This is a genomic window from Marinobacter oulmenensis (genome assembly GCF_014201735.1).
Lineage (GTDB): Bacteria > Pseudomonadota > Gammaproteobacteria > Pseudomonadales > Oleiphilaceae > Marinobacter > Marinobacter oulmenensis.
Genome location: NZ_JACHFE010000001.1, coordinates 115,343 through 173,013, shown reverse-complemented (window position 1 = coordinate 173,013; position 57,671 = coordinate 115,343). Strand labels below are relative to the sequence as shown.

General features: G+C 61.4%; 46 protein-coding genes and 1 pseudogene (2 of these 47 running past the window's edge). 16 read left to right on the top strand and 31 right to left on the bottom strand.

The genetic code is table 11. The annotated features are described in order from the left end of the window. From HNR38_RS00750 to cysZ, 3 genes are all read right to left on the bottom strand, one after another. Positions 1–644 carry the 5' end (the start) of an acyl-CoA dehydrogenase gene (locus HNR38_RS00750; protein WP_183698773.1) on the bottom strand. Its footprint begins 1,804 nt before the window's first position, so only the first 644 of its 2,448 coding nucleotides appear in the window; it begins with the start codon at positions 642–644; its stop codon lies off the left edge, out of view. Between the two features lie 129 nt (positions 645–773). Further along, positions 774–3,635, bottom strand: a complete 2,862-nt coding sequence (gene rapA / locus HNR38_RS00745; protein WP_183698771.1) for an RNA polymerase-associated protein RapA — start codon at positions 3,633–3,635, stop codon at positions 774–776. An 18-nt stretch (positions 3,636–3,653) separates the two neighbouring features. After that, entirely contained in the window at positions 3,654–4,403 is a 750-nt protein-coding gene (gene cysZ / locus HNR38_RS00740; RefSeq protein ID WP_183698769.1) for a sulfate transporter CysZ, read from the bottom strand. 651 nt (positions 4,404–5,054) lie between these two features. Here cysZ and mnmH point away from each other — a divergent pair. From mnmH to HNR38_RS00715, 5 genes are all read left to right on the top strand, one after another. Further along, the gene (gene mnmH / locus HNR38_RS00735; protein WP_183698767.1) at positions 5,055–6,158 is read left to right on the top strand and encodes a tRNA 2-selenouridine(34) synthase MnmH; all 1,104 of its coding nucleotides are present in this window, start codon (positions 5,055–5,057) and stop codon (positions 6,156–6,158) included. A gap of 132 nt (positions 6,159–6,290) precedes the next feature. After that, positions 6,291–7,124, top strand: coding sequence for a mechanosensitive ion channel family protein (locus HNR38_RS00730; protein ID WP_183698765.1), 834 nt, complete (start codon positions 6,291–6,293; stop codon positions 7,122–7,124). A 140-nt stretch (positions 7,125–7,264) separates the two neighbouring features. Beyond that, positions 7,265–7,819 carry an aminoacyl-tRNA deacylase gene (locus tag HNR38_RS00725; protein WP_183698763.1) on the top strand — a complete coding sequence of 185 codons (555 nt, stop codon included), beginning with the start codon at positions 7,265–7,267 and terminating at the stop codon, positions 7,817–7,819. Between the two features lie 82 nt (positions 7,820–7,901). Then, complete coding sequence (locus HNR38_RS00720) at positions 7,902–9,188, top strand: FAD-dependent monooxygenase (RefSeq protein WP_183698761.1); 1,287 nt, start codon at positions 7,902–7,904, stop codon at positions 9,186–9,188. Between the two features lie 39 nt (positions 9,189–9,227). Then, positions 9,228–9,593, top strand: a complete 366-nt coding sequence (locus HNR38_RS00715) for a histidine triad nucleotide-binding protein (RefSeq protein WP_183698759.1) — start codon at positions 9,228–9,230, stop codon at positions 9,591–9,593. A gap of 12 nt (positions 9,594–9,605) precedes the next feature. On the opposite strand, the gene HNR38_RS00710 is transcribed toward HNR38_RS00715, so the two are convergent. The 6 genes from HNR38_RS00710 to HNR38_RS00685 form a co-directional block, all read right to left on the bottom strand. Then, positions 9,606–10,634 carry a CNNM domain-containing protein gene (locus HNR38_RS00710; protein WP_183698757.1) on the bottom strand — a complete coding sequence of 343 codons (1,029 nt, stop codon included), beginning with the start codon at positions 10,632–10,634 and terminating at the stop codon, positions 9,606–9,608. 101 nt (positions 10,635–10,735) lie between these two features. Beyond that, positions 10,736–11,458: a phosphate signaling complex protein PhoU gene (phoU, locus tag HNR38_RS00705; RefSeq protein ID WP_183698755.1), complete on the bottom strand. Its 723-nt coding sequence runs from the start codon at positions 11,456–11,458 to the stop codon at positions 10,736–10,738. Positions 11,459–11,491: 33 nt separating this feature from the next. After that, positions 11,492–12,379: a phosphate ABC transporter ATP-binding protein PstB gene (gene pstB, locus HNR38_RS00700; protein ID WP_183698753.1), complete on the bottom strand. Its 888-nt coding sequence runs from the start codon at positions 12,377–12,379 to the stop codon at positions 11,492–11,494. An 11-nt stretch (positions 12,380–12,390) separates the two neighbouring features. Further along, entirely contained in the window at positions 12,391–13,665 is a 1,275-nt protein-coding gene (gene pstA / locus HNR38_RS00695; protein WP_183698751.1) for a phosphate ABC transporter permease PstA, read from the bottom strand. Next, positions 13,658–15,046 (bottom strand): phosphate ABC transporter permease subunit PstC, encoded by a 1,389-nt coding sequence (gene pstC, locus HNR38_RS00690; protein WP_183698749.1) that lies wholly within the window; start codon positions 15,044–15,046, stop codon positions 13,658–13,660. The genes pstA and pstC overlap by 8 nt, the downstream gene beginning before the upstream one ends. A gap of 136 nt (positions 15,047–15,182) precedes the next feature. Continuing rightward, positions 15,183–16,232: a substrate-binding domain-containing protein gene (locus HNR38_RS00685; RefSeq protein WP_183698748.1), complete on the bottom strand. Its 1,050-nt coding sequence runs from the start codon at positions 16,230–16,232 to the stop codon at positions 15,183–15,185. 197 nt (positions 16,233–16,429) lie between these two features. Here HNR38_RS00685 and HNR38_RS00680 point away from each other — a divergent pair, with 197 nt between their 5' ends. Further along, entirely contained in the window at positions 16,430–16,858 is a 429-nt protein-coding gene (locus HNR38_RS00680) for an acyl-CoA thioesterase (protein WP_183698746.1), read from the top strand. 2 nt (positions 16,859–16,860) lie between these two features. Here the strand turns inward: HNR38_RS00680 and HNR38_RS00675 are convergent, their stop codons facing one another. The 11 genes from HNR38_RS00675 to HNR38_RS17300 form a co-directional block, all read right to left on the bottom strand. Continuing rightward, complete coding sequence (locus tag HNR38_RS00675) at positions 16,861–17,742, bottom strand: universal stress protein (RefSeq protein WP_183698744.1); 882 nt, start codon at positions 17,740–17,742, stop codon at positions 16,861–16,863. A gap of 13 nt (positions 17,743–17,755) precedes the next feature. Continuing rightward, positions 17,756–19,246, bottom strand: a complete 1,491-nt coding sequence (locus HNR38_RS00670) for a SulP family inorganic anion transporter (protein WP_183698742.1) — start codon at positions 19,244–19,246, stop codon at positions 17,756–17,758. 197 nt (positions 19,247–19,443) lie between these two features. Beyond that, positions 19,444–20,577 carry a tRNA-queuosine alpha-mannosyltransferase domain-containing protein gene (locus tag HNR38_RS00665; protein ID WP_183698740.1) on the bottom strand — a complete coding sequence of 378 codons (1,134 nt, stop codon included), beginning with the start codon at positions 20,575–20,577 and terminating at the stop codon, positions 19,444–19,446. 91 nt (positions 20,578–20,668) lie between these two features. Next, positions 20,669–21,853: an MFS transporter gene (locus HNR38_RS00660; RefSeq protein WP_183698738.1), complete on the bottom strand. Its 1,185-nt coding sequence runs from the start codon at positions 21,851–21,853 to the stop codon at positions 20,669–20,671. Positions 21,854–21,964: 111 nt separating this feature from the next. Continuing rightward, a complete protein-coding gene (locus HNR38_RS00655) occupies positions 21,965–23,281 on the bottom strand; it encodes a TRAP transporter large permease (protein WP_183698736.1) in 1,317 nt (438 codons plus the stop codon). Continuing rightward, entirely contained in the window at positions 23,278–23,835 is a 558-nt protein-coding gene (locus HNR38_RS00650; RefSeq protein ID WP_183698734.1) for a TRAP transporter small permease subunit, read from the bottom strand. Before HNR38_RS00650 ends, HNR38_RS00655 begins: the two co-directional genes overlap by 4 nt. Positions 23,836–23,914: 79 nt before the next feature. Further along, positions 23,915–24,967: a TRAP transporter substrate-binding protein gene (locus tag HNR38_RS00645; RefSeq protein WP_183698732.1), complete on the bottom strand. Its 1,053-nt coding sequence runs from the start codon at positions 24,965–24,967 to the stop codon at positions 23,915–23,917. A gap of 416 nt (positions 24,968–25,383) precedes the next feature. Then, positions 25,384–26,307, bottom strand: a complete 924-nt coding sequence (locus HNR38_RS00640; RefSeq protein WP_183698730.1) for a LysR family transcriptional regulator — start codon at positions 26,305–26,307, stop codon at positions 25,384–25,386. A gap of 97 nt (positions 26,308–26,404) precedes the next feature. After that, on the bottom strand, positions 26,405–27,610 hold the full coding sequence (gene arsJ, locus HNR38_RS00635) for an organoarsenical effux MFS transporter ArsJ (RefSeq protein ID WP_183698728.1): 1,206 nt from the start codon (positions 27,608–27,610) through the stop codon (positions 26,405–26,407). Between the two features lies 1 nt (position 27,611). Continuing rightward, a complete protein-coding gene (locus HNR38_RS00630; RefSeq protein WP_183698725.1) occupies positions 27,612–28,616 on the bottom strand; it encodes an ArsJ-associated glyceraldehyde-3-phosphate dehydrogenase in 1,005 nt (334 codons plus the stop codon). A 36-nt stretch (positions 28,617–28,652) separates the two neighbouring features. Continuing rightward, positions 28,653–28,979, bottom strand: a complete 327-nt coding sequence (locus tag HNR38_RS17300; protein ID WP_425488674.1) for a metalloregulator ArsR/SmtB family transcription factor — start codon at positions 28,977–28,979, stop codon at positions 28,653–28,655. Between the two features lie 112 nt (positions 28,980–29,091). Here HNR38_RS17300 and arsB point away from each other — a divergent pair, with 112 nt between their 5' ends. Beyond that, complete coding sequence (arsB, locus tag HNR38_RS00620; protein ID WP_183698721.1) at positions 29,092–30,114, top strand: ACR3 family arsenite efflux transporter; 1,023 nt, start codon at positions 29,092–29,094, stop codon at positions 30,112–30,114. Between the two features lie 101 nt (positions 30,115–30,215). After that, positions 30,216–31,013 carry an undecaprenyl-diphosphate phosphatase gene (locus HNR38_RS00615; protein WP_183698719.1) on the top strand — a complete coding sequence of 266 codons (798 nt, stop codon included), beginning with the start codon at positions 30,216–30,218 and terminating at the stop codon, positions 31,011–31,013. 433 nt (positions 31,014–31,446) lie between these two features. Here the strand turns inward: HNR38_RS00615 and uvrD are convergent, their stop codons facing one another. Beyond that, a complete protein-coding gene (uvrD, locus tag HNR38_RS00610) occupies positions 31,447–33,612 on the bottom strand; it encodes a DNA helicase II (RefSeq protein ID WP_183698717.1) in 2,166 nt (721 codons plus the stop codon). A 346-nt stretch (positions 33,613–33,958) separates the two neighbouring features. Continuing rightward, entirely contained in the window at positions 33,959–35,407 is a 1,449-nt protein-coding gene (locus HNR38_RS00605) for an NAD-dependent succinate-semialdehyde dehydrogenase (RefSeq protein WP_183698715.1), read from the bottom strand. Between the two features lie 196 nt (positions 35,408–35,603). Between HNR38_RS00605 and HNR38_RS00600 the strand changes: the two genes are divergently transcribed. Further along, a complete protein-coding gene (locus HNR38_RS00600; protein ID WP_183698713.1) occupies positions 35,604–36,617 on the top strand; it encodes a histone deacetylase family protein in 1,014 nt (337 codons plus the stop codon). A gap of 3 nt (positions 36,618–36,620) precedes the next feature. On the opposite strand, the gene thiI is transcribed toward HNR38_RS00600, so the two are convergent. Beyond that, a complete protein-coding gene (gene thiI / locus HNR38_RS00595; protein WP_183698710.1) occupies positions 36,621–38,075 on the bottom strand; it encodes a tRNA uracil 4-sulfurtransferase ThiI in 1,455 nt (484 codons plus the stop codon). A gap of 111 nt (positions 38,076–38,186) precedes the next feature. Here thiI and ppnN point away from each other — a divergent pair, with 111 nt between their 5' ends. Beyond that, positions 38,187–39,569 (top strand): nucleotide 5'-monophosphate nucleosidase PpnN, encoded by a 1,383-nt coding sequence (ppnN, locus tag HNR38_RS00590; protein WP_183698708.1) that lies wholly within the window; start codon positions 38,187–38,189, stop codon positions 39,567–39,569. A 23-nt stretch (positions 39,570–39,592) separates the two neighbouring features. Here the strand turns inward: ppnN and HNR38_RS00585 are convergent, their stop codons facing one another. After that, a complete protein-coding gene (locus HNR38_RS00585; protein ID WP_183698706.1) occupies positions 39,593–39,928 on the bottom strand; it encodes a c-type cytochrome in 336 nt (111 codons plus the stop codon). A 212-nt stretch (positions 39,929–40,140) separates the two neighbouring features. Between HNR38_RS00585 and HNR38_RS00580 the strand changes: the two genes are divergently transcribed. Continuing rightward, positions 40,141–41,244: an enoyl-CoA hydratase/isomerase family protein gene (locus HNR38_RS00580; RefSeq protein WP_183698704.1), complete on the top strand. Its 1,104-nt coding sequence runs from the start codon at positions 40,141–40,143 to the stop codon at positions 41,242–41,244. 3 nt (positions 41,245–41,247) lie between these two features. Here HNR38_RS00580 and HNR38_RS00575 read toward each other — a convergent pair whose 3' ends face one another. After that, the gene (locus HNR38_RS00575; RefSeq protein ID WP_183698702.1) at positions 41,248–43,374 is read right to left on the bottom strand and encodes a tRNA(Met) cytidine acetyltransferase TmcA; all 2,127 of its coding nucleotides are present in this window, start codon (positions 43,372–43,374) and stop codon (positions 41,248–41,250) included. Positions 43,375–43,622: 248 nt separating this feature from the next. Here HNR38_RS00575 and HNR38_RS00570 point away from each other — a divergent pair, with 248 nt between their 5' ends. Then, positions 43,623–45,896 carry an ATP-dependent helicase gene (locus HNR38_RS00570; protein WP_246362259.1) on the top strand — a complete coding sequence of 758 codons (2,274 nt, stop codon included), beginning with the start codon at positions 43,623–43,625 and terminating at the stop codon, positions 45,894–45,896. A 120-nt stretch (positions 45,897–46,016) separates the two neighbouring features. Further along, positions 46,017–47,213, top strand: a complete 1,197-nt coding sequence (locus HNR38_RS00565; RefSeq protein ID WP_183698698.1) for an OmpA family protein — start codon at positions 46,017–46,019, stop codon at positions 47,211–47,213. A gap of 48 nt (positions 47,214–47,261) precedes the next feature. On the opposite strand, the gene HNR38_RS00560 is transcribed toward HNR38_RS00565, so the two are convergent. Genes HNR38_RS00560 through HNR38_RS00550 form a run of 3 tightly spaced genes read right to left on the bottom strand, consistent with a single transcriptional unit; the run spans position 47,262 to position 50,594 of the window. Continuing rightward, positions 47,262–48,473: a methyltransferase gene (locus HNR38_RS00560; RefSeq protein WP_246362257.1), complete on the bottom strand. Its 1,212-nt coding sequence runs from the start codon at positions 48,471–48,473 to the stop codon at positions 47,262–47,264. 6 nt (positions 48,474–48,479) lie between these two features. Continuing rightward, complete coding sequence (locus HNR38_RS00555) at positions 48,480–49,751, bottom strand: D-amino acid dehydrogenase (protein WP_183698696.1); 1,272 nt, start codon at positions 49,749–49,751, stop codon at positions 48,480–48,482. A 12-nt stretch (positions 49,752–49,763) separates the two neighbouring features. Next, complete coding sequence (locus HNR38_RS00550) at positions 49,764–50,594, bottom strand: polyphosphate kinase 2 family protein (protein ID WP_183698694.1); 831 nt, start codon at positions 50,592–50,594, stop codon at positions 49,764–49,766. 120 nt (positions 50,595–50,714) lie between these two features. Between HNR38_RS00550 and HNR38_RS00545 the strand changes: the two genes are divergently transcribed. The 3 genes and pseudogenes from HNR38_RS00545 (at position 50,715) to HNR38_RS00535 (ending at position 54,154) form a co-directional block, all read left to right on the top strand. Then, positions 50,715–51,524 (top strand): TatD family hydrolase, encoded by an 810-nt coding sequence (locus HNR38_RS00545; protein WP_183698692.1) that lies wholly within the window; start codon positions 50,715–50,717, stop codon positions 51,522–51,524. Then, positions 51,521–52,464 (top strand): annotated as a pseudogene (locus HNR38_RS00540) (cyclic di-GMP phosphodiesterase). The gene HNR38_RS00545 and the pseudogene HNR38_RS00540 overlap by 4 nt, the downstream one beginning before the upstream one ends. Before the next feature lie 67 nt (positions 52,465–52,531). After that, positions 52,532–54,154, top strand: a complete 1,623-nt coding sequence (locus HNR38_RS00535) for a Na/Pi cotransporter family protein (RefSeq protein WP_183698690.1) — start codon at positions 52,532–52,534, stop codon at positions 54,152–54,154. Here the strand turns inward: HNR38_RS00535 and HNR38_RS00530 are convergent. From HNR38_RS00530 to HNR38_RS00520, 3 genes are all read right to left on the bottom strand, one after another. Beyond that, positions 54,124–56,412 (bottom strand): diguanylate cyclase domain-containing protein, encoded by a 2,289-nt coding sequence (locus HNR38_RS00530; RefSeq protein ID WP_246362250.1) that lies wholly within the window; start codon positions 56,410–56,412, stop codon positions 54,124–54,126. The genes HNR38_RS00535 and HNR38_RS00530 overlap by 31 nt on opposite strands. Further along, a complete protein-coding gene (locus HNR38_RS00525) occupies positions 56,409–57,368 on the bottom strand; it encodes an ABC transporter substrate-binding protein (protein WP_183698688.1) in 960 nt (319 codons plus the stop codon). Before HNR38_RS00525 ends, HNR38_RS00530 begins: the two co-directional genes overlap by 4 nt. A gap of 103 nt (positions 57,369–57,471) precedes the next feature. Next, on the bottom strand, positions 57,472–57,671 hold the final stretch of the coding sequence (locus HNR38_RS00520; RefSeq protein ID WP_183698686.1) for a LysO family transporter. It continues 709 nt past the right edge of the window; the window shows 200 of its 909 coding nt (coding positions 710–909); the start codon falls outside the window, past its right edge; it ends in the stop codon at positions 57,472–57,474.

Genomic DNA, 57,671 nt, shown 5'->3' with positions numbered 1-57,671 from the left:
TTGAGCAGCAGTTCGCCGGGGCCGAGGGAATTGGGGACCCCCACGGTGACCATCAGCATCTCGTTGGAGGCCAGCTTCTGGAGTACCGCGGTCTGTGCGCGGGCGGAAAATTCCAGGCCACCGTATTCTTTGGGGATGATCATGCCGAAGAATTTTTCTTTCTTCAGATAATCCCAGAGTTCCTGGGGCAGATCGGCACGCTCAACCGCCAGGTCCCAGGCGTTGCACATGGAGATGGCCTGGGTGCACTGGTTATCGACGAACGCCTGCTCTTCCTCACTCAGGCCGGTGTGACGATTAATCAGCAGGTTGTGCCAGTCCGGCCGGCCGGTGAACAGCTCGCCGTCCCAGCCGACGGTGCCAGCCTCCAGAGCCACCTTCTCTGTGTCGGAAACCCGGGGCGCGACTTTGCGGAACATGGCAAACACACGAGGGGTCAGCCAGCTCTGGCGGAATTGCGGCAACCCGGCAGCGGCAGTCACCGCGGCGCCGGCAAACAGCAGGATGGCGAGCCAGCCGGATGCCAGGAACAGCGCCAGTACACCGACACCGACCATAATGCCGATGGCGGGCTTGGCGCCGGACTCCTGGCGCATGACAAACAGCAGACCGGCCAATGCTACAAGAAAAAGGATCAGGGTCATCACGGGATTCCTCCGGATTCCATGGATTAGGGTCGCCGGGTGTACCACCAAAGTCGGACGACCCTCTGATTACGTCCAAGTTACCCTAATAGATCCTTTGTTGCCAAATAGCATTGGCATGTCAGTCGTTTACGAGGTCACGATGACCCGTATACCCTCCAGCGCCAGACTGGCATGGCCGATGGCCTCCCTGGCCGCTTCCTGCTGCTGGCGCAGGAAGTCGATTTCTTCATCCCGGATCGCCGGATTCACCTTCTGCAGGGCCTCGAGCCGCCGCACCTCGGGACCAAAGTCGTCCTCCAGGCGCTGCAGAGCCTGCTCCCGCAGGGGCTCCAGGTTGGGCTCTGCCAGGGTTTCCACATGGTCCACCATGGTTTCCACCTCAGCCCGGATCTTGGGCACGATGGCCTGGGCCGTGCGCCGACGGATATTGGAGCAGAGCTCGTTCAGGCGCTCATGAGGCAGCGCTGTCGACAGGTCCCGGCCGTTGACATCCACCACCAGGCGGACCGGCGACACCGGCAGATAACGGGTCAGCTGCAGTGACTCGGGGGCCGGACAGTGCACCGCGAATACCGCTTCGAGCAACAGGGTGCCGGCGGGCAGCGCCTTCACCGACAGGTTGGCCAGGGCGGCCTTGCCGAGACCGGAACTGGACACCGAATCCATGACGCCGGTCACCATCGGGTGCTCCCAGCTCATGAACGCCATGTCCTCGCGCTGCAGCGCCTGTTCGCGGTCCCAGGTCACGGTGATGCCGTCATCCGGCAGACCGTTCACCATGCCCGCCTGGTACTGCTCGCCCGGTTTCAGGACATCGGCGTGTTCACTGTGATCCTCGACATCGACCCCGAGGATATCGAACGCCTGGATCAGGTAATCCCGGACGTTGGTGGAGCCTTCTTCCTGCTCAACGGCCGCAATCAGGTCGTCTGCGACCTCCCGGCGACAGGAGTTCAGTTCGATCAGTGCATCCCGGCCGTTGTGCAGCAGGGTTTTCAGTCGCTCGGTCTCTGCCGCCGTGTCCGCCACCAGTTTGCTCTGGGCAGCGGTATCGCCATCAAGCGTTGCCTGCCACTGGTCCCGCACATGGTCCAGCACCGCCACGCCCACGGAACAGCTCTCTTCAAAGGCGTTCAGCCCCTCATGGAACCAGTGGTACTGGACCTCCTGGCTGGTGCCTTCAAGGTACGGCACATGGATGTCGATGCGTTCCGCCTGACCAATACGGTCAAGCCGGCCAATCCGCTGCTCCAGCAGATCCGGGTTCGCAGGCAGGTCAAACAGCACCAGGTGGTGCGCAAACTGGAAATTGCGGCCTTCGCTGCCGATTTCCGAGCAGATCAGCGCCTGGGCCCCCTGCTCGGTGTCGGCGAAATAGGCGGCCGCCCGGTCCCGCTCGATCAGACTCAGGTGTTCATGGAAGGCCGCACTGCGGATGCCAGCGCGCAACTGCAGATAGTGCTCCAGCGCCATGGCGGTTTCAGCGCTGGCACAGATTACCACCACCTTGGCCGGGCGCAGTCCGGTCAGTTTCTTCTCCAGCCAGGCTACACGGGGATCTTCCGCCAGCCACTGCTCTTCGGGCACCGACAGCTCCGGTGTCAGACCGGCGGTGCCGTACCGGGATGCCTGATACAGCTCCGGGCATGGCAGTGGCTCCGGTCTGACCTCACGCTCCGGGAACCCCTGAATGGCAGCCCGGGTGTTCCGGAACAGCACACGGCCGGTGCCATGACGGTCCAGCAGGGCGTCGATCAGCGCCTGGTGGTTATCGTTCCGGGCCAGCAGTTCGTCCACTTCATCACCGAGCCATTTTTCGAGCTCCCGACGGTCGTCTTCGGCCACAGACTCCGGGTTCTGCTGCAAACGACGCACCACCTGATTGATGGCCTCATACTGGCTTTCTTCCTGGCGGAAGGTCTCAAGATCGTGAAACCGGGCCGGGTCAAGCAGGCGCAGACGGGCGAAATGGCTGGCCATACCCACCTGCTCCGGCGTGGCGGTCAACAGAAGCAGCCCCTGACTGGCGTCGGACAGGTCCTCCACCACTTCGTATTCCGGGCTGGCCTGTTCCGGCGACCATTCCAGATGGTGAGCCTCATCCACCACCATCAGGTCCCAGCCGGCGGCCATGGCATCCCGGCGCGCCTGCTCGCTGGAGACCAGGAAGTCCAGGCTGCACAATACCAGTTGCTCGCTCTCGAACGGGTTCACCGCTGTGTCATCACCGAAAATGTGATTGACCAGGGCGTCGACATCGTCTTCCTGGTCTTTCAGGTCGTCGTAACGGCCCTGGTCGATGATGGAAAAGTGCAGGTTGAACCGCCGCAGCATTTCCACCAGCCACTGATGGATCAGGGAGTCCGGCACCACAATCAGCGCCCGGTGTGCGCGACCGGTCTGCAACTGGTAGTGAAGAATCAGGCCGGCTTCAATGGTTTTGCCCAGACCCACCTCGTCGGCCAGCAACACCCGGGGCGCATGGCGCCGGGCCACTTCGTGGGCAATGTAGATCTGATGGGGCAGATGGCGGGTACGTGCGCCAATCAGGCCCTGGGCCTCGGAGGCCCGCAGGCGGTCCTGATGGCCAAGGGTCGCTGTGCGCAGGCGAAAGGCGCCATTGCGATCAAACTGGCCGGCAAACAGGCGCTGATGGGGGGCGGAGAAGTTGACCGAGCCGGCCAGCTTCACTTCCGAAACAGGGTGGATATTTTCGCCGTCGTCGGCGTGATACAGCAGTACACCGTCCACCTCTTCCACGGCGCGTACAATCAGCTTCTCGCCATCGTAGGTCTCAATCTCCTCGCCCTGCTGATAGATAATTCGTGACAGGGGGGCGTTATCAATGGCGTAAGTGCGCTCTTCATCAACCGCCGGGAACCCCAGGGTTACCCGACGCCCGGCCATCCCGGTGACAATGCCGAGTCCAAGGGCGGCGTCGTTATGGCTGACCCAGCGCTGGCCAATGACAAATTCAGATGTTTCCAAGAAACCTCCGCTAACAGATTATCGAATGGTTGAACCGTTTTCCCGGACCCAGTAAGCCGACGCACCGCACACCGCCGCCGGCACCACCACCAGGTTCACCACCGGCACCATCGCCAGCAGCGCCACCGGTAGACCAAAGCCCAGAGCCGACAGCCGGGTTTCAGCCAGTGTCTGACGCAGGGCCGGAAAGCTGACCCGATGGTTATCGGCAGGATAGTCCACGTACTGCAGCGCCATCATCCAGCAGTTGAACAGAAACCAGAGCAGTGCAGCGACAAGATTCACCACCGGCACCAGGCCGATGACGAACAGCACCAGAGCCCGCGGCAGGTAATAGCCAATTTTCTGCAGTTCACGCCAGAGAGCCCGGGGAATGTCCTTGATAATGGCGGCCCAGCTGTCATCCGTGCTGATCTCCTGACCGGTCAGATGTTTTTCGGTCAGTTCCGCCAGATAGCCGTAGAAAGGGGAACCAATCAGATTGGCCACAATCACAAAGCCGTAGGCAAGCATGAGCAGGATCACCGCGCCATAAAGAATCCAGAACAGCCAGTCCAGAGCCTGCAGCCAGTTCCAGTCCGGCAGCCAGGCCATGACCATGGCGATCAGCGCATCAAAGCCGAGCGCCATGAAGTAGAACAGCGCAACGAAGAGAAAGACATTGATAACAAGGGGGATGATGACAAACAGTCTGAGGCCGGGCTGGCGTATCAGTTGGAAACCTTCGCCCAGGTAGCCCAGTCCTCTGAAAAAGTTGCCCTTGAGCATCGCTGGTGACCCTCCGCGCCACGACCAAAACGGGCCGCCAAGCATACCATGTCGAACCGGCGGCCACAGCCCGCACGGCCTTTCGGTTTTCCCCGAGCCCTTTCGGCCTGCACGTAAGAGATACACCCGACGCGATGTAAGAAATCGCTTACATTGCTGTCGGAACTTGCTGTTTTCTCACGTGCTCTTACCGTCACTGGTCGCACAGAAAATCGTTAACTCGTTGGTTTTTATGAATATTATAAAATTCCGTCAAACGCTTCCTCAAAGTGCCTCTTCCCCTTTAAAAATCGGTAACAATTCCCTTGCTATAGTGAAGTCGTCAGGGATGACAGGGAAAGGACGGCAGAAGGACGCTCCTCTGTATGGATCGCAGAGAGAGGCAGGGACGCATGGATGCCTCGCTTTAGGGATCAATAATCGGATCGATGGCCGGCTCGGAAGCCGGTGCCAGGGAGTGGCTTCAGGGAACCGACAACACGGTTGTTGCCGCCGCGCACGGAAGCGCCACCTGTTCTGACAACGGCCCGCTGGAAACAGCGGGCCGTTTTTTTATGCCCCTTACTCCGGTTTCCGGCCCGTCCCCCGGGATGCTGTGCTGCCGGCAGTCCGTTATACTCCGCCGGACCAGAACAACAGCGACCCGCAACCATGGCAAGCAGACCTGACACCCGCAACTATCTGGACCTGTTCCTGAACGACACCCCGCTGATGGATGTCCGGGCCCCGGTGGAATTTGCCCGCGGCAGTTTCCCGAGCGCCGAAAATGCGCCCCTGATGAACGACGACGAGCGCCATCGCGTGGGCATCTGTTACAAGGAGCACGGCCAGGAAAAAGCCATCGAGCTTGGCCATCAACTGGTTTCCGGCGACATCAAAGCCCAGCGTATTGAAGCCTGGAAGCGCTTCGCCACCCGGCACCCCCAGGGCTACCTGTTCTGTTTCCGGGGTGGGCTCAGGTCCAGGCTGACCCAGCAGTGGATCCGGGACGCCGGCATTGACTATCCGCTGGTCCAGGGCGGCTACAAGGCACTGCGCCGCTTCCTGATCGACAGTCTGGAACAGCGGGTGGCCGATGATGAGTTCCGCATCCTCAGTGGCCGGACCGGCACTGGCAAGACCCGCGTGCTGATGGATCTGCCCAACCCGGTGGACCTGGAAGGCGCCGCCAACCACCGGGGCTCCAGTTTCGGCCGCCAGGTCACACCTCAGCCGGCCCAGATCGATTTTGAGAACCGACTGGCCATCGCCATGCTCAAAGCGCACCACCATGTCGGCGGCCCCCTGTACCTGGAAGATGAAAGCCGCCTGATTGGCCGCTGCGCCCTGCCCCTAGACCTCAGGGAGAAAATGGCCCGGGCGCCGCTGCTGATTCTCGAGCGCCCCATGGCCGAAAGGGTCGCTATCATCCGCGAAGACTATGTGGAGCGCATGCTGGCCGATTACGTGGCCCGGGACGGCCAGGATGCGGGCTGGCTCAACTTCCGGGACTATCTGTTGAGCGCCATCGACCGTATCCGCAAACGCCTGGGCGGTGAACGCCACCGGCAGTTGCGCCAGTGGATGGAGCAGGCGCTGGACCAGCAGGAAAGCTCGGGTTCGGTCTCCGGCCACGACGCGTGGATCGAGTCCCTGCTCACGGACTATTATGATCCCATGTACGATTATCAGTTGAGTCAGAAACAGGGGCGGATTCTGGTCCGCGGCAACCCGCAAACCATCATCGAATACACCCGAATCCATCACGGTTCCTGAAACGTATCCCAGAGCCAAACGCTTTCATACCCGGAACACCCAGGTCTGCTATATATTGATTCGATGCAGACCCGCACGACCTGACGGTATCCGGGCCGATTTCAACGACCCCCAATAGCAAGGAGTTCTCCTATGGAAGACCTTTTCGGTGCCAACGGTCAGGCATCCCAGTGGATGGACCAGGCCATGTCCCTGGTGCTGCTTTACGCCCCCAAAGTGGTGCTGGCCATTATCACACTGATCATCGGCCTCTGGCTGATCAAACGGTTTGTGTCAGTGCTCGATTCCCGGCTCGGCAAGAAAGACCCCACGCTGAACAAATTCCTGTGCGGTCTGATCAGTGCCATACTCAAGATCCTCCTGCTCATCTCCGTGGCGTCCATGGTGGGCATTGCCACCACCTCCTTCGTGGCCATTATCGGTGCTGCCGGCTTGGCGGTGGGCCTGGCCCTGCAGGGCAGCCTGGCCAACTTTGCCGGTGGCGTCCTGATCCTGCTGTTCAAGCCGTTCAAGGTGGGTGACACGATTGAAGCCCAGGGCTATCTCGGTGCCGTCGACGAAATCAGCATCCTGTATACCATCGTTAACACCTTCGATAACCGCCGTATCGTGATCCCGAATGGCAGCCTGTCCAACGCCACCCTGGTGAATGTCAGCATTTACGACAAGCGTCGCTGCGATATGACCTTTGGCATCGGCTACGGGGACGATATCGACAAGGCCAAGGCCATCCTGAAACGGCTGATGGAAGAGGACGAACGTTCCCTGAGCGATCCGGCACCGAGGATCTGCGTCGCCGGTCTGGGCGACAGCTCCGTGGACCTGATGTTCCGGGTCTGGGTACCGACAGACGAGCTCTGGCCGTATTACTGGGAAATGCAGGAAAAAGTGAAGAAAGCCTTTGATGCCGAAGGCATCTCCATCCCCTTCCCGCAGCGGGATGTACACATGTACAAGGCGGACTGAGCCGGCCATTCGCAAATGGTCAATCCTGGACTAAGCTGACAGTGACGGCGGGGTCGCCCTGGCCCCGCCAGCCGTCGCTGCCTGCCCTGCTGCAGGTGGCGTGAACACAACACTGTTCAGGTTGTCAGGGGGTTGTGACCATGCCGGCAGGACAGCTGAAAACCTTTCTCGACGGGGCGGGCATCGATTACATGTGCCTTGCCCATCCACCCGCTTTCAACGCCCAGCAACTGGCCCATCACGTCCGGATAGCCGGAGACCGCGTGGTCAAGACCGTCATTCTGGAGCTCGACGGCAAGATGGCAATGCTGGTGATGCCCGCCACCTGGCGCATTCACTGGCAGCGACTGTCGCGGAGCCTGGATACGGACTTTGTCGATCTGGCCGACGAGCAGACCTTTCAGGATCGCTTCCCGGACTGTGAAGTTGGCGCCATGCCGCCCTTCGGGCACCTCTTCGGCATGCCCCTCTACTGCGCCGAGGTGCTGACCGAGCAACCGGAACTGGCGTTCGCCGCCGGCACCCACACCGAATCCATTCACATGAAAACCGACGATTTCCTGAACCTGGCGAACCCGATGGTGATCCGGCAGGGCTTTGTCCGGCCCGGTGCCCGCAAACCGGCCTGGCTGGCCGGGAACCGTCGGCGGGCGCCCCAGCGCAAGACCAGCGAGTTGTCAGGCGCGGTGGGCTGACAGAATCACAGAGCGTTTGATCCGGATCGCTTGTCTGCCTGAGTGCATCGCGTAAACTGATGCCAACAGACAGGAACCGGCTATGACTCAAGCATTTGACATTATTATCGTGGGCGCCGGTATGGTCGGCGCCGCGCTGGCGACCGGCCTGGGCCAGCAGGGCCACCGTGTTGCCCTGGTGGAAAGGACCGCCCCGGAAGCCTTCAGTGAAAACAGCCATCCCGACATCCGGGTGTCCGCCCTCAGTGCCGGTAGCGAGGACTACCTGACCGGGTTGGGCGCCTGGCAACATATTCTGGCCATGCGGGCCACCCCCTACCGCAGACTGGGCGTGTGGGATGACACACCTTCGGTACTGAACCGGCTGGTGCCCCAGAACCTGACCTGCGTTGAATTTGATGCCGCCGACATGGGCGCTTCCCACCTCGGACATATCGTCGAAAACAGCGTGACCCAGAACGCCCTCTGGCAGACCGCCGGACAGGAACCAGACGTCACCCTGTTCACCGGAAGCGGTATTTCCGCCCTGGAACAGGACGGGAAACAGGCAACACTGACACTGGACGATCATCAGACCCTGAGCGCGCAACTGGTGGTGGGGGCCGACGGCGCCCGTTCGCAGATCCGCCACCTGGCCGGGATTGGCGTCAGCCGGGACGAGTACGGCCAGCAGGCCATGGTGATCTCGGTCCGTTACCGGGGCGCGCCCGAGGACATCACCTGGCAGGGCTTCCAGCCCACCGGCCCGAGGGCGTTCCTGCCCCTTCACAGCGCTGGCCCGGACTATCCGGGCGAGAGCTGGGCGTCACTGGTGTGGTACGACAGCCAGGCCTGCCATGAGCGTTTGATGGCGATGGACGATGCCCAACTGATGGCCGAGATCCAGCAGGCCTTTCCGGCTCAGTTGCCACCACTGACCCATATCGACGCCAGGGCCAGCTTTGCCATTGCCCGCCAGCATGCCACCGAGTATTTCCAGGGGCGTGTGGTGCTGGCCGGGGACTCGGCCCACACCATCAACCCGCTGGCTGGCCAGGGTGTCAACCTGGGGTTTCAGGACGCCCGGTGCCTGCAAGCCCTGCTGGCCGAGGCCAGCAGGCAGGGAACGGATCTGGCCGACCCGCAACGGCTGCACCGCTACCAGTCCGAGCGCAAACCGGCCAACCGGCGCATGATGCTGACCATGGATCTGTTCTATTATCTGTTCAGCAACCGGGTTCCGCCGGTACACCTGGCCCGCAAGGCCGGCCTGGGTGCCGCCCGGGCCATGCCCTTTGCCCGTAACCGCGTGGCCCGTTACGCCATGGGGCTCGAGCCCATGCCGCTGACCGGCCCTGGGTTTCCGCTATCCGGTGCCGGCCAGTCCTGAGCGGCACCAGGCAGAATGACAACACCATCAGGAGTGACCATGTCCGAAACCATTTTTACCAAGATCATCAACCGGGAAATACCGGCAGACATCGTGCACGAGGACGACCTCAGCCTGGCCTTCCGGGACATCAATCCGCAGGCGCCTGTGCACCTGCTGATCATTCCCAAGAAACCCATCGCCACCATCAACGATATTACCGAGGGTGACCGGGAACTGGTGGGCCACCTGCACTGGGTGGCCGCCAAACTGGCCAGTGACATGGGCTTTGCCGAGGATGGCTACCGGGTGGTGATGAACTGCGGTGAAAATGCCGGGCAGACGGTCTTTCACATCCATCTGCACCTGCTTGCCGGCAAACCGCTGGGCTGGCCGCCGTACACTGACAGGATGAAGCAGGCCTGACCAGACGGGACACTAGTCAGGCTGGCGCCGGGTCCGTCTCAGGCGACGGCTCCAGCGCTGCCTGGCGTAACGGCGCAGGTTGGAGACATTGTCCGTTTCGTCCATGATTTCGGTTCCCAGCAGCGTCTCCAGAATATCCTCCAGAGTCACCACCCCCAGCCAGGTTCCCAGCTCGTCGTAGACCACCGCTATGTGCTGACGCTCCTGCAGCATCTGCGAAAACACCAGTTCGATATTGGTTGCGCCCTTCACCCGCTTGATCGGGCGCAGGTGATCCTGCAACTGGCTGTCATCCTGCATATTCAGAAGGTCCGCCCGGTGTACGTAACCCTGGGCCTCGCCTTCCTCGTCAATGACCGGATAGCGTGAAAACGGGCCTCTGGAGACTTTCTCGCGGAATTCGGCAACGGTGGTCCGGGGCGTGATGTACTTGCACACGGTGCGCGGGGTCATCACCTGGCTGACTTTGATTTCGTGGAAGCGCAGGACGTTCTGGATCATCCGGCGTTCCTCCTCATCCAGCGCCTGCTGATCCCGGCCGATTTCGGCCAGGGCACTGATCTCGCCACGAATATCCGTGTCATCCTCATTCTGTGCAATACGCTGGGTGATCTGCTTGGACAACCAGACAAACGGCAGTAGCAGTTTCATCAGGGTGCCCAGAATAGCGGGCAGGGAGGGCGCAATGGCACGCCAGTACTTGGCGCCGATGGTCTTCGGGATGATCTCGGAGAACACCAGAATCGCCAGGGTCATCAGTCCCGAGGCAAGCCCGAGCCAGGCCTCACCGAAGACCACGGCGACCTGGGCGCCGACACCGGTCGCCCCGGCGGTATGGGCAATGGTGTTCAGGGTCAGGATGGCCGAGAGCGGGTCATCAATCTCGTCTTTCAGGCGCCGAAGACGGGCAAACAGGGCCGGGCGCTCCTGCCGCAGGGATGCAATATAGCTGGGAGTCACGGACAGAAGCGAGGCTTCCAGGATGGAGCACAGAAAGGAAAAACCAATAGAGATTATCGCAAAGGCGACAAGAAGGAACATAAACCCTCGATCGTGTACGGAATGGCTGGATCATAGCCGAATCCGCACCGGGAAAAAACACGGGGGCGACTGACGGACAGCCGCCGCCCCGGGGTCCCAGGCTAGCCGGTCACCACGCGCTCGGCTTCCTCCACAGAGGTATGACGCACGTCCTCCCCTTCCACCATGAAGATCACGTTCTCGGCGATGTTGCAGGCGTGATCCCCCACCCGCTCCAGGGCGCGCAGGACCCACATTACCGACATGCACCGGGAGATATTGCGGGTGTCTTCCATCATGAACGTCAACAGGGCACGGGCCGCGGCCTGGTACTCCTCGTCCACCCGTTTGTCTTCTTTCATGATCCGCAGCGCCTGGGTGGAATCCAGACGGGCAAAGGCGTCCAGGGCATCATGCAGCATGGTCTGGACATGCACGCCAATATGGCGCACTTCCACATAGCCGCGGGGCGCATGGCCCTCTTCCGCCAGGGTCATCGCCACTTTCGCAATCTTCTTGGCCTCGTCGCCGATACGTTCCAGGTCCGCCACCATCTTGATGACCGAAATCACCAGGCGCAGATCGCGGGCCGTTGGCTGGCGCCGGGCGATGATCAGGGTGGCTTCCTCGTCCAGGCTGACTTCCAGCCTGTCCACTTTCTTGTCGTTCAGGCGGATCTGCTCGGCCAGATGGCCATCGCCATCAACCAGCGCCTGAATGGCGTTTTCCACCTGGGATTCCACCATGCCGCCCATGGTCAGGAACTCGGCTTTCAGTTCCATCAGTTCGTCATTGAACTTGTGGGAGATGTGATCCCCGTACACTTCGTCTTTCTTGTCATCCATCCTGTTAGTCTCCACTGCGTGCACCCCGGCCGCTTAACCGAAGCGGCCGGTGATGTAGGATTCGGTCAGCGGGTGCTCCGGTGAGGTGAACACCTTGCTGGTCTCATTCACTTCCACCAGATGCCCGAGGTGGAAGTAGGCGGTACGGTTGGATACCCGGGCCGCCTGCTGCATGGAGTGGGTCACGATCACGATCGTGTAGCTCTCGGACAGCTCGGCGATCAGTTCCTCCACCCGGGCCGTGGCAATCGGATCCAGCGCGGAACAGGGCTCGTCCATCAGCACCACTTCAGGGCTGACGGCGATGGCCCGGGCGATACACAGACGCTGCTGCTGGCCACCGGACATGCCGGTTGCCGTAGCGTCCAGGCGATCCTTTACCTCTTCCCAGAGACCGGCCTTGCGCAGGCTGTTCTCAACAATGTCATCCAGATCCGACTTTCGGTTCGCCAGGCCATGGATGCGGGGCCCGTAGGCCACGTTGTCGTAAATGGACTTGGGGAACGGGTTCGGCTTCTGGAACACCATGCCCACCCGGGCACGAAGCTCCACCACGTCGCGGCGGGAATCGTAGATATCCTCGTCATCCAGCTCCAGGCCGCCCTTGACCCGACAGATGTCGATGCTGTCGTTCATCCGGTTCAGACACCGCAGGAAGGTGGACTTGCCACAGCCAGACGGCCCGATAAAGGCGATGACCTCGTTGCGGCCGATGTCCAGGCTGATGTTCTTGATGGCGCGGTCCTCGCCATAGAACACCTCCACGTTGCGGAGCTTGAACTTGGGATCGTCGGAGAACGGATGCCCGACGGTGGTCCCTTCTTCAATTTTAGCCTCTGCCGGCTGCTCGTCTGCCACCGGAATCGTCTTTTCTTCAGGCATATCGGTTTCGCTGGTCACCGTTGTATTCATCGTGTTCATTGAAAATCTCCTTACCACCGGCGCTCAAGACGCTTGCGCAGCACAATGGCCAGTGCGTTCATACTGATCAGGAAAGTCAGCAGGACCATGATCGCCGCGGACGCCCGTTCTATAAAAGCCAGTTCCGGGCTGCCCGCCCACAGGAAGACCTGCACCGGCAGTACCGTGGCCGAATCGAAGAATCCGCCCGGCACATCGACAATAAACGCCACCATGCCAATCAGCAGCAGCGGTGCGGTTTCACCCAGGGCCTGGGCCATACCGATGATGGAGCCGGTCAGCATGCCGGGCATCGCCAGCGGCAGCACATGATGCAGCACCACCTGCATCTTGGAGGCACCAATGCCCTCCGCCGCTTCCCGGATGGACGGCGGCACACTCTTGATGGCCGCACGGCTGGAAATAATGATCGTAGGCAGGGTCATCAGGGTCAGCACCAGGCCACCCACCACCGGCACCGACCGGGGCATGCCGAACAGGTTGATGAATACCGCCAGGCCCAGCAGACCGAAGATGATCGACGGCACCGCGGCCAGATTGTTGATATTGACCTCAATGAAGTCCGTCAGCCTGTTCTGGGGGGCGAACTCCTCCAGGTAGATCGCTGCGGCCACGCCAATCGGGAACGACAGCGCCAGGGTGACCACCATGGTCAGCAGGGAACCGACAATCGCCCCCAGAATACCGGCCCGTGACGGGTCCCGGGAGTCGCCCCGGCTGAAGAACACGTCGTTGAAGGAGGTCTCTACCACACCTTTTTCCACCAGGGTATCCACCCAGGCGCGCTCTTCCTCGGTGAGCTTGATGGAGTAGTTCGGATCATTGGCATGCTTGACGTACACATCCACATTGGTGTGCGACAGGAAGGTCATGGTCTGGGTCGTGCCCAACAGATCCGGGTTCTCCTTGAGCGCATCCCGCAGCTGGTTGGAGGCATACGGGTTGATCAGGTCTCGCACGGCGGCCTTGTCATTCTGGTCCGCGCCGGGGATTTCCCTGATCAGCGCCTGGATCAGCGGCTCGACAAAATCCGCCATTTTCATCTGGCGCTCATCGGTTGGATCATCCAGGTACATCATCTCGCCATCGATGGCCACGTCCATGGTGATGGTCGTCTTGATGAAAGCCGTGTGGCCCTTGCCGATGATGTCGGTAAAGAGAATCACCAGAGCCGCCAGGGCAACCGCAATTGCGGCAATGCCGTAGGCACGGAAACGTCGCTCCTTACGGTAGCGACGCTTGAGCGACTGGCGGACAAGCTCCGCCTGTGAGTTTTGATCAGTCATACTGTTCCCGATATTTGCGGACAATTTTCAGGGCGACGATGTTGAGCACCAGGGTGGCCAGGAAAAGCATGGCACCCAGGGCAAATGCCGCCAGCGTCTTGGCACTGTCGAACTCCTGGTCACCGGTCAGCAGGGTCACGATCTGCACGGTCACCGTGGTTACCGAGTCCAGCGGATTGGCGGTGAGGTTGGCCGCCAGCCCAGCTGCCATGACCACGATCATGGTTTCGCCGATGGCCCGGGAACAGGCCAGCAGTACGCCCCCCATGATGCCCGGCAGTGCCGCCGGGAATATTACCTTCTTCATGGTTTCGGACTGGGTTGCGCCCAGCGCCAGGGAGCCGTCCCGCAGGGTCTGGGGCACGGCGTTGATGACGTCATCCGATAGCGAGGACACAAACGGGATAATCATGATGCCCATAACGCCACCAGCTGCCAGAGCGCTCTGGGACGAGGCATCAATGCCGATGGAGTCGGCAAGGTTACTGATGAACGGCGCCACGGTCAGGGCCGCGAAGAAGCCATAAACCACCGTCGGGATACCCGCCAGCATTTCCAGCAACGGCTTCACGATCCCGCGCACCTTCTTGTTGGCGTATTCCGACAGATAGATAGCCGAGAGCAGGCCAACGGGAACCGCCACCAGCATGGCAATGGCGGAAATCAGCAGGGTGCCGGTAAACAGCGGCACCATGCCAAAGGCGCCTTCGGCCGCCACCTGGTCAGCCCTGAGTGCAGTCTGCGGGCTCCACTGGGTGCCAAAGAAAAACTCCAGGAAAGAGATCTTGTGGAAGAACCGGACGGTTTCGAAGGCCACCGAAAAAATGATCCCCAGGGTGGTCAGAATGGCAAGGGCGGCGCAGGAGAAGAAGATCCACTTGAGGGTGGTTTCCACCTGGCTGCGGGCATTCAGACGCGGGCGGATGCGAATCCAGCCCAGGAAACCGGCCAGGACAGCGACAGCCACCACCAGAATGCTCATGTAAAGCCGGCTCTGTTCACGCAGAGCCTGGAGCCTGTCGGCCGCCTCGGCGATGGGGGCCTCAACAAAATTGGAAGGCAGAGCACCACTGGCCACATTGCTGATTTTGCTGAGCAACAGACTCGCCTCACCGGGACTGGCCGGTATCATTTCCGGAGGCAGAGAGCCAACCACCAGCGTCTGGATGACCTTACCCTGAAACGCCGCCCAGAGACCCAGCACGACCAGGGCGGGAATACCGCACCAGAGTGCGGCCCTGGCACCGTAATAGAAAGGCAGGGATTTGAGATGCCGGATACCGCCCAGAGGCATGGCCAGGGACCGGGACCGGGCGTATCCAAGGCCATAAGCCACCACGATGAACGCGATGACCAATAGCATGAGGTTAGCCGCTTGCATGAAATGTCCTGTTAACAACGTTTAGCAGATCAAAGTGTAAAGCTTTGGGGCCGGAGCCGCACTTCAAAGCTCTGACGCACAAAAGGGTGCGACCGTCAGGCCGCACCCTCTGTACATCCGGCTGACACAATCGTGATTACATCAGCACATCTTTCTTCAGGTTCGGCATTTCAGCTGCCTTGTCCTGCAGATCCATCAGCGCTTCACGCGGCGGCACGATCAGACCCACGCTCTTGAGATAGCCGTTCGGCCCCATGGCTCCGGCACTGGTGAACTCTTCGATGTATTCGTTAATGCCCGGAACCACACCCACGTGGGCTTTCTTCACGTAGAAGAACAGTGAACGGGCAACCGGGTATTCGTCGGCGGCGATGTTCTCAACGGTCGGCACCATGCCTTCCAGACGAGCCGCCTGCAGACGGTCAGCGTTTTCTTCCAGGAAGCTGTAGCCGAAGACGCCGAACAGGTCGGTGTCGTCGATCAGTTTCTGGACGATCAGGTTATCGTTCTCACCGGCTTCGATGAAAGCGCCGTCTTCACGGATGCTGTGGCAAACGCCTTCCATGTCGTCTTCGCTCATGTCGGCAACCGCCGGCAGGTCTTCACAACCGCCCTGCATGGCCAGCTCGACGAACGCGTCACGGGTACCGGAAGTCGGGGGCGGGCCCATGACACGGATCGGCTTGTTCGGCAGGCTGGAGTCAACATCGCTCCAGTTTTCGTACGGGTTGGCGATCAGCTCGTTTTCGTTGTCCGGGTTCGGTACCTGTTTGCCCAGAGCCAGGAACAGCTGCTCCAGGGAGATGTCCAGGTTTTCAGCCTTGGAAGAGCTGGCAATGACGATGCCGTCAGAACCAATGCGGAACTCGGTGATGTCGGTCACGCCGTTGCTGCTGCAGAGATCAAACTCGGACGGCTTCATGCGACGGGAAGCGTTGGTAATGTCCGGGTGCTGGGTACCGATGCCCTGGCAGAACAGCTTCAGGCCGCCACCGGAACCGGTGGACTCAAGCTTCGGAGTCGGGAAATCGGTGTTGGCGCCAAAACGCTCGGCGACGACGGTCGCGAACGGATAAACGGTGGACGAACCCACGATGCTGATGGTGTCACGCGCCATGGCCGGTGCAGACAGGGCGGCAACGGAGCCGGCCAGTGCTACGGAAGTCAGTACTTTACTCAGTTTCATCACGTCTGATCTCCAGTTTTTGATGGACGTTGTGTCGGATCTGCTTTACCGATGGGTGCATCCTAGGAAGGGTCTGTGACAACTTTGTTACAGTGACTGAAAAATTCGTCGTTCAGGGAGAGGAATTCTGTTGCAGACTGCCACCGGCGGGTTAACATGCGTTCAAAACAACGTCCAAGCACTGACAGGCAAACCCGATGACCGCATTCGATGACGATAAACCCCGCCCCCGGGGTGAACTCACCCTCCAGGTAGTCCCCCTGCCCGCAGACACCAATGCCAATGGCGATGTCTTTGCCGGCTGGCTGGTCAAGCAGATGGACATTGCCTCTGCCACCCTGGCCGGCCGCATTTCCCAGGGGCGTAATGCCACCGTGGCCATGGACCGAATGGAATTTCTGTCGCCATTACGGGTAGGGTCACAGGTAAGCTGCTACTGCGACCTGGTGGATATCGGTCGCAGTTCCATGAAGATTCATGTGGATGTCTGGACTCTGGACAGGGCGTCCAGAACCCCCCGGAAAGTGACCGAGGGGCTGTTCGTCTATGTCGCCATCGACGAGCATGGCCGGATCCGGGAAGTGCCAGAACAGAACCGGCTGCAGGCCAAAGCCGGCACCAGCTGATCTCAGCGCAGGATCACCAGAGGCTTGCGGGCGGTTTCCAGCATCCGGGTGGTGGTACTGCCCACCAGGAAGCGGCGGATCCGTGAGTGGCCATAGGCGCCCATGATCAGCACATCAATACCGTGCTCATCCTGATAGGCGTGCAGGGTCTGTTCCACATCGCTGCCTTCACGGATCGCCTGATGAACTTCCAGGTCCTGGGCCGCCAGGATGTCCTGCGCCCGGGCCAGCTGGTCACGCTTCTCGGCAGTATCCGCGCCCACCATCACCAGATGTAACGGCATGCCGCGGAACACCGGCGTTCCCGCCAGCAGTTCGATACTGCGGAAGGCCGTGGCGCTGCCATCGAAGGCCAGCATGGCACTGTCCGGCTCACTGAACTCATCCGGCACCAGCAGGATGGGCCGGTGGACACTGCGGATCACCGTCTCAAGCTGGCTGCCAACATGCCGGCCCTTGCCGGGACTGCTTTCACCGTGCAGCCCCATCACAAACAGCCGGCTCTGCGGTTCCAGTTCCACCAGGGCGCTGGCCAGTTCATCGTGGCGCTGGCGTTTGCAGACCTCGGCCACACCCGCGGCCTTAACACGCTTTTCCGCCTCGTCCAGCATGACATGTCCATGCTTGAGCGCCAGCTTGCTGCGCTTCTGCTCCAGTTCCACCAGTTCATCAAGCAGATGCTCACGGGCACCCAGCCCGATATTGCCGCTCATGTCGGTTCGGGCGGGATACTTCTCCTCGTCCAGCACGTGCAGCAACAGCAGCGGATCATCCATCCGGCGGCTGGCCCAGGCGGCATAGTCACATACGCCCAGCGCGGCTTCGGAACCATCAATGCAGCCAACGACCTGCAGGGGGCTGTTTTCAAGATTATCATTGGTCATTTCTACAACTCCCTCAGTGGCCGCCCATCAGGCCATCGGCGGCTTCCGGTTTATCATGGACACCGAAGCGGTCCACGATCGTGGCACTGGCCTCGTTGAGTCCGAGCACCTCCACATCCGCCCCTTCCCGGCGGAACTTGATGACCGCCTTGTCCAGAGCGCCCACGGCAGTGATGTCCCAGAAATGGGCCCGGCTCAGATCAATGACCACATTATCCACTGCTTCCTTGAAGTCAAAGGAAGCCAGGAATTTTTCCGAGGAACTGAAAAACACCTGCCCGACCACACGGTAGGTCCGGGTGTCGGTATCGACATCCAGTTCGGAAGTCACCGCCATGTAATGCCCCACCTTGTTGGCAAAGAACAGGGACGCCAGCAGGACACCGGCCAGCACGCCGAAGGCCAGGTTGTGGGTGGCCACCACCACGATCACGGTCACCACCATAACGATATTGGTGGACAGCGGGTGCTCCTTGAGGTTCTTGATGGACGCCCAGCTGAACGTCCCGATGGATACCATGATCATGACGGCCACCAGGGCCGCCATGGGAATCTGCACCAGCCACTTATCAAGCACCAGTACCATCACCAGCAGGAAGGAACCGGCGGTCAGGGTGGACAGGCGGGTACGGCCGCCCGACTTCACGTTGATGATGGACTGGCCGATCATGGCACACCCCGCCATGCCGCCCAGCAGGCCGGAGCCGATATTGGCAACGCCCTGGCCCTTGCACTCCCGGTTGCGGTCACTACTGGTGTCGGTCAGATCGTCCACGATGGTGGCGGTCATCATCGACTCCAGCAGACCCACCACCGCCAGGCCAAGCGAATACGGCAGGATGATCATCAGCGTTTCCAGATTCAGCGGCACATCCGGCCACAGGAAGATCGGCAGGGTATCCGGCAGTTCGCCCATATCACCAACGGTGCGGATATCCAGACCCAGTGTAATGGCCACGGCGGTCAGCAGGATGATGCACACCAGCGGAGAGGGCAGCACCTTGCCCACCACCGGCACGTAGGGGAACAGGTAGATGATGGCCAGACCGGCCGCCGTCATGGCGTAGACATGCCAGGTCACATTGGTCAGTTCCGGCAACTGGGCCATGAAGATCAGGATCGCCAGGGCATTCACAAAACCGGTCACCACCGAACGGGACACAAAACGCATCAGCCCCCCGAGTTTCAGGTAACCGGCAATAATCTGGAACACCCCGGTCAGCAGGGTGGCGGCCAGCAGGTACTGAAGCCCGTGCTCTTTCACCAGGGTGACCATGAGCAGCGCCATGGCCCCGGTGGCCGCAGAAATCATGCCCGGACGGCCGCCGACAAAGGCGATGACCACGGCAATGCAGAAGGAGGCATACAGCCCCACTTTCGGGTCCACCCCGGCGATGATGGAAAACGCGATGGCCTCCGGGATCAGGGCCAGGGCTACGACGATACCGGCCAGCAGATCGCCGCGTACGTTGGAGAACCAGTTGTTTCGAAGACTGTTGAGCATATCCCGTCTATCCGGTTGATTGTCATGAAAGCGGTAAAACCACAGACCAAACCCCACCTGTGCCATGTGTTTGTTGTCGGCCTATGACAGGAAACGCGTCAGCCAGCTCACGCTGACGACGACAGGGTGCGCCAGGCTGGATCACCATCAGGGAAGGGGGTGTGCAGAAAAGCGGCGCAGTCTACCAGAGCATGTGTTCAAAATCGACTTGGCGGGATATCCGTAAGAGCCGAAAACAGTCGCCGGTAACGCCCGGCCAGGGCCGATGCCCGCCACTCCTCCGGGCAGCTTGCAGCGGGCCTGCGCTGCAGCAGATCCTGCAGGCGGTCCGCTGCCGCATCGGCTTCCAGTGCAGCATCCTGCTCGTGGCTGGGGTACCGGTTGGCAGCCGGCACATACTCCCGGTAGGCAAGCCGGTCCGGCGCCAAGGCGACACAGCCGGAGGCCATGGCTTCAAGCATGGAGAGGCCCTGAAAGTCGTGCAGGGCCGTGGACAGGACAATATCCGCCTCAGCCAGCAGGCGATCATAGTCGGCCCTGCGCTCAAGAAAGCCCCAGTGCCGTATCCGGTGGCTGAACTGCTCGCGTATCCGGTCAAAGGCGGGTGGATGCTTCCGGAAGGATTCGCCGACGACGCTCAACCGGAAAGGCTGCTCCCGGCTTTCCAGCACCTGCAACAGATTGAGCAGACGTTCGGGGCCCTTGTCGTATTCCCACCGATGATTCCAGAGCAAATGCGGGCAGGACCAATCCGGCGGGCATTCACGATCCAGGTAAAGATAGTCTTCAATGGGCACCGGGATGACCTCCGACTTGGCCCGCAAGCCATCAATCAGCCCGTCCGGCACGCCATCCGGCATCCGGTCGAGGAATTGCCAGGCGCCATCCAGAAAGCTCTCCCGGTTCCAGGCACTGTTGAACACAACACGGTCCGCAGCAATGGCGCTGTACAGGTTCACGACCTGAGGCTCGGCGCTGGCGTTCTGCCGGGCGGAAACCGGAAACGCAAACTGGTTTTCATGCACGTAAAGCAGCCAGGGTGTATCAGCCAATTGGGGATGAAAACCGCGCAGTGCCGCCAGATCCACCATGGAGGTGGTGATCACCAGGTCCCAGTGCTCCCGGAAACAGGGATCGTTCAGCCAGGACACCGGGTTACCCCGTATGCGCCAGCGAAAATGCCGCGCGGGTAAAGCCAGGGTATGCCAATGGCAGCCAGGGAACAGAGTGACCAGCTGCTCGCGCCAGCGCCGGTGGCTGGCGGCGTCGTAGGCCGACAGCAGCAGCACACGCGGCGCCTGGGCCAGTTTGTCAGAAGGGGAAACTGTCATCACACCATCAGACCGGTCGTCTGTATGCCGGCCATACGCCCTCTGTCGTCGAAAAAGCAGCCGCCTATCCTGAGGGCATTACCGGTCAGACTCAAGACACGGACGACCCACGCCCTCCCCGCGCCAGGGACCAGAGCCCCAGAACCGGCCCCGGCAGCAGGACCAGAGCCACCCAGACACCGGCATGACTCCAGAGCCCGCTGGTCAGCCAGATGGCAGGCAGGGTCAGACCAAACCCGACCGCGTTCATCACCGCCAGGGACGAGCCCACCGATGCCCGGGGCGCCGTGGCCGCCGCCAGGGCGGAGAACTGCGGCGAATCGGCCACCACGGTCACGCCCCAGATCAGCAACAGCACGACCAGCAGCCCGGCAGGCAGACCGCCAAGCAGCGGGTAAACCAGACAGAGCAGCCCCGAGATCCTGAGCGCCCAACGCGCCACCCATTCACTGCCCAGGGTCCGGCTGAGCCGACCACCGGCCACGCAGCCCAGGGCGCCAACGGCGATCACGGTGAACGCCAACCAGGGAATCAGGCCCGCCGACAGGCCGGCCCGATCCAGTTCCCGGGCCACCAGCAGAGGCGTGATCGTCCAGAAAGCGTAAAGCTCCCACATGTGGCCAAAATAACCACCAGCCACGGCCCGGAAGCGGGCATTACCCAGGGCGGCCAGACCCTGTCGCAAGGGGATGGGGCCGCTGCTGGCCGGAAGGTGCGGGCCATCGCCCAGCAACCAGACCAGTGCGCCGCCGGCAACCGCCAGCGCCGAGGCCCCTAGCAGCGGCCACTCCCAGGGCAGGCCGGCGGTGGCACCGCGCATCAGGTGTGGTAAGGCGGTGCCGAGGGTCAGCATGCCCACCAGCCAGGCCAGCGCGGCCCCGGAATAACGGGGCGTCCAGGCGATGACCATCTTCATGCCCAGCGGATAGATACCGGCCAGGCACAGGCCCGTGGCGAAGCGCAGGAGGAAATCCATCGGGGCATGGCCCGCCGCCAGCACAAAGGCAGCATTGACCGCGGCCCCCAGAATACTGGCCACCGCGAATATGCGGCTGGCACCGAAACGGTCCGCCAGGCCAGTTACCGCCAGGGTCAGGGTACCGGTGATGAACCCGGCCTGAACCGCCAGGGTCAGTTGGCCCAGATCCGCTTCATCCAGCCCGAGCTGGCGGGCAAAGGATAGCCAGATGCCATTGATGCTGAACCACAGGGACGTGCCGAACAGTTGTGCCAGCACAATCACTGGCAGCGGATAACGCCGAAGCAAACGGATCATTGTTGTTGTCTTTTCCGGAATTCACGGACGCCAGTTATAGCATTCCGCCAACCCGGGTGCATCCATGCATCCGCCCTGCCCCTCGGGCAGAGCGGGACAACCGGGTCCGGATCAGTTCATCAGCTTGTCGGGCAACCAGGTCACCAGCTCCGGCACGCTCATGCACAGGATCAGCACCGCCAGTTTAATCAGCACAAACGGCGTCACCGACCGGTAGATATCCAGCATGGTGACGTTCTTGGGCGCGATGCCTTTAAGGTAGAAGAGTGCGAAGCCGTAGGGCGGAGTCTGCACCGCAATCTCGATGTTCAGGATCATCAGGATACCGAACCAGATCGGGTCGTAATCCAGGGACACGGCGATGGGTGTGAAGATCGGCGCACAGATCAGAACAATGATGAATTCATCGATGAAGAACCCCAGCAACAGCATGATCAACTGGAACATGATGATGATCATGATGGGTGGCAGCCCAAGCCCTTCGGTGAAACCTTCCACCATGCTCTGAACGCCCATCAGCAAATGGAAATTGCTGAACACCGTGGCACCGAAGATGATCCAGATCGCGACATTCACCAGCAGCATCGCGTGCAGGCCGCTTTTGCGGACCATGGCCGGTTTCAGCTGCTTGAACACCATCGCCAGCAGAAGCGCACCGACCACGCCAATGGCGCCCGACTCGGTGGGCGTGGCAATGCCCAGCATGATGCTGCCCAGCACCGCGATGATCAGCAGCAATGACAGGCTGCCATTGAACACGGTGTGGACCTTTTCCCGGGTCGGCATGGGCGTCTCCGGTTCCGGGTCCAGCGGCATCTTGTTCGGCTTCAGGCGCCCGGAGATCACAACATAGGTGATCAGCATGACAATGGTGATGGTCGCCGGAATCAGGGCGGCGATGAACATCCGACCCACCGAGTTCTGGGTGGCGGAGGCAAACATGATCATCGGGATACTGGGCGGAATCAGGATACCCAGGCCACCGCCGGCCATGATCACACCCAGCGCCAGCCGCTTGTCGTAGCCGCGCTCCAGCATGGGCCGCAGGGCGATACTGCCCGAGGTCATGATGCCGGCACCGATGATGCCCACCATGGCCCCGATCATGGAGCACACCAGGATCACGCTGATCGCCAGCGAGCCGCGCACACGGCCAATCAGGATCTGACTGGCATTGAACATGGCGTCACCGATACCGGACCGGGTCAGTAACTGGCCCATATAGATGTACAGCGGAATCGCCAGCAGGATGAAGCTGAAATGGGTGGCTTCGAGAGTGGTCGAGATGACGTTGAAAACACCATCCCCCCAGGTCAGATAACCGATCGCCATGGCCACACCACCCAGCGCAAAGGCCACCGGAGCCCCCAGGGCAAACGTCAGCAGGATGCAGGCCAGCAGGACGCCGGTCAGAAGCTCGATACTCATGCGGCGACCTCCTCGTCATCAATGGGTTCCGGGTCGTGAATCAGTTTTTTCCCGGTGAACAGGTGGTAGGCCTGCTGGATGAAATCGCTGGAGAACTGGAACATCAGCAAGGCGCTGGCCACCGCAATCATCACCCAGTAATGGTGCATGGACGGCGCCCACTCGCTCTGGCGGCGGTAGTTGAACTGGATGGCTTCCTCGAATTTGCCGATGGCAATCTTGAACACGATAGCCAGGAAAAACACCGCCAGAACATAGGAAATCAGATTGAACAGGTTCTGGACCCGCGGCGGCACGTGGTTATACAGCACATCGACATTGATATGCCGGTTGTGCAACTGGGCGTAGGCGCCGCCAAGGGAGGCGACATAGCCGAAAATAAACAGCGACACGTCATAGGCCCAGATGGTGGGCTCATCCAGCACGTAGCGGCAGAACACCTCGAAGGCGACCACAAAGGCCAGCACCGGCATCAGCCAGGCCACCGAACGACCAATGAATCCCACGCACCACTGCACGGTCAGACAATAGGTCTTGAGTGCACGAATCAACATGGAGGGGTACCTCTGTCAGGGACATATCCGACAAACACAAAAAAGCGAGCGCCCCTGGAGGCGCTCGCCCGGCTGTCGGTTACTCGCCCTGAACGTCTTTCAGGACTTCGATCAGACGCTTGCTGTACTCACCTTCCTGTGCGTACTCATCCCACAGTTCCGCACCGGCTTCCTGCCAGGCAGCCTTGTCGGCCTCGCTGGGCTCCGGGCTCCATTTCAGCCCCTTGGCTTCCATGTCGGCCACAGCCTGGGATTCCCACAGACGGGACTTGGTCATCTGCTCCTGGGCATGCACGGTGGTCGCCGCCTTGACGATGGCCTTGAGATCCGGGCTCAGCTTGTTCCAGGCGCTGTTGTTGACGATGATCGGCAGTACCTGGGCGCCGGCCAGCGGCAGCGGGTACATGTACTTGGCCACTTCCACGTGATTGCCGTCGCGGTGGTCGATCATGTTGGAACCGATGGAACCGTCGATCACACCGGTGGACAGGCTGGTGTAGATTTCAGACCAGGCCAGGGAAACCGGTGACGCGCCCAGCTTGCGCAGGAACTTGCCGTAGGCGCCCGGGGCACGGATTTTCAGGCCTTCAAAGTCCTCAACAGACTCGATCGGCTCCTTGGTGATGATGTACACCGGCGGCTGGATGTACGGGTCCAGCCAGACCAGGCCCTGCTCGCCATAGGCTTCCTTGAGGATTTCCGCCCAGCCACGCTCGTGGAACAGTGTGGCCAGCTCAGCGACATCGTCGGTGCCACCCGGCAGACCGATTTCCACAACACCGGCCGGCAGCTCGCCCGCGTGCATGGACTGGAACGGGGCACCCATGGTGATCAGGCCGGATTTCACTGCACCGAGGATGCCGGAAGTGCCGACACCTTCGCCGGAGTAGAGTACCTGAACCTTGATGCGGCCATCGGACATCACTTCAATGTTCTTGGCCAGATCCTCATAAACGGCGCCAAAGGCGGTGCCCCGGCCGTAGAGGTTGGCGAAACGCCAGTTGTGTTCCGCTGCCTGTGCGGCAGAGGCAAAGACGCCTGCTCCCAGGGTGACCGCCAGGGAACCGGCGATAAAGCTTTTCTTGAGACGCTTGAGGGTTTTGAGCACGTTACTCTCCTTTCTGAGCCACATCCGCTGTTCCGCGTTAGCAAGCGACGGAGGGGCTTCGTTGTAGTAATCACTGGACTTGATACACCAGGTCCGGGCATCGGCCCTGGTGACTGGACGCTGATCGGGGCTGGATCGGTGTCACGTTGTTATGCGTCATGCATACCCCTGCGCCGCAGGTCCTTTCAGGACCCGGACGATGCTTTCAAAAAGCCGCAACTGGTTAAATGTCAGGCAACACATCTAAAGTTCGGCTACGACCGAACTGAAACCGGGAAACCGGAAAGCAGACAGCTGTCGGGGAACTCACTGTTCCAAACTGGCGCAAAGGGCCCTCAAATGGTGCAACAGAAGGGACTCCGGGACACTCGCATCGGGAGCAGACAAGGCCGCGCAGTGCAGCCCAATATCAACAAGTTAGGTCGAAAACTACCGAACCTTCAGGACACCCCCAGGGTCTCCCGGATGGTGCGGACAAACAGTTCGCGGGAACGGTTGGGCTGGGAGGTCTTGCGGAAAATCGCCGCCACGCCCAGATCATATACCCGGGAATTGGTGGCCACCGGAAGAATCTGCCCCTTTTCCGCGTAAGGCGCCGCAAAATGCTCCGGCAGGAAGCCGATATAACAACCGGACAGGATCAGGGCCAGACGGGTTTCGTAGAAATAGGCAATGGCCGACTGGTTCATCCCGGAAATCTGGTTACGGGCAAAATCATGGGGTTTGAGGCCCGCATGGGACAGTGGGTAGAGGTCCACGGCCGCAGCCTGATCGGCAATGTCCAGAGCCGCCAGCGGATGGTCACAGGACGCGTAGAGATAACACTGATCGACAAACAGGTGAATGTACTCCAGGCCTTCCAGTTTGCGGTGATAGGGGATAAACCCGACGTCCGCCTCGTCGTTGAGAACCGCCCGCTCGATGTTGGCCATGGAGGCCACCCGGGTGGTCAGGCGCACGCCGGGCGCCTGTTCGTGAAAGTGCCGGACCATTTCCGGAAACCGGCTGCGCGGGTCCAGACTGATCTTGTCGGACAGGTCCACCCGTAACTGGCCGGTCAGACTGGTGTTGATGTTGTTGACCGTGGCCCGGAATCCGTCCAGCGTCTCGAACAGGTTCTCGGTCATCTCGTAGACGATCTGGCCTTCATCGGTGAGCGAGAAACCGGCCCGTCCCCGCTTGCACAGAACCAGGTTCAGCCGGGCCTCGAGGTTCGAGATGTGCATACTGATGGTGGAGCGCCCGATGTTGAGCACCGTTTCAGCGGCGGAAAACCCGCCACACTCGACCACGGTCTTGAAGACCTTGAGCTGCTTGATCTCAAAATCACCGATCTGGCCCAGCGAATAGCCATTGGCGCTCATCGTCTGCTTCCTCTGGAGAAACCCGTTACTGGCTGGCAATCCTCCATTGTACGAAAAGCAGGCCGTCGACCGACACAGGATTAGCCTAAAGTAAGGCTCACATCACTGCCTGTGTTCCGTGCTCGTCACCACTGCGCAGCCCCAACGACAGCACGGCGGCTGTTGCCACCAGGGCTGCCGATACCCAGAGACAGGCTTCCAGTCCCTGGGCCTGGTACAGCCAGCCTGAAAGCACTGTGCCCGCCAGGCGGCCGGCGGCATTGGACATATAGTAGAAGCCGACATCCAGCGAGACGCCGTCACTGCGGGCGTAACGGACAATCAGGTAGCTGTGCAGAGAAGAGTTGATGGCAAAGAGCACACCGAAGACCAGCAGACCGCCAAGCAGAACCACCTGCGCCGGCGCACCGGCGGTCAGGCCCACGGCAATGGCCGCCGGCACCAGCGCCAGTGCGGCCGCCCACAGGACCGCCGGCTGCCGCCCTTCCCGGTTTCCGGTCATGCGCGGGGCGATGGCCTGAACAAAACCATAGCCAATGATCCAGAGCGCCATGAAGCTGCCCACGCGCCAGAAATCCCAGCCGAAAACCGTGTGAAGGTAAACCGGCAGAGCCACCACGAACCAGACATCCCGGGCGCCAAACAGAAACATGCGGGCCGCCGACAGCACGTTGATGGCCCGGCTTTTGGACAGGATTTCCCGGAATTTCGGCCTGGCCTTGCTCCTGCCCAGGTCCTGCCCCAGCAGCAACAGACTGGCCAGCCAGACCACCGCAAGCGCCACCGCCATCAGGACAACCGCACCGCGGAAGCCGGCGGCCATCAGCAACACCCCACCCAGGAAAAAGCCCACCCCTTTAAGGGTGTTCTTGGACCCGGTCAGAAGCGCCACCCATTGGTACAGCCGGCCCTGCTGCTCCCCGGGTACCAGCAGCTTGATCCCGCTCTTGGCCGACATCTTGTTGAGGTCCTTGGCAATACCGGAGAGCGCCTGGGCCGCCATCACCCAGGGCACCGTGAGCATGGCCGCCGGCACCGCCAGCATGGCCAGGGCGACAATCTGCAGGAACAGGCCAATGTTCATGGTCCGGTTCAGGCCCATGCGGGCGCCCAGATAACCACCCACCAGGTTGGTCACCACCCCGAAGAATTCATAGAAAATGAACAACAGGGCGATGGCCAGCGGTGAATAACCCAGCTGGTGGAAATGCAGCACCACCAGCATGCGCAGGGCGCCATCCGTCAGAGTAAACGCCCAGTAGTTGCCAGTGATGACCAGGTACTGACGGATGGCTGCAGTCATATCAGGCCAGGCCCACCTTGCGCGCCAGTTCCGCCGCCCGGTTGGCATAGCCCCACTCGTTGTCATACCAGGCGTAGATTTTCACCTGAGTGCCGTTGATCACGCGAGTGGACAGGGCATCGATGATCGACGAGCGGGGGTCGGTCTTGTAGTCAATGGACACCAGGGGGCGTTCCTCATACCCCAGGATGTCTTTGAGTTCGCCTTCCGCGGCCTCCCGGAGCATCCGGTTCACGGTGTCGCTGTCGGTGGGTGTTTCCACTTCAAACACACAATCGGTCAAAGAGGCATTGGTGAGGGGCACCCGCACGGCGTGGCCATCCAGCCGGCCCTTGAGCTCCGGGAAAATCTCGATGATCGCTGTCGCCGAACCGGTGCTGGTCGGTATCAGCGAACTGCCGCAGGCCCGGGCCCGGCGCAGGTCCTTGAGGGGCGCATCGATGATGGTCTGGGTATTGGTCAGACTGTGAATGGTGGTGATCGAACCATGCCGGATGCCCAGCTTTTCATGGATCACCTTGACCACCGGCGCCAGGCAGTTGGTGGTGCAGGAGGCCGCAGTCAGGATGCGGTCTTTCGCGGGGTCAAAGATGTCCTCGTTGACCCCGAGCACGATGTTTTTGGCACCAGCTTCCTTGACCGGTGCCGTCACCACCACCCGCTTAACGCCCTGATCGAGATAACCCTGCAGCACGTCCACTTTCTTGTTGGCTCCGCTGGCCTCGATCACCAGATCGCAGCCGGACCAGTCGGTATCGGCAATGGCCCGGTTATGGGTCACCCGGATCGGCAGCCCGTCAATGACGATGCTCCCGTCCTGTGCAACCGCTTCACGGTCCCAGCTACCGTGCACACTGTCAAAATTCAGCAGATGCGCCAGAGTTTCACAGTCACCCCCCGGGTCGTTAATGGCCACAAACTCCAGTTCCGGCCAGCCCCAGGCCGCCCTGAGGGCCAGACGCCCAATGCGGCCGAAGCCATTGATACCTACCTTGATCTTGCTCATAACGATCTCCCTGCCTTAGCTGGCTGTTTGGTTGGTTCAGAAGCACCGTTCCGGCCGGTCCTTCATGGCCTCAAGCCGGGCCAACGGAGTCCGGATCAGTTCACCGTTGGCATTCGCCGTCTCTGTAAGCACCTGCGATAACCATGCCGGCAGCCGGGGGCTGAGATAATAATAGACCCACTGGCCACATCTTTCGGCGTCCAGCAGTCCGGCATCCCGCAGGGTGGACAGATGCCGGCTGACTTTCGGCTGGGGTGCGGCAAAGGCTTCCATCACCTCACACACGCACAGCTTTCCCTGGTCCAGGATCAGCAGTAACGCCGCCAGACGAAGCTCATCGCCCATTGCCTTGAAAACCGTCACCGGGCTCACCGGGTGTGGATTCATTGTGTTGCCCATATATTCGTTTTTTTGCATATGCATTTTTATGCATAATAGAGGCAGGCAGCCAATTCGTAAAGGAAGGAAGATCACCATGGGCTTTTTTGAACGGTATCTCTCGGTGTGGGTCGCCATGGCCATTGTCGCCGGCGTCGCGCTGGGGCAATTTGCTCCCGCCGTTCCCGAGACCCTGTCGCGGTTCGAATACGCGCAGGTTTCCATTCCCATCGCCATCCTGATCTGGGCGATGATTTTTCCGATGATGGCGCAGATCGACTTCAGTGCGGTGGTGGGTGTTCGCAAGGAGCCCCGGGGGCTCGCCATCACTACCATCGTGAACTGGCTGATCAAACCCTTCACCATGTTTGCCATCGCCTGGTTTTTCCTGACCGTCGTATTCCAGCCCTGGATCGCGCCGGACCTGGCGCGGGAATACCTGGCCGGAGCCATTCTGCTGGGCGCGGCCCCCTGCACCGCCATGGTGTTCGTCTGGAGCTACCTGACCCGGGGTGATGCCGCATACACTCTGGTGCAGGTGTCCCTGAACGACCTGATCATGCTGTTTGCCTTTGCCCCGATCGTGGTGTTCCTGCTCGGCATTTCTGACATACAGGTTCCCTGGAATACCGTGCTGCTGTCCGTTCTGCTCTATATCGTCATCCCCCTGACCGGCGGCTACCTGACCCGCCGCACCCTGATCGCCCGGCATGGCGAATCCTGGTACGACGAGGTCTTCATGAAGCGCATCGGGCCGGTCACCCCGGCCGCCCTGATCGTCACCCTGGTGCTGCTGTTCGCGTTCCAGGGCGATGTCATCCTGCAGAACCCGCTGCACATCGCATTGATTGCGGTACCGCTGATCGTCCAGACCGTACTGATTTTCCTGCTGGCCTATGGCTGGGCCAGGCTCTGGAAGGTTCGTCACTGCATCGCCGCGCCCGGGGCCATGATTGGCGCCAGTAACTTCTTCGAGTTGGCGGTCGCGGCAGCCATCGCACTGTTCGGCCTGCAATCCGGTGCGGCACTGGCAACGGTGGTGGGCGTGCTGGTGGAGGTGCCCCTGATGCTGGCACTGGTGCAGTTTGCCAACCGGACGCGGGAGCATTTCCCGCAGTAAACCCTCTTGCCGCGCTCTGACCCGGGCGTGGCAAGCAAGCATCCGCCCTGCTACTATCGCCCTCACCCGGCCCAACCCACAACACCGAACGGAACCACCGCATGGACCTATTCCAGGCCATCTTCCTTGGCCTCCTCCAGGGATTGACCGAATTCCTTCCGATTTCCAGTTCCGCCCACCTGATCCTGACCCCCGCGTTTTTCGGCTGGGAGGATCAGGGCGTTGGCTTTGACCTGTCGGTACACGTGGGCACACTGCTGGCCGTGGTTCTCTACTTCCGCCGGGACGTTTTCGGGATCGCCAGGGATGGCCTGATGTCCATGGCTCAGCGCCGCATCGTCGGCCAGGGTGCCCTGGCCTGGTACCTGGTGATCGGCACCATCCCGGCGGGCCTGGCCGGGCTGGCTCTTCTGGACATGATCGACAATGAACTGCGCGGGGCTTCGGTGATCTTCTTCACCACCCTGGTCTTCGGCATCCTGCTGGGCATCGCCGACTGGCTGCCCAGGCGCCAGCGCTCGCTGGATTCGCTGAGCTGGAAAGACGCACTCATCGTGGGCATCGCCCAGGCCATGGCACTGGTACCGGGCACCTCCCGCTCCGGCGTGACCATCACCGCCGGCCTGTTCCTCGGCATGAGCCGGGAAACCGCCTCCCGCTTCTCGTTCCTGCTGGCCATTCCGATCATCGTGCTGGCTTCTGCCGTGAAGCTGCTGGAGGTGGCAACCTCGGATGTCATCGTGGACTGGAGTGGCTTTCTGATTGGTGGGGTCACATCTTTTGTCATGGCCATTACGGCCATCCATTTCTTCCTGAAATGGCTTAACACGGTGGGTATGTGGCCTTACGTGATTTACCGGGTCGTTCTGGCGGGCGTGATTTATACGGTGCTGATGTAGATCCTGACTTGGCGTTGCTTTCCCTGTTATAGCCTGCAGCCTTGGGGGGCCAGGTATCAGGTAGGGCTCTCCAAAAAACGCTCCTTCGGCACGTCCTTGTGACGCTTGGGCTCCGCCATCCCTGGCTCCGCACATTTTTGGAGAGCCCTACCTGATACCTGCATACAATCACCGCGCGGCCTTCCAGAAATAACCTGTTAGTCCACCCGAAAGCTCATAGGACATCAAGCGCCCAGATCACTGTCTTTGTGAGGATGGCACAAGGTACAGCATTTCGGTTTGGGAGAGCCTTTTCAAAAATTTGCGGAGCCATGGATGGCGGAGCAGAAGCGCCACAGGGAGGTGCCGCAGGAGCGGTTTTTGAAAAGGCCCTCCCAAACCGGAACTCCCCCATAACTTGCAGGCAAACATCAAAGATGGCTAATACTGAAAACTAGCAGGCCTCCAAAGGCGCATAAGCCAGCACCAGCCACTTGGCACCTTCATCAAAGTTCACCTGAACCCGCGTGTTGCTTCCGCTGCCTTCGCAGTTCATCACGATGCCCTCACCGAATTTCGGATGCCGGACACGCTGGCCCAGGCTGAAGCCGGACTGTTCGGCGGAGTCCTGGCTGAACAGGCTTTCGTTAGGGCGTCCCACCATAGCCGGGCGGGTGATCGTGTTACGCAGGCGCACTTCCTGCAGACAGTCAGCCGGAATTTCCCGCACAAAACGGGACACGGCGTGGAACTTCTCCTGCCCGTACAAACGGCGGGACTCGGCATAAGTGAGCACCAACTGCTTCATGGCCCGGGTAATGCCCACGTAGGCCAGACGCCGCTCTTCCTCCATACGCCCCGGCTCTTCCAGGGACATGCCGTGGGGGAACAGACCTTCCTCGATACCGGCCAGGAACACCATCGGGAATTCCAGGCCCTTGGCTGAGTGCAGGGTCATCAGCTGCACGCTGTCTTCATGGGCATCCGCCTGGGCTTCGCCGGCATCCAGCGCGGCCTGGGCAATGAACTCCGCCAGCGGGTCGGTGCCCTCTTCCACCTCGAAGTCCGACAGCGCGTTGACCAGCTCCTCCAGGTTCTCCACCCGGGCCTGGCCTTTCTCACCCTTCTCACTGGCGTGGTATTCCTTCAGGCCACTGGATTCGATGGCCTGCTTCATCAGGCCCTGCAGTGACGCATGATCCACCATCTCCGACAGGGTGTTGATGATGTCCATGAACCGTTCCAGCCCGGTTTTCGCCCGGCCTTTTACCTGCCCGGCGGCCAGCATGCGCTCCGCGGCTTCCCACAGGGAGATACCCTGCTCGGTGGCATAGGCCCGCAGTTCTGCCAGACTTTTGGCACCAATGCCCCGAGTCGGGATGTTCACCACCCGCTCAAACGCGGCGTCGTCCCGGTGGTAATGCACCAGGCGCAGGTAAGCCAGAGCGTTGCGGATTTCCTGGCGGTCGTAGAACCGAAGACCGCCGTAGACCCGGTAGGGAATGCCCTGGCGCATCAGCGATTCTTCCAGCACCCGCGACTGGGCGTTGGAGCGGTAGAGAATCGCGCATTCGCTGCGCAGGTTGCCCTCGTTCACCCAGGCCGAAATGCTGTCGGCAATATAATTGGCTTCGTCCTGCTCATTGAAGGCCGCATACAGACTGATGGGATCGCCGTCGGGGCCGTCGGTCCACAACTCCTTGCCCAGCCGGCCGGTGTTATTGGCGATCACGGAGTTCGCGGCTTTCAGGATGGTCTGTGTAGAGCGGTAGTTCTGCTCCAGACGCACCAGCCGGGCATTGGGGAAATCCCGCTGGTACTGCTGGATGTTCTCCACCTTGGCGCCCCGCCAGCCGTAGATTGACTGGTCATCGTCACCGACGATGGTGGACGGCACGCGGTTGCCCGCCAGCACCTGCAGCCAGGCATACTGGATCGTGTTGGTGTCCTGGAACTCGTCCACCAGCACATGCTGGAACCGCTGCTGATAATGGGCCAGCAGTTCCGGTTTGTGCAGCCAGAGTTCGTGGGAGCGCAGCAGCAATTCCCCGAAATCCACCAGGCCACCCTGCTGGCACAGTTTCTCGTAGTGCCGGTAGATCTTCAGCATGGTGGTGGTGAAGTGATCACCCGGGTTTTCCTGGATATGATCGGCGCGCAGGCCTTCGTCCTTCTGGGCACTGATAAACCACTGGGCCTGTTTGGGCGGCCACTGACTTTCATCGATCCGGTTTTCCCGCATCACCCGCTTGACCAGTCTCAGTTGATCGTCGCTGTCCAGCACCTGGAAGTTTTCCGGCAATCCGGCATCCTTCCAGTGCGCCCGCAAAAGCCGGTGAGCGATGCCATGGAAGGTGCCGATCCACAGCCCCCGGGTGGGAATGTTCATCATCTGTTCCACCCGGTAACGCATCTCCTTGGCAGCCTTGTTGGTAAAGGTCACCGCCAGTATCGATGTCGGAGGCACCCGGTCCACCGTCATCAGCCAGGCCATCCGGTGAACCAACACCCGGGTCTTGCCACTGCCCGCCCCGGCCAGCACCAGCAGGTGATCATTCTGGGCGGTAACGGCCTCACGCTGGGCGTCGTTCAAAGGATCGATAATGTGGGAAACGTCCATAGCAACCTGGCAATCTACTGGTTAAATAAACAGGTGGGAGAGTATAACAGTTGGTGGCGGGGTTTGCTTTGGAGTTAACGCACAGAGGCAGGTACCGCTTCCCAGGACACGCTACGAGCACATCCCTGTGCGCTTGACTGTGGCCATCCCTGGCCACAGACAGTCCCGGGAAGCGGTACCTGCCTCTGCGCTTTCAAGCCCACGGGTGGGGAAACCTTTGCAGGACTGTTGAGGGCCAGGGATGGCCCGAAACAAGCCCCATGGACGGCTCGTTGCGTGTCCTGAAAAGGCCTCCCTGCCCGTGGGCGCAGCCACCTTAACGTGAAGGCTGGCGCTGTTTGAGGGTTCAGAAACCGCGCGGAACCGTCTGCGGCTCCACGAATTCAAACAGGCCTTCCAGCCCGCCTTCGCGACCAATGCCGGAGGCCTTCATGCCACCGAACGGCGCTTCCGGCGTGGGACCAGTACCGGTGTTCCAACCAACGTGGCCGAAGCGCAGGCCGGCGGCAACACGCTGGGCGCGCTCGGCATCGGCGGTGAAGACATAGGAGGCCAGACCGAATTCGGTATCGTTACCGGCCTCAATGACCTCGTCCTCACTGCGGAACAGTGCCATGGGCACCAGCGGACCAAAGGTCTCTTCCTGGTAGCAGCACATGTCACGGTTGACGCCCTGCACCACGGTGGGCGGGAAGAACAGGCCATTGCACAGCTCAGCCGGCTGTTTGCCAGCCACCAGTTTGGCGCCCTTCTCAAGCGCGTCTTCCAGGTGACGTTTGACCTTGTCGAAGCCCGGCTGGTTAACCAGCGGCCCGATATCCACACCCTCGTTCATGCCATCGCCAACCGTCATCCGGTTGACCCTCTCGGCCAGCTTCTCACCGAAGGCGTCGGCGACTTTCTCATGGACAAAAATCCGGTTGGCACAGACACAGGTCTGGCCGCCGCCACGAAACTTGTTGGCGATCAGGTTATCCGCCGCCGCATCCAGGTCGGCATCATCAAAGACAATAAACGGCGCGTTGCCACCCAGTTCCAGGGACAGCTTCTTGACCTGCTCGGCAGTGTCGACGATCAGCTTGCGACCTACTTCAGTAGAACCGGTAAAGCTGAGCATGGGCACATCCGGGCTCTCGCACAGTGCCTTGCCGATCACGCTGGCTTTGCCCATCACCAGGTTGACCATGCCGTCCGGCAGGTCGAGTTTGTCCATGATGCTGAAGAAGGCCACCATGGTCAGCGGTGTTTCACTGGCCGGCTTGATCACCGACGGACAGCCAGCCGCCAGGGCGGCGGAAAGCTTCTTGGCGATCATGCCGATGGGGAAGTTCCAGGGCACGATCAGACCGGTGACACCGATCGGGCGGTAGTGAACCGTCCAGGTGCAGTCCTTCGGTTTTTCTGGAATCGAATGGGAATCCAGCGCCTGGACATGCTTGGCGCAGTAATCGAAGAAACCGGCGGCGTAGTCCACCTCGCCCTGACCTTCCTTCCAGGGCTTGCCGTGTTCCATACACAGAATCCGACCGATCTCCTCCCGGTTTTCCTTCAGGGCATCACGAATGTCTTCCAGCCACTTGCGGCGGGTTTCGATCGGATAGGGGCTGGTCAGCCTGAGTGCCGACTTGCCGGCTGCAATGGCGGCAGTCACGTCTTCTTCCGGCATCGAGGGCACCTGGGCGATGACCTCTCTGGTGGCGGGATTGTACACATCAAAGGTGTTTCCGCCGGCATTGTCTGTCCAGCGTCCGCCAATGTAGCCAGTGAGCTTTTCCAGCAGGGGTGACTCGATCATCTCGGCTCCTCTCCGGTGTTTGTCTGCGCCCCGTGCAGGGACGCGTATTGCGTCAATGGATAATGTCTTTCATAGTGGCTTGTGAGTGCCAGCCTGTAAAGTCACGCGCGGATTTTTGACCGGGCCAAGACACTGCCTATACTCGGATAATCCGATTTCAAGAAGTTACCCGTATTTCCCCTCAGGGAGGCCCTGTATGAAAGCGTATTTCCACCCCCACCAGGATCTGCACATTCCGAAGATCTATTTCACCCGTGGCCAGATGCGCGAGCCGCAGGAGGTTCCGGCACGCACGGAACTGATGATCAAGGGACTCAAGGACATGGGCATCTCCGTCCTGCAGCCCGCCGACCAGGGGGCCGGCCCGATCTCGAAGGTCCATGACCTGGGCTACCTGCGCTTTCTGGAGTCCGCCCACCGGCGCTGGATGGAAATGGGTGACTGGGGCGATGAGGTAATCTCGAACATTTTTGTGCGCTCACCCAATGCACTCAAGGGCATTCTGGCGGAAGCCGCCCGTTACCAGGCGGATGGCAGTTGTCCGATCGGCCCGGACACCTGGAAGGCGGCCTACTGGTCGGCCCAGACTGCCCTGGGTGCCGCCGATGCACTGATGGCCGGCGACCGCACTGCCTACGCCGTGTGCCGCCCGCCGGGACACCACGCCCGCAAGGATGCCGCCGGTGGTTTCTGCTATCTGAACAACGCCGCCATTGCCGCCGAGCATATGAAATCCCGGTTCCCGCGGACGGTGATTCTGGATACCGACATGCACCATGGCCAGGGCATCCAGGAAATCTTCTATGACCGCAGCGACGTGCTGTACATCTCGATCCACGGGGAGCCCACCAACTTCTACCCGGTCACCAGCGGTTACGAGGACGAACGGGGCGAAGGTGAAGGTTACGGCTACAACATCAACATGCCCATGCCCCACGGCTCGGACGAGGACGTCTTCTTCGACAAGCTGGACCAGGCGATGGCCGCCATCAAGCTGTACCAGCCGGACGTACTGATCCTGACCCTCGGCTTCGACATCTACAAGAATGATCCCCAGGCCAAGGTGTCAGTGTCCTCAGAGGGCTTTTGCCGCCTCAGCAGCCACGTTCGCCAGCTTGGCCTGCCCACCCTGGTGGTCCAGGAGGGCGGTTACGACCTGGAAGCACTGACCACCAACGTCAGCCAGTTCTTCAAGGGCCTGGAGGGCTAAGCCTCACCGGCCAGGGGCATAGACCTTGACGTTGTCATGCCCCTCGGCCTTCAGGTGCACCGCGTGCATCCGGCTCATGGTGCCCCGGTCGCAGTAGAGCAGATACTGCCGGCCCTGGGGCAGGGACTCGAACTGCTGGTTCAGTTCGTAGAAGGGCATTTTCAGCACGTCATTATTGGTCAGTGTCAGTGGTGAGCGCTCTTCCTCCGACGGATGGCGGACATCAATGATGACGTCATCCACCGCCGGAGTCTGAACCAGTTCCACCTCTTCCGGCGTCACCGTCGTGTCCAGCAGGCGGTTGATCGGAGTTTCTTCCCGGTTCTCGATCGCCTCGGCCAACACCTGCGGGTCCATCTGTTCCTCGTCATGCTCCACCCGGTGCAGTTTCGCGCGGGTGGCCGGCTTCTGGGAGATCACGCCGCAATACTCGGGCATATTCCGGGCGAAGGACTCGGTGCCAATGTCGTGGGCAATGCGGATGATTTCCTGTTTGTCCATGGCGATCAGCGGCCGCAACACCACCTCATCGCTGGCACGATCCACCACATTCAGATTGTGCAGGGTCTGGCTCGACACCTGGGCCACCGCGTCCCCCATGACCAGACCGGTGACATTGAGCGTACCGGCGATTTCCGCCGCGGCTTTGAGCATCTGGCGCTTGAGCACCACACCCCAGTGCCGGTGGTTCACCGAGCGCATGATCTCTGCAACCACGCCTTCGAACGGTACCGAAATGAACTTCACGCTGTGGGAAGCACCGTAACGCTCCCAGAGGTAGTGAGCCACCTGGCGCACCCCGACCTCGTGGGCGGTGCCGCCAAGGTTAAAGAAGAGGTAGTGGTTTCTAAGTCCCCGGCGCATCATCAGATAAGCGGCCACAGAGGAGTCGTAGCCCCCGGAAATCAGGGTCATCACGGTATCCACTGAACCCACGGGATAGCCGCCCATGCCCTGGTGCTTACGGGTAGCCACATGAAAATGGTCATTTTTCACCTCTACCCGCACTTCCACATCCGGGGATTTGAGGTCCACGCCAGCGGTGTCATAGGCCTTGAGCAACGCCGCCCCGACCGAGCGCTCGATATCCAGGGAGCGGAAATCGTGTTTGCCAATGCGCCGGGCCCGGACTGCCAGGGTCTTGCCGTCCAACCGGCCGGCATAGGCCGCCACTGCTTTATCGCCGATGTCCTCCAGCGACACCACCGGGAATACTTCAATTTCCTGAATGCTGGAAATTCCGGGAATCCGCAGCAGGGCGTCGATCACCGGGCCATACAGCCCGCGCTCGCCCGGGACATTCACGTCGACACGGTCCCAGGCACCTTCCACCCGGATCTCATCATCCAGCCGCTTGAGCAGTTTGCGAATATTCTGGCGCAGCTGGCGCATCTGTTGCTGCCTGACAGGCTTGCTTTTGATGGCGACTTCCGGGGCGGGGCGAATCAGCAGTTTCATAGGTCGGAGCTTTGTCGGATGGCGTATGTAGAGAAAAACGCTTAGTGTACCCTGAAGCCGGAATGCCTCAAAATCCGGCGTTGCCGAAATCATCAGGAGTTCCCCCCGCACATGAGCGAAGCCAAGATCAACGCCCTGGTATCCCCGGAAGGCGCCCTCGAGATCCTGTCCAACCACGAAGTCAACCGGCTCAAGGACCGCAGCGAGGGCGGGCTCTACCGGCTTTTCCGCCAGTGCGCCCTGGCCGTGCTCAATACCGGCGTGGAAACCGACGACTGCAAGGACCTGATGGAAGCCCATGCCGATTTTGATGTCCGTCTGGTGCCCCAGCCCCGGGGGCTGAAGCTCGAACTGATCAACGCGCCGGGCCATGCCTTTGTCGATGGCGAACTCCTCCGGGCCATACGGGAACACCTGTTCTCAGTGCTGAGGGATATTGTCTATACCCATTCGATTCCCCAGACCATCGCCGGTTTCCGCCGGGACGATCCGGATGACATCACCAACCTGGTGTTCCACATCCTGCGCAATGCCGGCGTTCTCGAACCCGGCCGCCAACCCGACATGGTGGTCTGCTGGGGCGGCCACTCCATTGGCCATGACGAGTACCAGTACAGCAAGGAAGTGGGCCACCAGCTGGGCCTGCGGGGCCTGAGCATCATCACCGGCTGTGGCCCCGGTGCCATGAAAGGCCCGATGAAAGGCGCCACCATCGGCCACGCCAAGCAGCGGGTGCATGACGGCCGCTACGTGGGCATCACCGAACCCGCCATCATCGGGGCGGAAGCACCGAACCCGATCGTCAACGAACTGGTGATCATGCCCGACATCGAAAAGCGCCTGGAGGCGTTCGTTCGCTGCGGCCACGGCGTCATCGTGTTCCCGGGTGGTGTTGGCACCGCCGAGGAAATCCTCTACCTGCTGGGCATACTGCTGCACCCGGACAACGCCGACCTGCCCTTCCCCGTGGTCTTCACCGGCACCCGGGAAAATGCCGAGTATTTCGAGATGATCGACCAGTTCATCCGCAATGCCCTGGGCGATCAGGCCGCCGACAAGTATGAAATCATCATTGACGACCCCGTCCGGGTGGCCCAGGCCATGCGCCGGGGTGTCAAGGACGTGGAGACCTTCCGCCGGGCCATGCAGGATGCCTATTATTTCAACTGGATGCTGAAAATCGATCCGGTGTTCCAGATGCCGTTCGAACCCACCCACGAGAAGATGCGGGCCCTGGAACTGCACCGGGATCAACCGGCCCACATGATCGCGGTCAACCTGCGCAAGGCATTCAGTGGCATTGTTGCGGGGAACGTGAAGGAAAGCGGGATTCGGCAGGTTCAGGAGAAAGGGCCGTTCGAGATCGCGGGGGACCCGACCCTGATCAAGCCTCTTGAGGCCATGCTGGAAGAGTTTGTGGCACAGAACCGGATGAAACTGCCGGGTTCATCCGCCTATCGTCCCAGCTATCGAATCGTCAGCGGCGCGGTCTGAACCGCCCCGCTGACACCTGTGGCTTACTTGCCGCCAGCCGGCAGGCTGGAGAAGTAGGCCGCCAGGTCCGCGATGTCCTGATCGCTAAGGTTGGCCGCCTGGGGCTTCATCAGGGCAGACTGGCCGCCGTTACGCTCACCCGCTTTGTAGGCCTTGAGGGCAGATGCAAGGTACTGCTCTTTCTGGCCAGCCAGGTTCGGGTAGATAGGCACCTGGGATACGCCGTTCTGTCCGTGGCAGCTGGCACACACCGCTGACTTGCTCTTACCGGCAGCGGCATCGCCAGCGGCCATGGTAACGGCCGGGGCGGCGGCACCCAGTGCGAACAGGCCAACTACTGCATAGTGCTTCAGATTCATTGTTTTTACCCTCTCATCGTTTTAACGTTTACAACCGGCTTGCGGCCGAAAGTATCTGGATTGTCACTTATAGCACAGTCGATACCCAGCACAAATGTGATAGATCAAGGAACTCTGCTGCGACCTTCGTCCTCTTTTACAACCGCGAGGACTGAAACAAAGTACGATCTGAACACCCACCAGGCTCAAATTTGATGACCGGAGACACCTTCATGCCCGTAGAGGTCCAGGAACTGCCCTGCCGGGAAGGCCATATCGGCCTGCTGACGCTGAACACCCCGGAAACACTGAATGCATTGACCGAATCCATGGTTGATGACATGCAACAGGCGCTGGATGCCTGGGCCGCTGACAGCCGGATCTGCCTGGTGGTCCTGCGGGGCAATGGCGACCGGGGTTTCTGTGCCGGCGGCAATATCCGGGCACTCTACGACGCGTTGAAGGGCGGGGAAGACGCAGAGGCTCCGGGCCGGTTTTTCACCAGTGAGTACCGCCTGGATTACACCCTGCACCGCTACCCCAAACCGGTGATTGGCCTGGCCCATGGCATTGTCATGGGCGGCGGCATGGGGCTGCTGTCGGCCTGCCGCTACCGGCTGTCGACACCGGACATCACCATGGCCATGCCGGAAATCAGTATTGGCCTGTTCCCGGACGTCGGCGCCAGCTGGTTCCTCAACCGCCTGCCAGGCCGTCTGGGACTCTTCCTGGGCCTGACCGGTGCCCGGCTCAACGCCACCGATGCCATCCGCTCCGGACTGGTCGACCTGATCCTCGATCCGGAACACTTCCAGGCACTGCTGGAGCGGCTGCAGGAAGAATACTGGACCGGCAACATTGCCGCCGACGACAACCGCCTGTTCCGGCTACTGAGCCAGCAGCAGGCCCGGGACTACCGCACCCTTCCGGCTGGTCATCTGGAGCAGCACGAGCAGACAATAGCCAAGCTCACCGCCGGTGAAAGCCTACCAGCGGTGGTCGAAAAACTCGTGAATTCCGGCAACGACGATCCCTGGTGGCAGTCGGCCATCGGCAACCTGGCCAATGGCTGCCCGGTCACGGCCTGCCTGGTCTGGCACCAGTTGCGCCACGCCCAGCAACTGTCGTTGAAAGACATTTTCCGTATGGAGCTGGCCATGGCCATGGAATGCACCCGCCGACCTGACCTGGCCGAAGGCATCCGGGCGTTGATGGTGGACAAGGACAAAGCGCCAGTCTGGAGCTACAACGCCGTGGCCGATGTGCCCGAGTCCGTTGTGGAGCAGCATTTCGAGCCGGTCTGGGATGACAGCAACGACCCCATGGCACTGGACTGAGGGTCAGTCGGCAGAAACGCCACCGGCAAGGTAGCCCCGGACCAGGGCCCGCAGACGGTTTTCCCCGTCTTTCTGCCCGGAACACAGCTTCTGGTGCCGAAGCGGATGCCAGCTCCAGCCCTGCAACACCGCCCGGCACCACAGATCCCGATCCACCTGGCGCGCCAGCCAGACCATAAAGCCGTCAACGGCTGACAGCTGCCGGAGTACCGGCAGAGCCAGTTCGAAGCCACGAAAGTCATGGCCGAAGGCCTCCAGCTCCCGGACATCGTCTTCGTCCAGAACGCTGGTCGAGGGCAGATCCGCCGCCAGTGCCGCAACCAGCGCCGGCGACATCCGGGACCAGTGACGGGGCAACAGCACCTGCCAGTGCCGGGCAAAACGCCGGGCCAGCCGGTGAGCCAGTGACTGCCCCGCCTCCGATATCCCCGAGAGCATCTGTACCGGGTATTCCCCGGTGGTCGGCTCCTGCTGGAACCCGATCCGTACCAGGTGCAGCTGACAGTGCTGCCAGAAGGTCAGCAAACCGACGTCACCACCGTAACTGGTGCCCAGATAATCCAGAGACTGCTCGGCGCAGGCCCGACGGGCCGCCGCCACCAGGGACTGCCCGATGCCCCGATCCCGGGCCTGTTCGGTGACCGCAATCCGCACGATCCTCAAGCCGGACAGACTCGCCGCTTCCGGAAAACCACCATGACTGGCCAGGGACTGGGCCAGCAGATGCCCGCGCAGGCGCCGCCGGCCCTGAGCCACCTGTTCGGCAAGGTCCACAGGCAGGCCACCTTCCCGGGTTGCCCAGAGCACACCGACCGTCTGACCACCACTGACCGCCCGCCAGCTCATGGCCTGCGGGTCATCCAGCCATTGGCGCAGATCCGCCGGTGTGGTGCGATAGTGAGCATTAACCAGCAGCCCGAAGGCCTCGGCCAGTTCCGCTTCGTCGGCCAGAGCCGGGGACCAGGGCTCAATTGTCAGCCCCTCAGCCTCCGTGGTCGGCGCTGACGGTTCGGCGGCCAGCAGGTAAAGCCGGAATACCAGCGCCTCCAGGGGATCGTCGTCAGCCCAGCGTATCGGCGCCTGAAGACTACACGCCTGCCAGTGCGGGGTTTCCCGGTCCAGGACATCGCGGAAACGGATCGCAAAGCCCCGACCACTGCCTTCGTAGCCGTGGACGGTGGAGGCAAATGCCACCCGAGGCCAGCCCAGCAGAATGGCGCGCAACCGCTGGGCCGGAATCGCCGCCGCCTCATCCACCATGACCACCTCTGCGGAAGGCGCTTCTTCCAGCAGTTGATCGACCGGCCAGAAACTCAGCCGATGACCGGCGGCCGTCACCAGCAGACCGTCCCGATGCTCGACCAACTCTTGCCCCAACCGCTTCCCGGCATGCCGGAACAGGGTGCGCACGTTCTCGAATGCGGGAGCCGTCACCACCACCTGCTCCCGGCCGGCCAGCAACAACTCCGCGGCCGCAAGCCCCAGAGCGGCAGATTTCCCCCGGCCCCGATCGGCGTTGATCACCAGCGGCCGGCGCCGACGCCCCTGGCCAAACCGCACCAGAGCCTCGACGAGCCCCTGCTGTTCCCCGGTCGCACCGACCCGGAACGCCGCCGGCCCGGCAGCCGGCAATGGCGGCACACCCTCCTGCCCTGGCCGTATCCGAATCACCTCCGGTGAGGATTCCAGCAATCCTGCCTGGCGTGCCAGAAACGTATGTTCCGTCGCCTGATCCAGCCCGGTGCGGGCATAGTCGGGATCCTCGAACCGAGACCACTGAGACAGTGGTGGCATCAACCAGAACAGCAGCCCACCGGCTTTAAGGGTGCCGCTCAGGGCGGCAAAGGCATCCGGCGGGTTGCCCTGAAAGCCGTCCCAGACCACCACGTCCAGCTCCCTGCCGAGCCAGCGCCTATACTGACCGGCCTTCACTGTCGGCAGAACGGACTGACTGGCGGTGTCGTTTTGCCCCACCCATAGCCCGGCCTCCACCTTCAGCTCTTCGAGACGGTGAGAGACCCACGCCCGGCACCACTGCGGATCGCCCTCCACCAGAACCAGGCGGCGCTGTCCGAGTTGGGCAAGTCTTTGAGTGAATCCCCGCCACTCTGGTTCTGTTTGGAACGGCATAAATGAGAAGGCAACTCCGAAAAAGTATTGCGCCGGGACAGGCCTTCAAAAAATCTGCGGAGCCAGGGATGGCGGAGCCGAAGCGCCACAGGGACGTGCCGCCAGGAGCGTTTTTTTGAAGGCCTGTCCCGGTGCAATACGTGCGTTTAGGGAACAGTCCAAAGACTGAAAATTCCAGCAATTATGGGGCACGGCTACTCCCACTGCCAGCAGCCAAGTACAATACCGCCATGCCAAGCCAACCCCAAATGCCAGACACCGATTTCCTCCCGGACCACCTCACCGACGAACAGCGGGCCATCATCACCGCCGGTTACGAGCATTCGGTGATTACCGCCGTCGCCGGCAGTGGCAAAACCTCCACCCTGGCCTGGCGCATCCGCTACCTGCTGACACAGGGGCACGACCCGGACCGGATGCTGGTCCTGATGTTCAACCGCAGTGCCAAAGTGGATTTCGAGCGCAAACTGGCCTCTGTGTGCGACCAGTCCGGCCTGGCCCTGCCGGAAATCCGCACCTACCACGCCATGGGCCTGCGCCTGTACAAGCGCTTCGTTCGGGAAGGCTACCTGCCCGGCTTCTCCGAAAAGATCCTCACCGAGCAGGAAATCAGCTACCAGGCCTGGCTGCTCACCCGCCGACTGGCCCCGGAAGACCTGGCCGACGAAATCCGGCGTAACAAGAAAGAGTTTGTGGAAACGGCCACCGGCTTCATCGACCTGGTGAAAACCGGACTGTCACCGGCCCAGATGGTGTTCGAACAACTGGACTACTCCGAGAAGTACAGCTATCTGGTGGACCTGTTCCACAGCTTCGAGCAGTGGCGTAAAAGCCAGAGCCGGATCAGCTACGCCGACATGCTCTATGAGCCGGTCATGGCCATCCACCAGAACCCGCCCCTGCAACAACTGGTCGGCAACAAAATGGACCTGATCCTGGTGGACGAATACCAGGACACCAACGAAATCCAGCACCTGCTGCTGCGTTATGTGGCCGGCGACCGCGCCCGTGTCACCGTAGTGGGCGACCCGGACCAGACCATCTACGAATTCCGCGGCGCCAAACCCGAGTTTATCCTGCGCCGCTTCAGCGACGAATTTGAAAGCCCGCTTGAGCAGACCCTCAGCTACACCTTTCGCTACGGCCACCGGGTGGCCCTGCTGGCCAACCACCTGATCCATCACAACACCGGCCGCAAGGACGTGCTCTGCCACTCCCACCCGACAACGCCTGCAACCGGCATTCACCTGCACCGGGCAGACAGCGACGGCGACCAGGTGCTGCGACTGGTGCAGGAGCAGGACGCGGAAACGAACAGCCAGAGCGCCATCCTGTTCCGGGTGTGGAGCCAGAGCGTCCCCATCGAACTGAAACTGCTGGCCCGCGGCATCCCCTATCGCATCGACGCCGGCAAGGGGGCGCTGTTCAGCCGCGAGGTCCAGGCCATCACCGCCCTGCTGGTGATCGTTACCGGGGAGCTGGAACACCTGCCGGACATGGACCGTCTGGAGATCGCCCGCCTGCTCCTGCGATTCCCCCATGTCGGCCTCAAGGAACCGGAACTGGAGAACCTGGCGCAGTTCCTGGCAGGTTTTGACCGCCAATGGCACGAGCGCCTGCTGGCCATGGATTTTGACGCGCTGGCCCCCATGGCCGCCCGCAAACTGCGCAAACTCGCCGACGTGCTGGGGCAACTGCGCGGCTACCGGGGGCCAGTCGCCGGCCTGATCAGCGTCTACGCCGAGCATACCGATCTCTACGAAGGCCTGCGCAGCCTGGCGCTCACCCACGACAGCGCGGAGGAACGCATCGATACCGTCCAGGGATTCCGGGATTATCTGAAAAGTCTCAATGTGGACGCCCCGGGCGCACTCGCTCACCTGCGAACCCTGAAGCAACAGGCCGGAGAACACCGGGATCACGGCATCCTGCTCTCCACCATCCACCGGACCAAGGGGCTGGAATGGCCGGTGGTGATCATCCCCGGCCTGCAGGAAAAATATCTGCCCTACAGCCCCCGGCCGTCCGAGAACACCCAGACCATCCTCGAGAGCGAACGCCGACTGCTTTACGTGGGCATGACCCGGGTACGGGACACCCTGCACCTGATTACCCGACCGGAAAGCCGTCACTCCCACCTGGATGGTGAGGACGGCCCCAGCCGGTTTGTACCGGAACTTTGCTTCGATCTCTGCCAGAGCCTGGGCGACGCCCTGGCCACAAGACCGGTCGACAGCGAGGCCCCACTGACTCTGAACCAGAACCTGACATCCGTCAGCCTGCGCTACGCCGAGCGCGAAGGGGTCACCCTCGATGGCACAAAGACAGCCACCGCCCCGTCAGCCGGAGACCCGGTCTGGCTGAACGAACGGGTCCAGCATGCGATCTTTGGTGCCGGCCAGGTGGTGGGGGAAGATCAGACATCGTTCGAAGTCCGGTTCGACAAGGGCGACACCCTCAACTTCAGCAAAAAAAGTGCTCACCTGTATTTTTCTTTGCCCGAAGGCTCCAATCACCGTTGAACCCGCTATCTTCAACAGATCGTAACTTGAACGGGGCCGGGCGACAGACGGCATAATCACGTTTTACGGCGGGCATTCTCCCGCAGGAAGCACCCAGGACATCCAGACAGGAGGGTCTGTATGAACATCAGACGTCCAGCCATTGCTGCCACACTCGTTTCCGCCATTGCCACACCCGCCATGGCGGCTGACCAGGACACCGTTTACCTGAACCCGTTTGCCGGGTATCAGCTGTTTGACGACAAACGCGACCTGAGCGAAACCGACACCTACGGCTTCGGCATCGAGTACCGCTTCCTGCCCCAGTGGGCCGTTGAAGCCAGCTACTCCCGAGCCGATGCCGACCGCAAATACACCGGCGGCGAATCGGAATTCGACGAGTTCCGGCTCGACGGTCTCTACTATCTTGCCGGCCAGGAGTCGGCCTGGAACCCGTACCTGGCGGTAGGCGCCGGCCATGCGGACTTCGGAAGCGGGGACAGTCTGACGCCGTCCACCTCCGGCACCGGCCACGATGAAACCCGGGTTAACGCCGGTGTTGGTGTACGCTACAACCTGTCCGAAACCCTGTCGCTGAGAGGGGACCTGCGGGAATTCCATGGCATTGACGACAGCACCTTCGACACCATGGCTTCGCTGGGCATGAGCGTGGCCTTCCATCGGAAAACGTCAGAACCGGTGCCGGCAGACGCAGACGGTGACGGCGTCGTCGACGCCAATGACCAGTGCCCGGGCACACCGGCGGGAACGCGGGTTGATGCCATGGGCTGTGAACTGGACAGCGACAACGACGGTGTTGCCGACCGGGTGGACGAATGCCCGGACACGCCGGCCGGGGCCGAAGTGGACCGCAAAGGCTGTGAGCTCGACAGTGACCGGGATGGTGTCGTTAATCGCCTGGACCAGTGCCCCGGTACCGCGCGGGGTGCCGAGGTGGATGACACCGGCTGTGTCGGCGAGACCGAAACCGTCGAGACCATGGAACTGAGTGTCCAGTTCCCGCTGGACAGCGCCGTGATCGATGACAGCTACGACCGCGAGATCCGCCAGGTAGCCGACTTCATGGAAGAAAACCCGGAAACCGTCGCGGAAATTGCCGGCCACACCGACAGCCAGGGCGCAGCTGACTATAACCGGGACCTGTCCCAGCGCCGGGCCGAAGCCGTCGCCAACCGGTTGATCAGTGTGCACGGCGTCAGCGAGGACCGGGTCTATGCCACAGGCTATGGCGAGAGCGAACCGGTGGCCAGCAATGACACCGCAGCCGGCCGGGCAGACAACCGTCGCGTTGAGGCACGCATCCAGGTCCGGCGCTAAGTCGGAGAGAACCTCAACGGTCCAGAGGGCACCTTCGGGTGCCCTTTTTTATGGGACCCTGAGAGCATCCAGCATCAGGTTTCGGGGCGTCAGTGAGCGCTCACAGAACTGCCCCAGCCTCACCCGGTAGCCGTGCTCTTCCAGAAAAACCGCGTAATCCAGCACCAGCCACAACTCCAGCGGGCGACGGAAAAGATGCCGCAGAAGTTCGTGACGCCGGACCTGCCGCTGACGCTCCAGCCCCCGCCGGTACCAATGGGGCCAGTCGACCTCGGCGGGCATTTCAAGGCCGCTTTTGCCCGCCGCCCACTGGCAGAAATCCTTGAAGTCACCGTGGTTCAGACGGCTCGGATGGGAGGGGACCGGCCGATACTCGTCCCGGCCCCGCAGGTGCCGTTGCAGAGCATCAAACCCCAGGCGCCAGACACTGATTCTCTGCCCCTGTGTTCGCTCACGTACCGGTGCCGTTACCGTTTCACGCACTGCCAGGCGCAGCAATGGCCGGTCCACCCTAAGGGTCTCGGCACACTGGCGAGCAACGCTTGAAAACGGCTGATATTGGCTCTGACGGGTCAGGTGGTAACAGCAGGGAGAAAAGGTCAGGCGGGGCACGGCTTCAGCGACGGCCCGGGTGATCAGTTGCCGGTGCAGATCACCACAGGCGTGCAGGGCGACGGCATGATCCACTTCCGGCAATGTCAGATCCGCCGCCATAACGTCCTGCCGGTGGATGTCCACCGGGTCCTGGTACCGGTCGGCCAGGCGGTTACCGTCCTCAACCAGCGAAGACTGCCATTCGAAGCCGAGCGCTGCAGTGTTCCCCTGCCGAACCAGGGTGCGCGCCAGATGGCCCTTGCCACAGCACCAGTCCAGCAGGGTGCCGGCCAGCGGCGCCGCGGCTGCCGCAAAAGCACCGGCCTGAATACGCTTGCGCCCGGGCATATCCACTGCCAGGGTTTCCGGCAGCGTGGCCTGCTCAGCCTGTATGGCGTCGAACCAGTCTGGTACACGGACCACATCGGGCCAGGCGGCCAGCCCCGGTGTAAAGGCAGACAACTCAGCCGCGAGCCCGGCCGGGTCTTCCTGAAGCCGGTCCACCGCGGACTCCGACAGACCCTCCAGCCAGTCAGCCAGTGCCGGGCATTCGCGGCGCCAGGCAGGATCCGGCTCGGCAAAGGGTGCCGGTCGCCAGAACGACTGGTGCTGACTCAGCCAGTCATTCAGCGAACGCCAGCGTTGTGCCGATTCCGATAGCGCCAAGACCCGTTACTCGCCGAAGCGCCCCGGACGGAAGGGGTCCAGAGGTACCGCCGGCGCCTCCCCTTCGATGACCTGGGCTATCACCGAGGCACAGCCAGCGGAGAGGGTCCAACCGAAGGTGCCGTGCCCGGTATTCAGGTACAGGTTCTCCCGGGGCCCCTGACCGATGATGGCCGGGCCGTCCGGCGTCATCGGCCGGAAACCGGTCCAGGTCTCCGCCGCATCCAGATCAGCGCAGCCGGGATACCGGGACTGCACCGATTTACGGATGGTGTTGATCCGGGCCTCGGGAATATCCCGATTAAAGTCCGCCAGTTCCACAAACCCGGTGGCCCGCAGGCGGTCCCCCAGCCGGGTGGCAACCACCTTGAAATTGTCATCGTGAATGGTGCTGGCCGGCCCCCGGGCCGCGTCCTTCATCGGGACGGTGATGCTGTAACCCTTGATCGGATAGATCGGCAGGTTCATCCCGAATGGCCGTACCAGTTCCGGTGACCAGCAGCCAGCGCAAACCACCACGGCGTCCACTGCCAGGGATTCCATCTGCCCTTCGCTGTTGCGCAGGCGCACGGCCTGAACCCGGCGATGATCCGCTTCCAGGCTGTCGACCTCCACACCATAGCGGAAGATGACGCCCAGTTCCTCACAGACGCCGGCCAGTTCCCGTGAAAACAGATGGCAGTCACCGGTGCCATCGGTGTCATAACTCAGGGCTCCGTACAGGGGTCCGTTACCGGTCATACCGGGTTCCACCTCGCGAACCTGCTCCGGCGTCAGCAAACGGGACTCGAAGCCCATCTCGGTGAGCAAACGGTGGGTCTCCCGGTAGCTTTCCATGGCTTGCGGGGTACTGGCCAGGTGCAGCAGGCCCTGATGGCCACCATCAAAGCTCAGATCGTGCTCACTCTCGAGCGCCAGGAAGCGTTCGCGACTGTGCATGGCCAGGCGCAGCATGGCGCGCCGGTTCAGGCCATACAGGCCCGGTGACCAGGCGTAGCGCAGGGTGGCAAACATGAACCGGACCGCCGCCAGAGAGGGTGGCAGTTGCATTTTCAGGGGACCATCCTGTTTCAACAGCCAGGGCAAGGCCTTGAACACCATGGACGGGTCCGCCCAGGGGTAGACCACCCCGTAGGAGCGCTGGGCCGCATTACCCTTGCTGGTTTCGTTACCCGCCAGTTCGTGGCGTTCCAGCACGGTCACCTCATGGCCCCGGCGTATGAGTTCCCGGGCCGTGGTCACGCCGACAACACCACCGCCAATCACCGCTATGTGCATGCATTGCCTCCGTTAACTGACGCCATTTTCCGCCAGCAGCTCACGATACTCCCGAAGCACCTCCGGGGACTCTTTGGGATATTCCGGGGCCAGCTGTTTGAGCTTGTCCGCCAGCAACGCCGCGATGATCGCCCGGGCCTGGGGTTTGCGGTCTCCCGGAATCATGTACCAGGGCGCCTCCTTGGTGTGGGTCTCGGCCAGGGCTTCTTCCGCGTAAGTCTGGTACACCTTGCGCTGTTTCCAGCCTTCGATGTCCGACGGGTCAAACTTCCAGCGTTTGCGGGGTTTGTCCAGGCGCTTGAGCAGCCGGCGCTTGTGCTCGTCCTCCGACATGTTCAGCCAGACCTTCATCACGCAGGTGCCCTCGCTGACCAGATGCCGTTCGAACTCGCGGATCGCCCGGTACCGGGCCGGCCAGTCGTAGGTCTCCACCTCACGCACGGGCCAGACCCGCTCGCCAATCACCGCCTCATGGTGGCTGCGGTTGAAGGCCACCATCTGGCCATAGGCTGGCAGGTAGGGCGCCACACGCCACAGGAAATCATGGGCGCCTTCGGTGGCATTCGGTCGGCTGAAGGACCAGGCGTGAAACCCGCCCGGGTCGGCGTAGGTGGCCAGCGTACGGATCAGGCTGTCCTTGCCACTGGTATCCGGCCCGTGGATCACCAGCAGCAGGCCCTTTTTCTGATTGGCCCAGAGCCGGCGCTGGTATTCGCCGATATCCTCCAGACTGGCTTCCAGAGACGGAACCTTGTGGTCGTCGTCCAGCAGGGTGGGATATCCGTCAAACCCCGGTTTCTTCGGATCCAGAAACCAGGATTTTGCAAACGCCGAATACTTCATTCAGGAAACTCCCTATCGCAATGATACATCGTCAATATGGCGCAAGCTGATACACTTCAGCTCTATAAACGTACAGACTAGCACTGAACCACCGACGACCATGGAGTCTGACACCCTGACATGAGCAAAAAACGTCGTGAGATTCCCGTATTTGATCAACCGCTGATCGAAACCCACTGCCATCTGGACTACCTCAAGGACCGGCCCCTGTCGGAAACCCTGGAACAGACCTGGGCCGTGAACATCGAGCGGGTGATTACCATTGCCGTCTCCCCGGACAATCTGGCGGGTGTCCGGGAACTGACACAGACCGACGAACGCATCTATGGCACCCAGGGCATTCACCCCCATGATGCCGAAACCTACACCGATGAGGTGGAAGCGGAAATCCGGGCTCACGGCAAAGACGACCGGATTGTCGCCATCGGCGAGATCGGTCTGGACTATTTCTACGACAACGCGGACCGGGGCGTCCAGCGGTCCGTGTTCCGCCGCCAGCTCCAGATTGCCAGCGATCTGGACCAGCCCGTGGTGATTCACAGCCGAGAGGCAGACGAGGACACCATCGCCATTCTCGGCGAGTTCGAGGACACGCTCCGGCGCCGGGGTGTGATTCACAGCTTCACCTCCGGCCCGGAACTGGCCCGATACGCCCTGGATAACGGCTGGTGCCTGGGCTTCAACGGCATCACCACCTTCAACAAAGCCGAGAACGTACGCGACATCGTCCGGATGGCTCCCATCGATCAGATTCTTCTGGAAACCGACGCCCCCTTCCTGACACCGGTGCCCTACCGTGGCCGGGAAAACGCGCCGTTCTACCTGCCCTTTGTGGCGGAGCAGATTTCGGCGGTAAAAGATTTGGCGCTTGAGGAAGTTCTCAACCAGACTTACCGGAACAGTCTCCGGGTATTTTTCGAGTCGCCATGATCAAACGCATTCCGGTTTCGGCGTTGAGGGTCGGCATGTACATCACCGACCTGAACAACGACTGGATTCCTCACAACAGCCAGCGCAAGAGAGGCATTGTCCGGCGCGAGGAAACCATTGAAAAAATCCGCCGGATCGGAGTGAAGCACGTCTATATCGACGTAGCCCCGATCCACCAGCTGGCTGACGAACTCCAGAACTCGGTGCTGCGCAATGCCAACGCCCTGAGCTGCCTGGGCCGCATCCGGGAAAAGACAACTACCTGCTGGAACACTCGGTCAACCTGAGTGTCCTGATGTCGCTGTTCGGCAACCACCGGGGCCTGTCTGGCGACATTCTGCACCAGACCATCGTTGGCGCACTGCTCCACGACATCGGCAAGATACTGGTCCCGGATGACGTGCTGCATAAACCCGGCCGGCTGACGGCCGAGGAATTCGAGACCATGAAGCTGCATGCCCGCTATTCCCGGGACATTCTGGCCAGCACCGAGGGCATTGGCGATATCGCCCTGATCACCGCAGCCCAGCATCACGAGAAACTGGACGGTTCCGGTTATCCCGAGGGTCTCAAGGGCGACGAGATCACCGCTGACCGCGTGTACCACAAAGGGCTCACGCCCACCCAGGGGCTGAAGAAACTGCTGGAATGGAGCGGCGACCATCTGGACCCGCTCCTGGTCAAGGACTTCATCCGCTGCATCGGGCTGTACCCGGTCGGGGCACTGGTCCTGCTGGAGAGTGGTCGGCTTGGCGTCGTCATCGAAACCAACGAGCATGACCAGCGCCTGCCAGTGCTCAGGGTCATGTACCACACCCGGTTCCGGATGCCCATCCGCGTGGAACGCCTTGACCTTTCCCGGCCCGGCACCCAGGATCGGATTGTCCGCGCGGTCGATCCAACCGACTATAAAATCGACATCCGCCGTTTTCTGACCTGACAGGGTCGTTACCCGACGTCAACGGAACTGAACCAGAATCACCCACAGCGGGTGATGGATACCGACTATGATTTCTTCCATTTTCGAAATACTGGGCGGCCTTGCCCTGTTCCTGCTGGCCATGGAAATGATGACCAACGGCCTGAAGAACGCCGCTGGTCACCAACTGCGCCATATGCTTGGCCACTGGACCAAGACGCCCCTGCGCGGGCTGATGGCGGGCTTCGTGATCACCGGTATTGTCCAGCATTCCGGCGCCGTCACCGTCGCCACGATTGGCTTCGTCAATGCCGGCCTGCTGAGCCTGAAACATTCCCTGGGCGTTATTTTCGGCTCCAATATCGGCACCACCATGACCGGCTGGCTGGTCAGTCTGATTGGCTTCGGCTTCAAGATCGAGGCTCTTGCACTGCCCCTGCTGGCCGCCGGTGTCGGTTTCCGGCTGATCAGCAAAAAACCGCGCAACCAGTTTCTTGGGGAGGCCTTGTCCGGCTTTGCCCTGTTTTTCCTGGGGCTGTCCATCCTCAAGACCGCCCTGGAAGGCGCGGCCGGCAGTTTCACCGGCGGCGAAATGATCAGCCCGGATTACGGGCTGCCCATGTTCCTGCTGATCGGGCTGGTCGCCACCATCCTGACCCAGTCCTCCAGTGCCGCCCTGGCGATTGTGCTGACCGCGGCCGCCGGAGGCCTGATCGCCCTGGACGACGCAGCCGCTGCCGTTATCGGGGCCAACCTTGGCTCCACCTCCACAGCCGCCCTGTCGGCACTGAAAGCCACAGCCAATGCCCGTCGCCTGGCGGTCGGGCACATCCTGTTCAATCTGGTGACCGGCGCCATTGCCCTGCTGATCATGCCGGTCATGCTGTGGACCGTGGATCAGTTCACCCACTGGCTGGATATGGAAGCCAATCCCGCGGTCTCGCTGGCGCTGTTCCATACCCTGTTCAATGTGCTTGGTGCCGGTCTGATGCTGCCGTTTACCGCACCCTTCGCCCGTTTTCTGGGGCGTCTGTTCCGCAGTAAAGAAGAAGACAATGCCGCCCCCCGCTATCTGGATGACACCCTGATCACCACACCGGAACTGGCCATCGGTGCGGTGGATCAGGAAATGCGGCGGCTGATCCGCCACACCCGCGGCCTGTTACGGGTCTGTGTGGACCGCGAAGGCCTGGACCCCGCCCAGATCAAGCCCAAGGCCGATGCCATCCACTCACTCAATGACGCCATTACCGACTACATCGGTCGCCTCAAGGCGGAAAAGATGCAACTGTCGATTGTCGAGGCTCTGGCCGTCAGCCTGAGAACCTGCCGCTATCTGGCCGAAGCGGCGGCGCTGGCGCCCCAGTTGCTGGCCCTGCGCCGACTGGACGAACGGACCGAGTTCAAAGGCATGAATGTCAGCGACCAGCAGTATCTGGATATTCTGCGCGAACTGGTGGCCTCGGAAGGGGAACCGTCCGGTGAGCTTCTGGGGCGGGCGGAGCAGACCTATCACACCCTCAAGGAGGAAACCCTGCAGATCATGGTCAGACACACCAGCGGCACCGAGATCGGCGAGGAGATGCTCGATACCCTCAGTGGCGTCCGTCGGCTGACCGACCAGTGGGGCAAAGCCCTGCGCTGGCAGTCAGCAACCGAGCTGCTGGAAGGTGGGAGGGCTCACAGCAGGTTCTCGGAGAATCCGCAGTAGCCATTACGCCCCCGGCGCTTGGCCTGGTACATGGCCTGATCGGCCTGGCGCAACAACTGGTCAGCATCCAGTTCTCCGGGCTGGGGGTACAGCGTGTACCCCACACTGACCGAGACGGTCACGCTGTGGCTGGCAACCCAGACGGGCTCTGAAACCGCAGCCAGAAGCCGAGACAAGAGCGACTCCAGTGCCTCTTCACCGCTGACATTGACGGCTATGGCGGCGAACTCGTCACCGCCCAGGCGCGCCAAGGTGTCCTCCTCCCGCAGCACGGTCCGCATCCGCCGGGCCATCTCAACCAGAAGATCATCACCCGCATCATGCCCGAAAGCATCATTAACCGGCTTGAACTCATCCAGATCAATGTAGATGACGCCCAACTGGTAGTCGTGCCGCTTCGCCTGGGCCATGGACTGGTGCAGACGATCCGCGAACAGCACCCGGTTGGGCAGACCGGTCAATGCGTCATAGTGGGCCATGGCCCGCAGCTTCCGTTCGGTTTCCTTGATTTTGGTAATGTCACTGAAAACACCAACAAAATGGGTAAGACGGCTGTGATCGTCAAAGACCGCCCCAAGGGTAAGATTCAGTACCAGGCGACGTCCATCATGGGTCCGGCTCAGGAACTCACCACTCCAGACACCCTGTTTGCGGGCCGTGACCAGAACACCGCTGCCTTCATCCATGGGTAGTGGTGGAGGCATACCAATCGCCATTCCGGATGTACGCCCGGTGATCCGGCAGTAGGCATCATTGATGTCCATGATCACCCCGTGTTCATCGGTGACGAAAATGGCTTCCCGGGCATTATCGAATACCATGACCGCCAGGCGCATGCGCTCTTCGGCCTGTTTGCGCCGGGTGATGTCATACCAGGAGCAGAGCACAGCGGGCGAATCAAAACCGTATTCGTAGACCGGGGCCAGGGTCATTTCTACCCAGATGTCCGACGCATCCGAGCGCACGAACACCCATTCGGTGGTGGCCACATCCCCCATCTCCACCCGCAGCAGCAGATTGGACAGTTTCTGCGAGGAGACCTGCCCGTCCGGCTGTATATGGTGGGAGAAGGCAGCCAGTTCCTTACCAACAAGGGAGGCTGGCGAGCCGTATCGCAGAAGTTCCACCGCCGCCCGGTTACACTCCACAAGATCCCGCCCCCGGATAATCAGCATGGGTTGTGGCCAACTGGCCACCAGTTCCCGTAGACGGCGCTCTTCCCGGACCAGTTGGCGTTTCTGGCGCCCCAGCCAGGCACTGGTCACCAACAACAGAAACAGCAATACACCGACGGCCAACAGCCAGGGTCGATATTGCTCCAGGACATCCAGCCAGGTAACCCGGGGGGCATGGTCATAGGGCGGTAGACGAAGCTCCCTGGCAAGGGACTCCACCGACTGATAGTCCGCTGGCGGGGAAAAACCCGTCAGACCGGCAGACCGTACGGCCGGGTGCCCCGGTTCCAGCGCAAACAGGGCAGAAGCGACTCTCCGGACCACACCGTTATCCACGTGAGGCAGCGCCACGAGCGGCCACTCCGGGTACAGACGGGTCGAAGCCCTGAACGGAAAGCCCCGGAGCCGCTGGGGATTAAGGACCCTGAGTTCATCCGCCAAGCCCGGAGTGTTTTCCTGCAGTTCCTCCAGCACGCCGGTCCGGATAAAACCCGCGTCCACATCGCCGGCGACGACGGCTCGGACAACCCGATCATGGTTGCCAAGGTAAGTAATTCGTCCACGCCGGCGCACATCCAGGCCTGCCGCTTCCAGTTCCAGAAGCGGTGCCTGGTAGCCCCCCAGAAACTGAACCCCGGGAGACCCGATCCGCTTGTCACGGAGATCTGCCAGCTCACGTATGTCATCCCGATTGGCGCGGGTAAAGATGACACCACCCACACTGCCGGTGGACCGGCCTTTCCAGTCGCGCTGAACGGTTGCCAACACCCCCGTCAGGCTGCGCTCGCTGCGGATCAGCAGAAAGTGGCTGGGATTGGTCAGGAAAAAATCAATGCCGTTGGCTGCCACGGCCCGTGTCATGGCCTCCTGATCCAGAACTTTGAGGTGTACCGGCACCCCGCTTGCCGAGCTGAGATACTCGACCAGCGGTTCATACTGCCGCTGCAGGAGAGCTTCGGGCCGGTAGGCCAGGACGGCCAGGGTGACCCCATCCGGCGCCGTCAGGGCATGGGCCAACGGGGACAGAGTGAGCAGTAGCGTCAGCAACGCACGCTGCCAGGACAAAGCAAGGCGCTGCATCATGATGGCAGGCTCCCGGGCAGAAAGTCTCTTGAACAAAGCTCATCGACATCCGGCACCCGGTCGATCAGCCCTTCACGTTCGAGAACCGTCGCCAGTTCCCGAGCCACCGTTTCGACCCGCCCACCCGGGGCCAGATACCGTCGATTGGCGGCCAACTCCGGCAGCATCACCGACGCCAGTGCCTCGCGTACGGCCTCTGGATCGACCTGCTGCCGGGTCGCAACCCGGTATATAGCGTCGTGACTGTTCCTCACCAGATGCTGAAGCCCCCGGAAATGGGCCCGGACAAGGTCCTCAATCGCCCCGGGTATGCGCCGTTCAGCCTCGCGGGTCACAACCAGAAGATCAAAAATGGTATCCGGCACCTGGCGACTGTCAAACAGGCCAACGGCCCCAGCCTGTTTCAGGCGGGAGGCAGTCGGCTCGTAACAGACGGAAACATCAATCTGGCCAAGCTGCCAGGACTGCAGATGGCGATTCACCGGAAGGTCTACCAGAGATACCTGGTCTGCTGTCAGGCCGGCCCGCTGCAAAGCCGCAAACAGCAGAACTGCGGAAACGCTCCCCAGTTCCACGCCAATCGACTTTCCTGCAAGGTCCTCAAGACTGTGGATACCCGGCCGGGCCATGAGCATATCTGCGCCCACCGAGACGTCGGTCACGGCCACCGCCCGCACCGGCACGCCGGCGGCCTGAACCCGCACCGCTTCATCGATGGTCAGAGCGGCCCCATCCAGGTTGCCGGACAAAAGGCCATTGATCGAGTCACGAGCCGCAAAGCCCCGGGACAGGGTGACCGAATCCGGCAGCCAGCCGAATTCCTCAGTCAGATAAAGGGGTTCGTAACCAATCCAGGGATGCACCCCCATGCGCAGCGGCTCTCTGTGGAAACAGCCGACCAGAGTCGGAGCCAGTGCCGCTGACACTGACAGCTGCAGAAAACGACGGCGATGCATGGATGGCTCCGAGGACAAAGGACAGCTTCGGATAGTAACAGGATGTCACGGTAACCCACCATCTGACCAAGGCATGGCACCGGATCGGGGTCCGTTTCTTTCATCAACCGAAGGAGAGGAAAACCCCCATCAGGACCGGCGACAGGAACGACAGCAGGAAGCCCGACGCGATGGCCACAGGCACGCAGGCCAGCCCCCCGCTGCTTCGAATGACCGGCAGCGTAAAGTCCATGGCAGTGGCTCCGCCGTAGCCAATCGCCATGGCGGGTCGGGCATTGATGATCACCGGGATAAGGGCCAGCG

Bases quoted from the DNA above. Each gene is read 5' to 3' on its own strand.
- cysZ (WP_183698769.1), bottom strand. From the start codon at position 4,403: ATGCTCAAGGGCAACTTTTTCAGAGGACTGGGCTACCTGGGCGAAGGT.
- mnmH (WP_183698767.1), top strand. From the start codon at position 5,055: ATGGCAAGCAGACCTGACACCCGCAACTATCTGGACCTGTTCCTGAAC.
- HNR38_RS00730 (WP_183698765.1), top strand. From the start codon at position 6,291: ATGGAAGACCTTTTCGGTGCCAACGGTCAGGCATCCCAGTGGATGGAC.
- HNR38_RS00725 (WP_183698763.1), top strand. From the start codon at position 7,265: ATGCCGGCAGGACAGCTGAAAACCTTTCTCGACGGGGCGGGCATCGAT.
- HNR38_RS00720 (WP_183698761.1), top strand. From the start codon at position 7,902: ATGACTCAAGCATTTGACATTATTATCGTGGGCGCCGGTATGGTCGGC.
- HNR38_RS00715 (WP_183698759.1), top strand. From the start codon at position 9,228: ATGTCCGAAACCATTTTTACCAAGATCATCAACCGGGAAATACCGGCA.
- HNR38_RS00710 (WP_183698757.1), bottom strand. From the start codon at position 10,634: ATGTTCCTTCTTGTCGCCTTTGCGATAATCTCTATTGGTTTTTCCTTT.
- phoU (WP_183698755.1), bottom strand. From the start codon at position 11,458: ATGGATGACAAGAAAGACGAAGTGTACGGGGATCACATCTCCCACAAG.
- pstB (WP_183698753.1), bottom strand. From the start codon at position 12,379: ATGAACACGATGAATACAACGGTGACCAGCGAAACCGATATGCCTGAA.
- pstA (WP_183698751.1), bottom strand. From the start codon at position 13,665: ATGACTGATCAAAACTCACAGGCGGAGCTTGTCCGCCAGTCGCTCAAG.
- pstC (WP_183698749.1), bottom strand. From the start codon at position 15,046: ATGCAAGCGGCTAACCTCATGCTATTGGTCATCGCGTTCATCGTGGTG.
- HNR38_RS00685 (WP_183698748.1), bottom strand. From the start codon at position 16,232: ATGAAACTGAGTAAAGTACTGACTTCCGTAGCACTGGCCGGCTCCGTT.
- HNR38_RS00680 (WP_183698746.1), top strand. From the start codon at position 16,430: ATGACCGCATTCGATGACGATAAACCCCGCCCCCGGGGTGAACTCACC.
- HNR38_RS00675 (WP_183698744.1), bottom strand. From the start codon at position 17,742: ATGACCAATGATAATCTTGAAAACAGCCCCCTGCAGGTCGTTGGCTGC.
- HNR38_RS00670 (WP_183698742.1), bottom strand. From the start codon at position 19,246: ATGCTCAACAGTCTTCGAAACAACTGGTTCTCCAACGTACGCGGCGAT.
- HNR38_RS00665 (WP_183698740.1), bottom strand. From the start codon at position 20,577: ATGACAGTTTCCCCTTCTGACAAACTGGCCCAGGCGCCGCGTGTGCTG.
- HNR38_RS00660 (WP_183698738.1), bottom strand. From the start codon at position 21,853: ATGATCCGTTTGCTTCGGCGTTATCCGCTGCCAGTGATTGTGCTGGCA.
- HNR38_RS00655 (WP_183698736.1), bottom strand. From the start codon at position 23,281: ATGAGTATCGAGCTTCTGACCGGCGTCCTGCTGGCCTGCATCCTGCTG.
- HNR38_RS00650 (WP_183698734.1), bottom strand. From the start codon at position 23,835: ATGTTGATTCGTGCACTCAAGACCTATTGTCTGACCGTGCAGTGGTGC.
- HNR38_RS00645 (WP_183698732.1), bottom strand. From the start codon at position 24,967: ATGTGGCTCAGAAAGGAGAGTAACGTGCTCAAAACCCTCAAGCGTCTC.
- HNR38_RS00640 (WP_183698730.1), bottom strand. From the start codon at position 26,307: ATGAGCGCCAATGGCTATTCGCTGGGCCAGATCGGTGATTTTGAGATC.
- arsJ (WP_183698728.1), bottom strand. From the start codon at position 27,610: ATGACTGCAGCCATCCGTCAGTACCTGGTCATCACTGGCAACTACTGG.
- HNR38_RS00630 (WP_183698725.1), bottom strand. From the start codon at position 28,616: ATGAGCAAGATCAAGGTAGGTATCAATGGCTTCGGCCGCATTGGGCGT.
- arsB (WP_183698721.1), top strand. From the start codon at position 29,092: ATGGGCTTTTTTGAACGGTATCTCTCGGTGTGGGTCGCCATGGCCATT.
- HNR38_RS00615 (WP_183698719.1), top strand. From the start codon at position 30,216: ATGGACCTATTCCAGGCCATCTTCCTTGGCCTCCTCCAGGGATTGACC.
- uvrD (WP_183698717.1), bottom strand. From the start codon at position 33,612: ATGGACGTTTCCCACATTATCGATCCTTTGAACGACGCCCAGCGTGAG.
- HNR38_RS00605 (WP_183698715.1), bottom strand. From the start codon at position 35,407: ATGATCGAGTCACCCCTGCTGGAAAAGCTCACTGGCTACATTGGCGGA.
- HNR38_RS00600 (WP_183698713.1), top strand. From the start codon at position 35,604: ATGAAAGCGTATTTCCACCCCCACCAGGATCTGCACATTCCGAAGATC.
- thiI (WP_183698710.1), bottom strand. From the start codon at position 38,075: ATGAAACTGCTGATTCGCCCCGCCCCGGAAGTCGCCATCAAAAGCAAG.
- ppnN (WP_183698708.1), top strand. From the start codon at position 38,187: ATGAGCGAAGCCAAGATCAACGCCCTGGTATCCCCGGAAGGCGCCCTC.
- HNR38_RS00585 (WP_183698706.1), bottom strand. From the start codon at position 39,928: ATGAATCTGAAGCACTATGCAGTAGTTGGCCTGTTCGCACTGGGTGCC.
- HNR38_RS00580 (WP_183698704.1), top strand. From the start codon at position 40,141: ATGCCCGTAGAGGTCCAGGAACTGCCCTGCCGGGAAGGCCATATCGGC.
- HNR38_RS00575 (WP_183698702.1), bottom strand. From the start codon at position 43,374: ATGCCGTTCCAAACAGAACCAGAGTGGCGGGGATTCACTCAAAGACTT.
- HNR38_RS00570 (WP_246362259.1), top strand. From the start codon at position 43,623: ATGCCAGACACCGATTTCCTCCCGGACCACCTCACCGACGAACAGCGG.
- HNR38_RS00565 (WP_183698698.1), top strand. From the start codon at position 46,017: ATGAACATCAGACGTCCAGCCATTGCTGCCACACTCGTTTCCGCCATT.
- HNR38_RS00555 (WP_183698696.1), bottom strand. From the start codon at position 49,751: ATGCACATAGCGGTGATTGGCGGTGGTGTTGTCGGCGTGACCACGGCC.
- HNR38_RS00550 (WP_183698694.1), bottom strand. From the start codon at position 50,594: ATGAAGTATTCGGCGTTTGCAAAATCCTGGTTTCTGGATCCGAAGAAA.
- HNR38_RS00545 (WP_183698692.1), top strand. From the start codon at position 50,715: ATGAGCAAAAAACGTCGTGAGATTCCCGTATTTGATCAACCGCTGATC.
- HNR38_RS00535 (WP_183698690.1), top strand. From the start codon at position 52,532: ATGATTTCTTCCATTTTCGAAATACTGGGCGGCCTTGCCCTGTTCCTG.
- HNR38_RS00530 (WP_246362250.1), bottom strand. From the start codon at position 56,412: ATGATGCAGCGCCTTGCTTTGTCCTGGCAGCGTGCGTTGCTGACGCTA.
- HNR38_RS00525 (WP_183698688.1), bottom strand. From the start codon at position 57,368: ATGCATCGCCGTCGTTTTCTGCAGCTGTCAGTGTCAGCGGCACTGGCT.